Annotated in this window: 49 protein-coding genes and 1 tRNA gene; 24 read left to right on the top strand and 26 right to left on the bottom strand. The window is 68.1% G+C overall.

Annotated elements, in window-relative coordinates; genetic code table 11:
• Window positions 1–50: 50 nt before the first annotated feature.
• Entirely contained in the window at window positions 51–1,145 is a 1,095-nt protein-coding gene (locus E1261_RS09235; protein WP_132404802.1) for a serine hydrolase domain-containing protein, read from the bottom strand.
• A 193-nt stretch (window positions 1,146–1,338) separates the two neighbouring features.
• Here E1261_RS09235 and E1261_RS09230 point away from each other — a divergent pair, with 193 nt between their 5' ends.
• Window positions 1,339–3,195 carry an elongation factor G gene (locus tag E1261_RS09230; protein WP_132404800.1) on the top strand — a complete coding sequence of 619 codons (1,857 nt, stop codon included), beginning with the start codon at window positions 1,339–1,341 and terminating at the stop codon, window positions 3,193–3,195.
• Here E1261_RS09230 and E1261_RS09225 read toward each other — a convergent pair.
• Window positions 3,144–4,031, bottom strand: coding sequence for an aminoglycoside phosphotransferase family protein (locus E1261_RS09225; protein WP_132404798.1), 888 nt, complete (start codon window positions 4,029–4,031; stop codon window positions 3,144–3,146). The two genes, E1261_RS09230 and E1261_RS09225, sit on opposite strands and share 52 nt — an antisense overlap.
• Window positions 4,032–4,446: 415 nt before the next feature.
• On the opposite strand from E1261_RS09225, the gene E1261_RS09220 reads away from it, so the two are divergent.
• Window positions 4,447–4,725 carry a hypothetical protein gene (locus tag E1261_RS09220; protein ID WP_132404796.1) on the top strand — a complete coding sequence of 93 codons (279 nt, stop codon included), beginning with the start codon at window positions 4,447–4,449 and terminating at the stop codon, window positions 4,723–4,725.
• A gap of 39 nt (window positions 4,726–4,764) precedes the next feature.
• Here the strand turns inward: E1261_RS09220 and E1261_RS09215 are convergent.
• The 3 genes from E1261_RS09215 to E1261_RS09205 form a co-directional block, all read right to left on the bottom strand.
• A tRNA-Leu gene (locus E1261_RS09215) sits at window positions 4,765–4,845 on the bottom strand.
• 16 nt (window positions 4,846–4,861) lie between these two features.
• The gene (locus E1261_RS09210; protein WP_132404794.1) at window positions 4,862–5,428 is read right to left on the bottom strand and encodes a peptide deformylase; all 567 of its coding nucleotides are present in this window, start codon (window positions 5,426–5,428) and stop codon (window positions 4,862–4,864) included.
• Window positions 5,425–5,931, bottom strand: a complete 507-nt coding sequence (locus tag E1261_RS09205) for a glycine cleavage system transcriptional repressor (RefSeq protein ID WP_132404792.1) — start codon at window positions 5,929–5,931, stop codon at window positions 5,425–5,427. The genes E1261_RS09210 and E1261_RS09205 overlap by 4 nt, the downstream gene beginning before the upstream one ends.
• A 104-nt stretch (window positions 5,932–6,035) precedes the next feature.
• Here E1261_RS09205 and E1261_RS09200 point away from each other — a divergent pair, with 104 nt between their 5' ends.
• From E1261_RS09200 to E1261_RS09185, 4 genes are all read left to right on the top strand, one after another.
• Window positions 6,036–7,160: a sensor histidine kinase gene (locus E1261_RS09200; protein WP_132404790.1), complete on the top strand. Its 1,125-nt coding sequence runs from the start codon at window positions 6,036–6,038 to the stop codon at window positions 7,158–7,160.
• Window positions 7,157–7,813, top strand: a complete 657-nt coding sequence (locus E1261_RS09195) for a response regulator (protein ID WP_132404788.1) — start codon at window positions 7,157–7,159, stop codon at window positions 7,811–7,813. The genes E1261_RS09200 and E1261_RS09195 overlap by 4 nt, the downstream gene beginning before the upstream one ends.
• 66 nt (window positions 7,814–7,879) lie before the next feature.
• Window positions 7,880–10,216 (top strand): GH92 family glycosyl hydrolase, encoded by a 2,337-nt coding sequence (locus E1261_RS09190; RefSeq protein WP_132404786.1) that lies wholly within the window; start codon window positions 7,880–7,882, stop codon window positions 10,214–10,216.
• Window positions 10,217–10,295: 79 nt separating this feature from the next.
• Window positions 10,296–11,360: a hypothetical protein gene (locus E1261_RS09185; RefSeq protein ID WP_132404784.1), complete on the top strand. Its 1,065-nt coding sequence runs from the start codon at window positions 10,296–10,298 to the stop codon at window positions 11,358–11,360.
• Window positions 11,361–11,413: 53 nt separating this feature from the next.
• On the opposite strand, the gene E1261_RS09180 is transcribed toward E1261_RS09185, so the two are convergent.
• Both E1261_RS09180 and E1261_RS45885 read right to left on the bottom strand, forming a co-directional pair.
• Window positions 11,414–12,721 carry an NAD(P)/FAD-dependent oxidoreductase gene (locus E1261_RS09180; protein WP_132404782.1) on the bottom strand — a complete coding sequence of 436 codons (1,308 nt, stop codon included), beginning with the start codon at window positions 12,719–12,721 and terminating at the stop codon, window positions 11,414–11,416.
• 280 nt (window positions 12,722–13,001) lie between these two features.
• The gene (locus tag E1261_RS45885; protein ID WP_132404780.1) at window positions 13,002–14,186 is read right to left on the bottom strand and encodes a bifunctional GNAT family N-acetyltransferase/class I SAM-dependent methyltransferase; all 1,185 of its coding nucleotides are present in this window, start codon (window positions 14,184–14,186) and stop codon (window positions 13,002–13,004) included.
• Between the two features lie 108 nt (window positions 14,187–14,294).
• Between E1261_RS45885 and E1261_RS09170 the strand changes: the two genes are divergently transcribed.
• The 4 genes from E1261_RS09170 (at window position 14,295) to E1261_RS09155 (ending at window position 17,828) form a co-directional block, all read left to right on the top strand.
• Window positions 14,295–15,023 (top strand): DUF4118 domain-containing protein, encoded by a 729-nt coding sequence (locus E1261_RS09170; protein ID WP_132404778.1) that lies wholly within the window; start codon window positions 14,295–14,297, stop codon window positions 15,021–15,023.
• A gap of 93 nt (window positions 15,024–15,116) precedes the next feature.
• Window positions 15,117–15,593: a hypothetical protein gene (locus E1261_RS09165; protein ID WP_132404776.1), complete on the top strand. Its 477-nt coding sequence runs from the start codon at window positions 15,117–15,119 to the stop codon at window positions 15,591–15,593.
• A 206-nt stretch (window positions 15,594–15,799) separates the two neighbouring features.
• Window positions 15,800–16,627, top strand: a complete 828-nt coding sequence (locus tag E1261_RS09160) for a Bax inhibitor-1/YccA family protein (RefSeq protein ID WP_132404774.1) — start codon at window positions 15,800–15,802, stop codon at window positions 16,625–16,627.
• 103 nt (window positions 16,628–16,730) lie between these two features.
• On the top strand, window positions 16,731–17,828 hold the full coding sequence (locus tag E1261_RS09155; protein WP_132404772.1) for a VOC family protein: 1,098 nt from the start codon (window positions 16,731–16,733) through the stop codon (window positions 17,826–17,828).
• A gap of 69 nt (window positions 17,829–17,897) precedes the next feature.
• Here E1261_RS09155 and E1261_RS09150 read toward each other — a convergent pair whose 3' ends face one another.
• The 3 genes from E1261_RS09150 to E1261_RS09140 form a co-directional block, all read right to left on the bottom strand.
• Window positions 17,898–18,128: a DUF4287 domain-containing protein gene (locus E1261_RS09150; protein ID WP_132404770.1), complete on the bottom strand. Its 231-nt coding sequence runs from the start codon at window positions 18,126–18,128 to the stop codon at window positions 17,898–17,900.
• A 106-nt stretch (window positions 18,129–18,234) separates the two neighbouring features.
• A complete protein-coding gene (gene bglS, locus E1261_RS09145) occupies window positions 18,235–18,999 on the bottom strand; it encodes a beta-glucanase (RefSeq protein WP_132404768.1) in 765 nt (254 codons plus the stop codon).
• A gap of 85 nt (window positions 19,000–19,084) precedes the next feature.
• Window positions 19,085–20,122 (bottom strand): SGNH/GDSL hydrolase family protein, encoded by a 1,038-nt coding sequence (locus tag E1261_RS09140; RefSeq protein WP_132404766.1) that lies wholly within the window; start codon window positions 20,120–20,122, stop codon window positions 19,085–19,087.
• A 77-nt stretch (window positions 20,123–20,199) separates the two neighbouring features.
• Here E1261_RS09140 and E1261_RS09135 point away from each other — a divergent pair, with 77 nt between their 5' ends.
• Window positions 20,200–21,573 (top strand): cystathionine beta-synthase, encoded by a 1,374-nt coding sequence (locus E1261_RS09135; RefSeq protein WP_132404764.1) that lies wholly within the window; start codon window positions 20,200–20,202, stop codon window positions 21,571–21,573.
• Between the two features lie 233 nt (window positions 21,574–21,806).
• On the opposite strand, the gene E1261_RS09130 is transcribed toward E1261_RS09135, so the two are convergent.
• Window positions 21,807–23,264 carry a flavin-containing monooxygenase gene (locus tag E1261_RS09130; protein ID WP_132404762.1) on the bottom strand — a complete coding sequence of 486 codons (1,458 nt, stop codon included), beginning with the start codon at window positions 23,262–23,264 and terminating at the stop codon, window positions 21,807–21,809.
• 123 nt (window positions 23,265–23,387) lie between these two features.
• On the opposite strand from E1261_RS09130, the gene E1261_RS09125 reads away from it, so the two are divergent.
• The 3 genes from E1261_RS09125 to E1261_RS09115 are packed head-to-tail and all read left to right on the top strand — an operon-like array spanning window position 23,388 to window position 28,311.
• Entirely contained in the window at window positions 23,388–26,714 is a 3,327-nt protein-coding gene (locus E1261_RS09125) for a S8 family peptidase (RefSeq protein WP_132404760.1), read from the top strand.
• Entirely contained in the window at window positions 26,711–27,316 is a 606-nt protein-coding gene (locus E1261_RS09120) for an RNA polymerase sigma factor (RefSeq protein ID WP_132404758.1), read from the top strand. The genes E1261_RS09125 and E1261_RS09120 overlap by 4 nt, the downstream gene beginning before the upstream one ends.
• Entirely contained in the window at window positions 27,313–28,311 is a 999-nt protein-coding gene (locus tag E1261_RS09115; protein WP_132404756.1) for a CU044_5270 family protein, read from the top strand. The genes E1261_RS09120 and E1261_RS09115 overlap by 4 nt, the downstream gene beginning before the upstream one ends.
• On the opposite strand, the gene E1261_RS09110 is transcribed toward E1261_RS09115, so the two are convergent.
• Window positions 28,312–29,532 carry a lactate racemase domain-containing protein gene (locus tag E1261_RS09110; RefSeq protein ID WP_132404754.1) on the bottom strand — a complete coding sequence of 407 codons (1,221 nt, stop codon included), beginning with the start codon at window positions 29,530–29,532 and terminating at the stop codon, window positions 28,312–28,314.
• A gap of 149 nt (window positions 29,533–29,681) precedes the next feature.
• Here E1261_RS09110 and E1261_RS09105 point away from each other — a divergent pair, with 149 nt between their 5' ends.
• Entirely contained in the window at window positions 29,682–31,052 is a 1,371-nt protein-coding gene (locus E1261_RS09105; RefSeq protein ID WP_132404752.1) for an FAD-binding oxidoreductase, read from the top strand.
• On the opposite strand, the gene E1261_RS09100 is transcribed toward E1261_RS09105, so the two are convergent.
• Complete coding sequence (locus E1261_RS09100) at window positions 31,040–31,699, bottom strand: TetR/AcrR family transcriptional regulator (RefSeq protein ID WP_132404750.1); 660 nt, start codon at window positions 31,697–31,699, stop codon at window positions 31,040–31,042. The two genes, E1261_RS09105 and E1261_RS09100, sit on opposite strands and share 13 nt — an antisense overlap.
• A gap of 79 nt (window positions 31,700–31,778) precedes the next feature.
• On the opposite strand from E1261_RS09100, the gene E1261_RS09095 reads away from it, so the two are divergent.
• Entirely contained in the window at window positions 31,779–32,501 is a 723-nt protein-coding gene (locus tag E1261_RS09095) for an SDR family oxidoreductase (protein WP_132404748.1), read from the top strand.
• Here E1261_RS09095 and E1261_RS09090 read toward each other — a convergent pair.
• Window positions 32,458–33,210 (bottom strand): hypothetical protein, encoded by a 753-nt coding sequence (locus E1261_RS09090; RefSeq protein ID WP_132404746.1) that lies wholly within the window; start codon window positions 33,208–33,210, stop codon window positions 32,458–32,460. The genes E1261_RS09095 and E1261_RS09090 overlap by 44 nt on opposite strands.
• Before the next feature lie 29 nt (window positions 33,211–33,239).
• On the bottom strand, window positions 33,240–33,989 hold the full coding sequence (locus E1261_RS09085; protein WP_132404744.1) for a GNAT family N-acetyltransferase: 750 nt from the start codon (window positions 33,987–33,989) through the stop codon (window positions 33,240–33,242).
• 47 nt (window positions 33,990–34,036) lie between these two features.
• Here E1261_RS09085 and E1261_RS09080 point away from each other — a divergent pair, with 47 nt between their 5' ends.
• Window positions 34,037–34,858 carry an AAC(3) family N-acetyltransferase gene (locus E1261_RS09080; protein ID WP_132404742.1) on the top strand — a complete coding sequence of 274 codons (822 nt, stop codon included), beginning with the start codon at window positions 34,037–34,039 and terminating at the stop codon, window positions 34,856–34,858.
• A 28-nt stretch (window positions 34,859–34,886) separates the two neighbouring features.
• Here the strand turns inward: E1261_RS09080 and E1261_RS09075 are convergent, their stop codons facing one another.
• Entirely contained in the window at window positions 34,887–35,387 is a 501-nt protein-coding gene (locus E1261_RS09075; RefSeq protein WP_132404740.1) for a GNAT family N-acetyltransferase, read from the bottom strand.
• Window positions 35,388–35,481: 94 nt separating this feature from the next.
• Between E1261_RS09075 and E1261_RS09070 the strand changes: the two genes are divergently transcribed.
• The gene (locus E1261_RS09070) at window positions 35,482–35,988 is read left to right on the top strand and encodes a DinB family protein (protein WP_132404738.1); all 507 of its coding nucleotides are present in this window, start codon (window positions 35,482–35,484) and stop codon (window positions 35,986–35,988) included.
• Window positions 35,989–36,003: 15 nt separating this feature from the next.
• Here E1261_RS09070 and E1261_RS09065 read toward each other — a convergent pair whose 3' ends face one another.
• Entirely contained in the window at window positions 36,004–36,417 is a 414-nt protein-coding gene (locus E1261_RS09065; RefSeq protein WP_132404736.1) for a hypothetical protein, read from the bottom strand.
• Window positions 36,418–36,956: 539 nt separating this feature from the next.
• Here E1261_RS09065 and E1261_RS09060 point away from each other — a divergent pair.
• The 3 genes from E1261_RS09060 (at window position 36,957) to E1261_RS09050 (ending at window position 39,163) form a co-directional block, all read left to right on the top strand.
• Window positions 36,957–37,565 carry a histidine phosphatase family protein gene (locus E1261_RS09060; protein WP_202874519.1) on the top strand — a complete coding sequence of 203 codons (609 nt, stop codon included), beginning with the start codon at window positions 36,957–36,959 and terminating at the stop codon, window positions 37,563–37,565.
• A 189-nt stretch (window positions 37,566–37,754) separates the two neighbouring features.
• The gene (locus tag E1261_RS09055) at window positions 37,755–38,516 is read left to right on the top strand and encodes a class I SAM-dependent methyltransferase (RefSeq protein ID WP_132404732.1); all 762 of its coding nucleotides are present in this window, start codon (window positions 37,755–37,757) and stop codon (window positions 38,514–38,516) included.
• Window positions 38,517–38,530: 14 nt separating this feature from the next.
• Complete coding sequence (locus E1261_RS09050; RefSeq protein ID WP_132404730.1) at window positions 38,531–39,163, top strand: hypothetical protein; 633 nt, start codon at window positions 38,531–38,533, stop codon at window positions 39,161–39,163.
• Between the two features lie 34 nt (window positions 39,164–39,197).
• Here E1261_RS09050 and msrA read toward each other — a convergent pair whose 3' ends face one another.
• Window positions 39,198–39,836 carry a peptide-methionine (S)-S-oxide reductase MsrA gene (msrA, locus tag E1261_RS09045; RefSeq protein ID WP_132404728.1) on the bottom strand — a complete coding sequence of 213 codons (639 nt, stop codon included), beginning with the start codon at window positions 39,834–39,836 and terminating at the stop codon, window positions 39,198–39,200.
• A gap of 87 nt (window positions 39,837–39,923) precedes the next feature.
• Entirely contained in the window at window positions 39,924–41,366 is a 1,443-nt protein-coding gene (yczR, locus tag E1261_RS09040) for a MocR-like transcription factor YczR (RefSeq protein ID WP_132404726.1), read from the bottom strand.
• A 62-nt stretch (window positions 41,367–41,428) separates the two neighbouring features.
• Here yczR and yczE point away from each other — a divergent pair, with 62 nt between their 5' ends.
• Entirely contained in the window at window positions 41,429–42,094 is a 666-nt protein-coding gene (yczE, locus tag E1261_RS09035) for a membrane protein YczE (RefSeq protein ID WP_132404724.1), read from the top strand.
• 48 nt (window positions 42,095–42,142) lie between these two features.
• Here the strand turns inward: yczE and E1261_RS09030 are convergent, their stop codons facing one another.
• The gene (locus E1261_RS09030) at window positions 42,143–44,302 is read right to left on the bottom strand and encodes an MMPL family transporter (RefSeq protein WP_132404722.1); all 2,160 of its coding nucleotides are present in this window, start codon (window positions 44,300–44,302) and stop codon (window positions 42,143–42,145) included.
• 97 nt (window positions 44,303–44,399) lie between these two features.
• Between E1261_RS09030 and E1261_RS09025 the strand changes: the two genes are divergently transcribed.
• On the top strand, window positions 44,400–44,969 hold the full coding sequence (locus E1261_RS09025) for a TetR/AcrR family transcriptional regulator (RefSeq protein WP_132404720.1): 570 nt from the start codon (window positions 44,400–44,402) through the stop codon (window positions 44,967–44,969).
• On the opposite strand, the gene E1261_RS09020 is transcribed toward E1261_RS09025, so the two are convergent.
• From E1261_RS09020 to E1261_RS08995, 6 genes are all read right to left on the bottom strand, one after another.
• Window positions 44,966–45,307: an ArsR/SmtB family transcription factor gene (locus tag E1261_RS09020; RefSeq protein WP_132404718.1), complete on the bottom strand. Its 342-nt coding sequence runs from the start codon at window positions 45,305–45,307 to the stop codon at window positions 44,966–44,968. The two genes, E1261_RS09025 and E1261_RS09020, sit on opposite strands and share 4 nt — an antisense overlap.
• Complete coding sequence (locus E1261_RS09015; protein WP_132404716.1) at window positions 45,297–45,728, bottom strand: SRPBCC domain-containing protein; 432 nt, start codon at window positions 45,726–45,728, stop codon at window positions 45,297–45,299. Before E1261_RS09015 ends, E1261_RS09020 begins: the two co-directional genes overlap by 11 nt.
• A gap of 74 nt (window positions 45,729–45,802) precedes the next feature.
• Window positions 45,803–46,696: a hypothetical protein gene (locus E1261_RS09010; RefSeq protein WP_132404714.1), complete on the bottom strand. Its 894-nt coding sequence runs from the start codon at window positions 46,694–46,696 to the stop codon at window positions 45,803–45,805.
• A 10-nt stretch (window positions 46,697–46,706) separates the two neighbouring features.
• Window positions 46,707–47,288, bottom strand: a complete 582-nt coding sequence (locus tag E1261_RS09005) for a hypothetical protein (protein WP_132404712.1) — start codon at window positions 47,286–47,288, stop codon at window positions 46,707–46,709.
• 37 nt (window positions 47,289–47,325) lie between these two features.
• Complete coding sequence (locus E1261_RS09000) at window positions 47,326–48,894, bottom strand: hypothetical protein (RefSeq protein WP_132404710.1); 1,569 nt, start codon at window positions 48,892–48,894, stop codon at window positions 47,326–47,328.
• An 8-nt stretch (window positions 48,895–48,902) separates the two neighbouring features.
• Complete coding sequence (locus E1261_RS08995) at window positions 48,903–49,484, bottom strand: hypothetical protein (protein ID WP_132404708.1); 582 nt, start codon at window positions 49,482–49,484, stop codon at window positions 48,903–48,905.
• A gap of 216 nt (window positions 49,485–49,700) precedes the next feature.
• Here E1261_RS08995 and E1261_RS08990 point away from each other — a divergent pair, with 216 nt between their 5' ends.
• The gene (locus E1261_RS08990) at window positions 49,701–50,855 is read left to right on the top strand and encodes a cystathionine gamma-synthase (protein WP_132404706.1); all 1,155 of its coding nucleotides are present in this window, start codon (window positions 49,701–49,703) and stop codon (window positions 50,853–50,855) included.
• Window positions 50,856–51,023: the final 168 nt, after the last annotated feature.

Below are 51,023 nucleotides of genomic sequence, written 5' to 3'. Positions count from 1 at the left end.
TGGTGGTATCGCCAGGCGTGGGCTGGGTGCGACGGGGTGCTGGAGGGGGACTAGTACCCGTTCTTCGGTACGCCGTTGGCGCAGAAGGCCTTGTCGAGGTAGGGGTCTACGACGTCGTCGGAGTCGCTGGCGAAGTTCGGGGTGAGGACCAGGGAGACGCGGCGGCGGAGGTCGGGGGTGCTGAACGACCAGGCCTGGTAGGCCAGCGCGTCACCATCGTTGCCGTAGGCACGTATTCCGCAGGGGGTGTCGATCCAGGCCAGGCCGAGGCCGTAGTGACCGCCCTCGGTCCCCGGTGTCTTCATCTGCTTCAGCAGGTACGGCGGGAGCAGCCGGCCGCCGAGCAGGGCGGTCATGAAGCGGTCGAGATCGTGCGTTGTCGAGATCATCTCGCCGGCCGCACCGAACACCGACGGGTTCATCGTCGTGTAGTCGAGGAGCGTCTTATCCGGATTCGGAACGTACCCGTGCGCGTGCGGTTCCGGGATCCGTGGTGAGGTGCCCGGCAGGCTGGTGTGTTCGAGGTCGAGCGGGCGGATGATGCGTCGTTCGATCTGCCGGTCGTACGACTTACCGGTCACCTGCTCGACGATCTCGCCGAGCAGCAGGTAGTTGGTGTTCGAGTACTTGTATGCCACGCCTGGCTTATCGGTCGGCGGATTCACGAGTGCCCGCTGGATCAGCTCGTCGGCCGTCCAGGTCCGATACCGGTTCGCGTAGAACTCCGGCTCCGGTGGTCGGGGCAGGGTGTGCAGGACGTCGTACAAACCGCTGGTGTGGTTCATCAACTGCCGCACGGTGACACCTTCGATCCCCGGGAACCACTTGGAGACCGGGTCGTCCAGCCGCAGCCGCTTCTCCGCGACCAACTGCAGTGCCACGGTTGCCAGGAACGTCTTCGTGACACTCCCGATCCGGAAGTACCCATCCAGCGGCACCTTCCGCTTCGTACCGACCTCGGCAACACCACTCCGCCCGCGCCAGACCTGGCCGCGGTCGTGAACTTCCACCTGTGCTCCGACACCCGCCGTACGGACGACCTCGTCCAGTCCGTGCTGCAGTTCGTCCGGCGCCGCCTCGGCTCGCAACGGCGCGGCGATCAACGCGATCGCGGCAAGGCCCACCAATCCAATCCGTTTGTTCATTGCTCCACCCTGACCCGGGCCGGTCGGCCGCGAGTACCCGGGAACGCCCCGAGTTCACCCCGGAACTTAATCGGTTGACACCCATCACGAAGGTCGCCCATGGTGGCCTTTCCGACAGACCTCGAAAGGTGAATCGACCCATGCGCCAACTCGTGAGCACGTTGCCCCACTCCTACTGCTCACGAGGACTTTCATGGATCGAACACCCCTTGCTACCGCTGTCCCGCGCCGCTGGCTGAACCTGGGCGTCCTGGCCCACGTCGACGCCGGCAAGACCAGCCTCACCGAGGCGCTGCTGCAACTCGGCGGCGCTGTCGCGGAGCGCGGCCGAGTCGACGACGGTACGACGCAGACGGACAGTCTGGCGATGGAACGCCGACGCGGCATCACGATCCGGGCCGCGGTGGCGACCTTCCATGCCGCGGATGTCGGGGTCAACATCGTCGACACTCCGGGTCACCCTGATTTCATCGCCGAGGTGGACAGATCCCTGTCCGTGCTCGACGGTGCCGTCCTGGTCGTGTCCGCCGTCGAAGGCATCCAGGCGCAGACGATCGTCCTGCATCGCGCGCTCCGACGGCTCGACGTACCGACGATCTTCTTCGTCAACAAGGTCGACCGCATGGGCGCGGACGTCGACCGGACGATCGGCAAGATCCGGCACCACCTCACCGAATCCGTTGTCCCACTGGGCTCCCGGGATCAGCTGTGCGCGGACCTTGCCGGGTACGACGATCTGCTGCTGCAGGAATGGGTCGACGGCGGGCTGCCATCGGCGGAGCGACTCTGGCGGAGTCTGCGGGAGTTGACTTCCGGATGTGTCGTCTCGCCGGTCCTCTCGGGATCCGCCCGCACTCTTGCCGGTGTCGAGGAGTTGACCGACGCGATCCTGCGGCTGTTTCCCACCTCGAACGGCGATGCCGAGGGGCCGACTGCCGGGCAGGTGTTCAAGATCGAGCGGACGAGCAAACGGGCACGCCTCTGCTCGATCCGCCTGCGCGCGGGTTCCCTCGCCGTACGGGATCATGTTGCCCAGGGCACCGTTACCGCTCTGCAGGTCCACCAGCCCGGCGGCGCCGTACCGGCTGCTCGTGCCACCGCCGGCCAGATCATCCAGGTCGAAGGTCTTGACCAGGCCCGCATCGGCGACTGGATCGGCACCCGGCCGGCCGGCGTGCCGACGCCGAACTTCCGGCCGCCTGCGCTGCAGTCCACCATCACCGCCACGGATCCGGCCCGGCAGAACGACCTCTACCGGGCCCTCGCCGAACTCGCCGACATCGACCCGCTGATCACCTTGCGCGTGCAGGACGACGAGCTGCACGTCAGCCTGTATGGCAAGGTCCAGCAGGAGGTCATCGCCGAAACCCTGGCCACCGAATACGGCATCGAGGTAGTCCTCGGGCAGCCCTCCGTGATCTGTATCGAACGCCCCACCGGAATCGGTCACGCCGTACTCCGGTACGGGGAACCCGACCACCACTATCCAGTCACGCTGGGCCTCACCGTCGCCCCCGCCCCACCAGGTAGCGGCGTCGCCTTGGAGATCACCGCTGAGCACGGCTCCCTCCCACTCCACGTCTACGGCCCCACCGAAGTGTTCCGAGAAGCCGTCCTCAAATACCTGGAAGACCCCCTCTCCTCTGGCCCCCACGGCTGGCCCGTCACCGACGTGAAAGTGACCCTCACCGAAAGCGGCTATCCGCCGGCGTCCCCACGGCCGGCCGAAGTCCGAGCCACCACCGCCCTGGTGGTAACCCAAGCCCTCCAGGCCGCCGGTACGACGGTCTGCGAGCCCATCGACCGGATCCGCGTCGAGTTCCCCAGCGACACGATCTCCGAAGTCCTGAAGGTCCTCGGCCGCCACGGCGCAACCACCGTCTCCAGCGAACCCGCCGTCGTCGAGGCCCTGCTCCGCACAGGCTCCGTCGACGCCCTACGCCACGAACTCATCGGCGCCGCCCACGGCCTGGCTGTCGTCGACGCCCACCTCGACCACTACGCCGTGAGGCGATCCGCTTCGGCCAGCAGCAGTTCACCGAAGGGCTGAAGGCCGATACTGCAGGCGTAGACGCCGCTCATGACGCGGTGGATGGTTCCCCATTGCCAGATGGCGGTGGGGTCCACGCCCGCGCGGGAAGCCAGCCGCTCGGTCCGTGCCCGCAGGTCATCGCCAAAGTCCGGGGTGCACCGCACGATGGTCCCGAGATCACACGCCGGCTCGGCCCGCAGCCCGGCCGGATCGATGAGCTTGTAGCTACCGTCACTCGCCTGCAGCGCGTTCATCTCGTGGATATCACCGTGAACCAGTACCGCGGACCGATCGTCATGGGCAAGGCGACGATGCTCCATGCACTCCAGCGCGTCCGCCACCGTGGCCGCCGTACACGGACGCCCCGCCTGCTCCCACAGCCTCGGCAGCCGCTCCGCGTACTGCTCAGCCAACTGCGCGCCCGTCGGAAGGTCGACGTCGGGACCGATCGGCCGCCACAACCGAACCGCCACCTCACACAACAAGTCGTGCCGCTGTGCAGGATCAGCCACGAGGTCCTGCATCGGAGCCCCAAGCCGCTCAAGCAGCAGCGCTTGCCGACCCAAGTCCTCCCCCAACAGCCGAGCGCACCCCTCCCCGTCCGCCAGCCGCAACGCCACAGCCTCCGGCCCAACATCCCGCCCCGGCACACCAACCTTGAGCACCGTCGGCGTCCCGTCAGCTCGCGTCACCTCAACAACCAGCCCCGCATGACCACCCGCCAAGCTGCCCCCGATCACCAACGACCACTCCCGAGCCAGCGCCTCAACCACCCCAGGCAACTCATCCAGCCAGGCCCCATCCCCAGCGGCCATCACCGTCCGCCGCACCTGCTCAGGAATCTCAAACCTCACCCCACCAACCTAAACCGGCCGTGCCGGACCTGCACCACTGTCTAACCCGCCCCCCAGCCGCCTGAGCACTGCACGCTGAGCGTGAACCAGTCAGCCCGCGTGGCGTTAGACAGTGGTGGCGGTCCGCCCCCGCAGCAGATGGCCCTGCGGTACGGGTGCGGTACGGGCAGAGATGCGTCGGTGACAGCGCATACCGTCACGCCACGTTCAGCGGGCCAGTTCACAACGAAGGGCGCTCATGCTGAGGTTCACACGACGATGCGCATACCTGGCTGCGGGGATGGCGCTCCTGTGCACAGGTTGTTCCGGCGACAATCCACCGGACGACCCACCCAGTTCGGCGTCCGCGCCGTCGACGTCAGCGAGTCCGCGTCAGACCTCGGCGGGTCCGTCACCCACCTCCGAGGAGCAGGCCTTGCTCGACAAGGCACGCGCGGAGGGCCAGCTCACGGTCCTGGTCACGCTGAGGCTCCGGCAGACACCAGCCGGGAGAGCTGAGAGCAAGAAGGCCATCGCCGACGCGCAAGACCAGTTGCTGGCTCAGCTCAAGCCGCTCGAAGTCCAGGTGCAGACGCGCTTCGAGCTCTACCCGCTGCTCACCCTCAGGGTGAACGAGGCGACCCTGCGCCATCTCCAGGAGTCACCCCTGGTAGATCGCCTGCACGAGAACGAGCTCCACAAGCCCCAAGCCTGACAACGTCGACGACACATGCGGGGCTGGTCGTCGTACCGGTGCCCGGGACGGGATTCGAACCCGTACGCCTTTCGGCTGCGAGGTTTAAGCTCGCTGCGTCTGCCGTTCCGCCACCCGGGCGCGGGTCGAGGGTACGTTATTTGTAGACCTTGCGGGGGTGTACGGCGTGCGCTCCGGCGACTCGGTCGAGGAAGAGTTTGCCGTTGCAGTGGTCGATCTCGTGCTGGAGGGCGCGGGCTTCGAAGGCGTCGGTGGTGATGGTGACCTGGTCGGTGGTGCCCGGTAGGACACCGGTCACCTCCAGGCGGGTGGCGCGTTTGACGTCGCCGGTGAAGTCGGGGACGGACATGCAGCCTTCGCGGGCCTTCTCCTGGCGGGAGGCTTCGGTGACGACGGCGTTGCAGAGGACGAAGACGCCGTGGCAGGTGCGGGTCTTGGGGTGGCCGGTGACGTCGAGGGCGAACATCTGGGCGCTGATCCCGACCTGGGGGGCGGCCAGGCCGACGCAGCCGGGGGAGACGCGCATGGTGGCGACCAGGTCGGCGGCGAGGGCGACCATGGTGGGGTCGAGTGGGTCGACGGTCGCCCCGAGGGTGGCGAGCACCGGGTGGGGGGCGCGGACCACTTCCAGGACGTCGCCGACGAGGCCGAGCTGGGCGGGGCTCCAGGCGGCGAGGGTCTGGTTGAGGTGGGCGACGCTCACAGGTCGTCGCTCTCCGCCGGGGTCAGGGTGACGCCGACGCCGAGCTCCTCGGCGGTGATCTCGAGGGCGCGCTCCAGGGTTTCCAGGTCGGCGGTGAGCGGCAGCTCGACCTCGGCTGTCAGCACGTACAGGTCGCCGCTCAGCCGGGTGGCCAGGTCGGTGATGGTGCCGCCGACGGCCGCGACCATCCGGGTCACCGCCGCGACGATCCCGGGGCGGTCGGCGCCGTGGACGCTCAGCAGGTACGACGGTCCGATCGCGGCGTGCTCGTGTTCCGGGCCCATGGCGCGGACCGTGATGACCAGTTCGCCCCGCAGCGGCTCGATCGCGGTCTGTACCTCGTCGAGCGAGCCGGAGCACACGATCATCATCGCGAAATGCCCGCGCAGGAGCGTCATCGTGGAGTCCTCGAGGTTGACGCCGGTCCCGGCCAGGGCCTCGGTGACGTCCGCGATGATGCCCGGGCGGTCCGGGCCGATGACGGTGACTGCGAGCTGACTCATGCCCGGGAACCTACCGTCAACCAAAGGAGGAGATCACCTCGACTTCGGTATCCGGACAGCCCGGAACGGCCTGGACAGCGGTGGTACGGCGCTACATTCGTCCCATGAACCGGCCCGCGCACCCCCGTCGCCGCAGCGCGCGGGACTGGGCGGTGGACTCGGTCGTGTTCCTGTTCGCACTGATCTTCGGGCTCATCGTCTTCGAAGACACCGCGAAGGCGGAGAGCCGGGAGTTCCTGGTTCTGCTCGATCTCGTGTCCGGCCTGGCGCTGTGCTTCGCGGTCTGGTTCCGCCGCCGGTGGCCGGTCCACCTGGCCCTGGCCGCCTCGGTCATCTCGATCTGGTCCGAGACCGCCAGCGGCCCGACCCTCGTCCTGATCTTGTCAGTGGCGGTGTACCGACCGCTGCGGACCACCCTGCTCGTGTTCGCCGCGAACGCGGTGTCCCTCGTCCTCTACCTCCAGGTCAAGCGCCCGCCGGACACCGGCGCGCTGGCGATAGCGGCCATCGCGCTCTACATCGCGGTCGCCGGCTGGGGCCTGTACATCCGATCCCGGCGACAGCTCCTCCAGACCCTGCGCGACCGCGCCGATCGGGCCGAGACCGTGGCCCAGTTGCAGGCGGAGCAGGGGCAGCTCCGGGCCCGCGAGGAGATTGCGCGCGAGATGCACGACGTACTCGGGCATCGGTTGTCGTTGCTGAGCGTGCATGCGGGCGCGCTCGCCTACCGCCCGGATGCGTCGACCGCGGAGGTTGCGAGCGCCGCCGAGGTGATCCGGGCCAGCGCCCACCAAGCCCTCCAGGATCTGCGCGAGGTGATCGGCGTACTGCGGGCACCCGTCGGCGAGCTGCCCCAACCCACGTTCGCGGACCTTCCAGCGCTGGTCGAGGCGTCCAGGGCGGCCGGCGTACCGGTCGAGCTCCGGCAGGACGTCGTCGGCGCTCTCCCCGATCACATCGGCCGTACGGCGTACCGGATCGTCCAGGAAGGCCTGACGAACGCGATGAAACACGCGCCGGGCGAGCAGGTGACCATCGACGTGACCGGTGCCCCGGGCAACGGCTTGGCGGTCGAGGTGCGCAACCCGGCGCCCAGCAAGCGACTAGGCGACGGCCGGGGCCTGCTGGGGTTGGCCGAGCGCGCCGCCCTGGTGGAGGGTCGCCTCGAACACGGCCGCACCTCCGACGGCGAGTTCCGCCTCTACGCCTGGCTACCGTGGCCGTCATGATCCGGGTACTCATCGTCGACGACGACCCGCTGCTGCGCGCCGGCCTGAAGCTGATGCTGGGCGGCGCGCCGGACATCCGCGTGGTCGGCGAGGCGGGCGACGGGACCGGCGTCACCGGGCTGATCGAGCGGCTCGCCCCGGACGTCGTACTGATGGACATCCGGATGCCGAATACCGACGGCCTGACCGCGACGGAGACGGTACGGCGACGCCCGGGCGCGCCCGAGATCATCATCCTGACCACGTTCGACGCCGACGAGCACGTACTGCGCGCGTTGCGGGCAGGCGCGGCGGGATTCGTGCTGAAGGACACCCCGCCGGCCGAGATCGTCGAGTCGGTCCGCCGGGTCGCCGGTGGTCAGCCGGTGCTGTCGCCCGCGGTCACCAAGCGGCTGATCACCCGGGTCGCCGCGTCCGGCCACGACCAGCGCAAGACAAAGGCGGTCAACCGGCTGGCCGCGCTGAACGAGCGCGAGCGCGAGATCGCCGTCGCCGTCGGCGAAGGCAAGTCGAACGCGGAGATCAGCGCGACTCTCTATCTGAGTGTGCCGACCGTCAAAACGCATGTGTCGCGGATTCTCACCAAACTCGATCTGAACAACCGGGTGCAGATCGCCTTGCTCGTCCACGATGCAGGCCTGCTGCACGAGTAAGACACCCGCTGGTCACCTGCGGCCTCTATCGTTGGAACGTCCGTCCGCCCAACGGGAGGCTCACCCATGCGCTTGGTCGCAGCTGCACTCACCCTCGCTCTGCTGATCCCGGCCGTACCCGCTCAGGCATCAACAGATCCCGCGTCGTACGTCGACCCGCTGATCGGCTCGCTGCGTGACGGTACGACGTGGCCGGGTGCGGTTCGCCCGTTCGGGATGATCTCGTGGAGTCCGACGAGTACGCGTGGCGATCAGACCAGCACCGGCGCGGCGAACGGGTACCAGTACGACGTCACGCGCGTCCGCGGGTTCAGTCTGACCCACCTGAGCGGCGCGGGCTGTAACCCCGGAGCAGCCGGCGACATCCCGATCCTGCCGTACGTCGGGGCGGTCGACTCGTCGCCGACGGCCGACACGAAGGACGCGAAGTACGCCACGAACTTCAGCCACGCGAACGAGAAGGCAGTCCCGGGCCGCTACACGGTCACGCTGGATTCCGGCGTCAAGACCGACCTCGCCGTGACCACGCGGGCCGGCGTCGGCGAGTTCACCTTCCCTGCCGACCAGGCTGCGAACCTCCTCTTCCGTACGTCGAACTCCCTGAACGGCAGCGAGGACGCGCAGATCACCATCGACCCGAGTGGGCGCAAGGTGACCGGATCCGTGCTGACCGGCGCGTTCTGCGGCCGGCGGGCCAACGGGGGAGCGAACAACCGCAAGACCTACTACCGGCTGTACTTCACCGCATCGTTCGACCAGCCGATCGTTGCCAACGGCACCTGGAAGAACGGCGACCTGGCCGCGGGCAGTACGCACACCACCGGCGGCGAGGGCTACGCGACCGGCGCCGATCGGGCCGGGCGTGGTTCGGGTGGCTACGTGACATTCGCGCCGGGCGCGAAGGTGCGGATGCAGTTGGGGATCTCGTACGTGAGCCTGGCCGGCGCCGAGCAGAACCTCCGGACCGAGGTACGGCGGCATGCCACCGTCGACCGGATCGCGGCGGAAGGGTACGCGGCCTGGCGGCGGGAGTTGCAGGCGATCGACATCAGCGGTGGAACGGATGCGCAGCGCACGACGTTCTACACCGCGCTCTACCACGTGCTGCTGCAGCCGAACATCTTCAATGATGTCGACGGCCGGTATCTGGGGTCGGACCTGAAGATCCACCGGCTCGCGCGGGGACAGAAGGCACAGTACGGAACGTTCTCCGGCTGGGATCAGTACCGTGCGCACATTCAGTTGCTCGCCCTCCTCAAACCCGACGTCGCCGGTGACTTCGCGCAGTCGATGTATCAGTTTGCCCAGCAGAACAAGGGGATCTGGGACCGCTGGCTGCACAACAACGGTCCGACCCACGTGATGACCGGCGACCCGGCAGCGCCGACGCTGGCCACGTTCACCGCGATGGGAGTGCGCAACTTCGACGTACAGGGTGCCTTCGAGTCGCTCGCTCAGCAGGCGCGGGTGCAGAACGCTGAAGCGGAGCTCGATGGTGGTTGCCCAGGGCAATGTACCGGGCAACGACCGGCGCTCAACACCTACCTGGCGCACCAGTACGCACCTCAAGACGCCTGCCACTGCTGGGGTGGCGCCGCTGAGACGTTGGAGAACTCGCTCGCCGACTACTCGCTGGCGCAATGGGGCCAGCGGCTGGGCGCCGACGTACAGGATCTGAAGGCGCGCGGTGGTTGGTGGAAGAACACCTTCGACCCGACCGTCGGTTACCAACGGGCACGCAAAGCCGACGGCACCTGGGAGCCCAACTTCACCCCTTCCACCCAGACGGGATTCGCGCAGGGCTCGAGTGCGACGTACACGTGGATGGTCCCGCAGGACGTTTCAGGTCTGGCCGCGGCGATGAACGGCAAGGCAGTCGAGCGGCTCGACGCGTTCTTCCATGATGAGCAGGGGAACTGGGCGGTCAAGGGCGGCAGCGCGGCCCGCTACGACCCGACGAACGAGCCCGGTCTGCACGCACCCTGGCTCTACAACGGCCTCGGCGTCGCCTGGAAGACGCAAGCGACCACCCGCGAGATCGTCGACACCGTCTACAGCACCGGCCCCGCCGGCCTCCCCGGCAACGACGACCTGGGCACGCTCTCGGCCTGGTACATCTTCGCCGCCATCGGCCTCTTCCCCCAGACCGCCGGCCGCGCCGAACTCCTCGTCGGCAGCCCGCTCTTCCCGAAAGTCGAGCTCCGCCGCAGCAACGGCGTACGAATCACCGTGGAAGCGCCAGCGACCTCAGACACCAACCAGTACGTCGAATCGCTAGCTCTGAACGGCCGCCCGCGCACCGAGTCCTGGCTCCCGGAGTCGTTCACCACCCGCGGCGGCCGCATCGCCGTACAGATGACGGACACCCCGACCACGTGGGGCACGCCACCGACCGACCGCTGACCTTTGCATCCTGATGCAAAGGTCAGGGCATGGCCCTCCCAGCCACCTAGGCTGCGGCCCGGACGAAGGGGAGGGCCCGATGAAGGCACGAATCGCGGCAGCCGTGGCCGCCGGCGCCTGCGCCGTACTGACGATGACTGCAACGACGGCGAGCGCGGCGGACGACGTGACCGCTCCGGTGCAGGTCAGCGCCGATGCCGGTGCGTTCTTCCGGAACGCGGCGGGGGTGACGTTGAAGTACGAGTTCAAGGATCCGGGGACGGAGGAGGAGCCGGGCAGCGGGCTCACCGACTACGACGTGCGCTACCAGGAGAAGAAGCTGGGCGAGCAGGAGTACGGCGAGTGGGTACAGCCGGCGGAATGGCAGAAGACGACCGCCACCACTGTCACCCACACGGCCGAGCGTGGCACCGAGACCTGCTTTCAGGTGCGCGCTCGGGATGTGGCCGGCAACGAGAGCGCGTGGAGTGAATATTCAGCCTGCTCTGTCTGGGACGGGACCCCGCCGGTGTACACCGGCGGCTACACGAGCGGCCGAGTGTCGACCGACGCGTTCTGGCGGGTCTGGTTCCACGACGACTCCGCCACCGATACGACGGTTGACGTCGCCTACCGGGATCTGGTCCCTGGCAAGCCCCGCGGCCCGTGGGTGTACCCGGACAACTGGCACGACCAGCGGAGGAGCGACTTCTTCTGGGACTCCGTGCCTGGCGTGGACCGGTGCGTGTCAGCGCGCGGCCGGGACTGGGCCGGCAACGTATCGAGCTGGACGCCTGAGACCTGCGTCCTCGCGCCGTGGGACGACCGCTCGTTCACCACGACCGGAACGGTCAGCAGGGTGCTCGAGCCCTCGAGTTACCGCGGCACCGCCACCACGCTGAAGTCGAACGGCGCTGCCCTCGTCAAGACCGGTGAGATCGGCAAGCAGATCGCTCTCGTCGCCACGCATGGTCCGGGCCAGGGCACCGTCGACGTCTACCACGCAGGTGTGAAGCTCGGCCGGGTGTCGTTGGCCGCCTCGGCCACGGAGTACAAGAAGGTCACTTACCTTCCGGTCGGCGTCCAGCGCACCGGCGAGGTCAGGATCGTTTCCGTCAGCACTGACCCGGCCGTCATCGACGGGGTCGGCGTCATCAAACTCTGAAACGGCGGCGGCCCGGAGACCCGACGTACAGGTCTCCGGGCCGTTGCCGTTCGTCAGGACTGGGTGGCGCGGCGGAACTCTTCGCGGGGGGCCTGGAGGGTACCGAGTGAGGTGACCTCGCGGCGGAAGAAGAGGGCCAGGGTCCAGTCGAGGATGACGCGGGCCTTGCGGTTGAAGGTGGGCACGCGGCTGACGTGGTAGCTGCGGTGCACGAACCAGGCCGGCCAGCCCTTGATCTTGATGCCGAACAGCTGGGCCACGCCCTTGTGCAGACCGAGGCTGGCGACCGAGCCGACGTACTTGTGCTCGTAGTCCTGCGGCGGTTTGCCGTCGACGGTGCGGAGGATGTTCGCGGCGATCCGGCCGGCTTGGCGAACCGCGTGCTGGGCGTTGGGTGCGCAGTACGCGCCGCTGTCCGACGTCAGGTCCGGTACGGCGGCGTTGTCACCGGCGGACCAGGCATCGGTGACGCCCTCGATCCGCAGGTTGGCGAGGCACTTGACCCGGCCCTTCTCGTCCAGCGGGAAGTCCGTGGCGGCCAGCGCCGGGTTCGCCTTCACACCGGCGGTCCAGACGATCGTGTCGGCGTCGAACTCCTCGCCGTCGCTCAGGACCACGCGACCCTTCTCGCAGGACTCCAGCCGGGTCTCCAGCTTGATGTCCATGTTCCGCTTGCGCAGCTGGTCGACCGTGTACTTGCCGAGGTCCGGGCCCACTTCGGGCAGGATCCGGTTGGTCGCTTCGACCAGGATCCAACGCATGTCCGCGGGCTCGATGTTGTCGTAGTACCGGGTCGCGTAGCGGGCCATGTCCTCGAGCTCCGCGAACGCCTCGACACCGGCGTACCCACCGCCGACGAAGACGAATGTCAGCGCTGACTTGCGCAGCGCGGGGTCGGGCTGGGAGCTCGCCACGTCCAGGCGGTCCAGCACCTTGTTGCGCAGCGCGATCGCCTCTTCGACGTTCTTGAACCCGGTCGCCTCTTCCGCGAGGCCGGGGATCGGCAGCGTGCGGGCGATCGAACCGAGCGCGACCACGACCTGGTCGTAGGCCAGCTCGTACTCCGGGCCCTCCTCGGGCATCACCTTCGCGACCTTGTGCGCATGGTCGATCCCGGTCACCCGGCCGGTCACCACCCGGCACCCCTTGAGCGTCTTACGCAACGGCACCACCACGTGCCGCGGCTCCACCGACCCGGCCGCTGCCTCCGGCAGGAACGGCTGGTAGGTCATCACCGACCGCGGGTCCACCACGGTCACCCGGATCTTGCCTTTCCTGGCCGCGCGACGCAGACCGTACGCGGTGTACATCCCGACGTAACCGCCTCCGACGACGAGGATGTGCGGCACCTGGGCTGTCATGCGGTTCACTCTCCCTGAGTGGTTGCTACGACTTCATGTCTACTTCAGGTTATCCGTTCGTGAAAACTTTCACAAACCCTCCAGGGAGTGATCTCACCCACCGGAATCCCTCGCTGGAGTGACCACCCACAGGCCTATCGTCACCCGGTTCCCGCCTCGCACCGAGCTATCCACCCACCCGTCACAGAACCGCAAGGCGTACAGAAGAACTGTTAGTAGGTGGGCCAGGCCGGCATCGGTGGGATAGATGAGCGTGCGGGCGGGCGGACCAGTTGACGTACTAACAGTCCTTCCGTACGGCGTTGAGGCGGTAGACCGAGATGTGGGAGGGGGAGTCGGCGGTGAAGGCGGTGCCGGACCAGTCGGCGTGGCGGGATTCGAGGGTGAAGCCGGCTAGTTGGGCCATCAGGTCTAGTTCGGCGGGCCAGATGTAGCGGTGTGGGGTGCGGGTGAGACGGGCCTCGGTGCTGTCGTCGGTGAAGCGGAAGTGGTGGGAGGTGACGTGCTGGTGGAGTACGTCGTAGGTGTCCAGGAGGATGTAGCCGGGGTCGGCGATGCCTACGGTGGCAGGGAGGCCGGGTGGTAGGCGGCGGAGTTCGGGGACCCAGAGTTCGATGACGAAGCGGCCGCCGGGGGTGAGGTGGCGGGCGGCGTTGCGGAAGCAGGCGACCTGTTCTTCCTGGGTGAGCAGGTTCGAGATCGTATTGAAGACCAGGTAGACGAGGGTGAACTCGCCGGGCACGCGGACGGCGGACATGTCGCCGATGGTGACCGGGATGGTCGCGTCGTCGGCCTTGGTGCGGAGCTGCTCGACCATCGGTGGGGAGAGCTCGATGCCGCTGACCGGTACGCCGCGGGCAGCCAGCGGTACGGCGACTCGCCCGGTCCCGATCGCGAGTTCCAGGGCTCGGCCGTCGCCGGCGAGTTCGGCCAGCCGCTCGGTCGTCGGGCCGAGGACGTCGTCGGAGAACATGCCGACGCCCGGGGTGTCGTAGGTCGTGGCGAGGTCGTTCGTCCAGATGTCGTGGCGCCAGCGGAGCTTGTCCTCGCGATCATCTTCGGCGTACTGCAGGAAGCCGAGGCGATCGTAGAGACGGCGGGCGTTCGGATTGTCGCGCTCGACCCCGAGATCGAGCGGTACGCCGCGGCCGGCCGCCTCCTGCTGCAGTTGGCGGATGATCGCCGTACCGATGCCGCGACCCTGCACCGACGGATGCAGCTGGATACCGCACAGCTCGACGGAACCTGGGTGCCGAGCGACGCGCAGACGGCCGATCGGGCGGCCGTCGAGCTCGATGACGCTGGTGCCGGCCGGATCCTCGGTCATCTGCTCGCGGGTCAGGTCGACGAATCCCTGGCGCCAGCTCGGTTCGTCGGCCTCCGGTGAGCGGCTGCGGGTCGCTTCGATGGCGACGTCCACCAGGAAGTCGACGTCGTCGAGGGTGGCCGGGCGAAGGGTGTGCATAGCTCAGCACGGTAGGGCGTGGCGACATCAGGCGGCCAGTGGATTTCAGCTGATAGACCTTTGTGAGAAGGGTTGTACGGCGGTGTGGTCGCGGGTGTCAATGGGAACGTGAATCGCAACCAGGTGCTCGTAATCGGGCTGGTGATCCCACCGGCGGTTTGTGGTCTGCTCGCGTTGCTGCGCGACAGCTTCGACAACGCGAACGCCGCGCTCGTGTTGGCCGTGGTGATCGTCGGGGTGGCCGCCTTCGGCTTCCGTTCGGCGGGTGTGCTCGCGGCGGTGTCGAGTGCGGCATGGTTCGACTTCTTCCTGACCGTTCCGTACAACACGTTCACCATCGACAGCCGCGACGACATCGAGACCACGATCCTGCTGGTGGTCATCGGTGTCGCCGTCAGCGAGATCGCGATCTGGGGCCGACGGCAACAAGCCCGCGCCTCCCGGCACCGCGGCTACCTGGACGGCGTGATCACGACCTCCCACGCAGTCGCGACCGGTGGATCCACGCAGGAGCTGATCGATCACGTCCGCGCCGAACTGACCGTCGTACTGGGCATCGACGGCGTGAAGTTCGTAGCCGGCGCCACCCGCACCTCGGCACCCCAACTGAACCCCGACGGCACGGTCACCCGCGGCGGCCACGTCCTCAAGGTCGAACGCGACGGCCTCCCCACGAACGCCGAGATCGAACTCCCCATCCAGCACGCCGGCCGAGTCCGAGGCCGCTTCCTCCTCACCGCCGCCACCCACATCGCCCGCCCCGACCTGCAACAACGCCAGGTAGCCGTAGCCCTGGCCGACCAAGTAGCCACCGCCCTCATCGCCCAACCCCACTGACCGGCCTGCGGGAGCACGACGTCTCGGGTGGCCGCCGGCAAGCGTCGTACCTGCCCATACCGGTACGACGCCCCGCCGTGCCATCATGCGCTCGTGAACGAGCAGGCATACGCCGTGCGGGTGGGGGAGTTGGCGACGGCTGTGGGGTATCCGTTGCCGTCGATCAGGTGGGTGGAGAACGCCGAGCTCTGGGCGGTATTGGGGCCTCAGGGGGTAGCTGCCCCGGTGCTGCAGCTGGATCGCCGGGTGTCGCAGTGGTGTGCGGCCTTGTTCGACCTCGTGGTTGCGGAAGGTCTGCAGAGAGCGGCGTTCGGCATGCACCGGCATCATCGGATCCTGCGGGTCGGCTACTTCTTCCTGGGCGCGGGCTCTGCTGTTGCCGTAGGACGGCTGTCGGGGTTGCCATTGGCTCCCGGCATAGCGGTGGCTCTCGCGGTGACCGTGCTGACAGTTCTGCTGATCTCGGCGACTATGCGCGCTGGCTGTACCGGCGGGTCGACCCCCGGTTGCGCGAGATTCTCGGCGCCGAGGCGATGCGCGAGGGGCTGGAGCACATGCGGCGGCCGATGAACGCCGCGAATGTCCTGCGGTGGCTGCGGGCGGGGGCCGGCGTGCTGCCCGCTGAGCGCTTGCGGTGGCTAAATGCATCGGTGTCCGATTGAAATTCGTGTCGTGGGTTTCGGTTGGGGAACGAGGGGTGGATTCTCAGATGTTGTTAAGGGTGGGAACGTAGTATTTCGACACGGCCCCGGATGTGGGTCACCAGGAGGAATGTCATGCAGAGCAGTAACCCGGTCCTGAACCGGTCGAGTGCGTTCGCGCCTGGCCATGGCCAGGCTTATCCGGGGGCCGCTCCGTACGGTCAGCAGCCCGGTCAGTACGGCGGACCGGGTGTGCCGCCCCAGCAGTACCAGGGTGCACCGGCCGGCAGCCGCCCCATGACGTTGGACGATGTCATCGTCAAGACTTCGATCACGCTGGGTGTGGTGGCCGCGGTCGGTGCCGTCGCGTGGAACATGGTGCCGGACAGGCTGGTGCTGCCGGCCTTCCTCGGTGGCGCGTTGCTGGCCTTCGCGCTCGCGATGGTGCTGTCGTTCTCGCGCAAGATCAACCCCGCGCTGGTGATGGTCTACGCGGCGCTCGAGGGTGTCTTCCTCGGCGTCGGTAGCAAGGTCATCGTCGCGTGGACCGGTGGTGACGCCGGCATCGTGGTGCAGGCGATCCTGGCCACGATGGTGACGGCCGGCCTGACGCTGGCGGCGTACAAGTACTTCGCGATCAAGGTGACACCGCGCTTCCAGAAGATGGTCATCCTGGCGACGATGGGCTTCGCCGGGGTGCTGCTGGTCAACTTCGTGCTCGGCCTGCTCGGGGTCAGCACGGGCATCAGCGGGATGGGCCCGATGGGTCTGCTGTTCGCCGCGCTCGGTGTCGGCCTGGCGGTCTTCAACCTGATCCTGGACTTCGACATGGTGGAGCAGGGCGTCCGCGCCGGCGCCCCGCAGAACGAAGCCTGGCGGGCGGCCTTCGGCCTGACCGTCACGCTGGTCTGGCTGTACTGGAACATGCTGCGCATCCTCGCCATCCTTCGCGGTGGCGACTAGTCAGCACGCATCATCTGACCCGAGGGGCCGACTCCATCAAGGAGTCGGCCCCTCGGCCGTTCTCCGGAAGGGGAACGTCCGGAATGGGTCCTAGGGTGAGGGCATGGATGAGCTGGGAGCATGGTTCGACACCCAGTCCTTGAGCGCTGGAGCCGCCTTGGTAGGGCGGCTGGCCAAGGCGGGGCCGTTGCCCGACATCGACCTGCGGCCGAGCGGCCTCCGGGTCCGACCGCCCGCCGGCGCAGACCTAGGGCTGACCTCCGACCCTGCTGCCCTGCAAGAGCTGCGGATCGTGTTCGACGCCGCGGACCCAGCCGCGGTCCAAGACTTCTGGGGTACGGCGTTCGGCTACCGCGCAACAGGTGCTGAGCGGCTCACAGACCCGCTGCACCGTGATCCGGACATCCTCGTCCAGCAGACCAACGACGTGCGCCCACTGCGGAACCGCTTCCACATCGACGTCGTACGGCCGGCCGCGGTCGTCGAGACCGTCAGGGGAGGCCGCGAGCCGTCCGGTGCCTGGGGTGTGATGCTGCCCGATCCCGAGGGCAATGAACTGGATCTCGTGCCCGGTGATCCGCTCGAGGCTGCGGACTGGCAGACGTTGTTCGCAGCAATGACTTTCTACCCGACAACGTCCGCGGCCCAGGCGGTTCAGTTGGTGACGACCGTTGCCCGGTTGGCCGATGCGGCCGGGATGCCGTTGGCCTTGGATCTTCGCTCCGGCGGCGTCGTCATCGACCACGGCAAGGACCAGTGGGAAGTGATCGGAGAAGCGTTCGTCGCGCTGGCGATCCGCATTCAGGACGCAGCGCACGAGCTCGGGCTCACCGCCAAAACCGACGGGCTTCGATTCGTGCAATTGGGGCTCGACGCGGCCGACGTACCGGCTGTGCAATCGTTCTGGACAACGGTTCTCGGGTACGCGCCCGATCCGCGGGTCGAGGTCGGCGAGATCTACGATCCCCGGCGGCTCAACCCAGGCTTCATCTTCCAGCAGCTGGACGCGAGCGAGACCGAACGACGTCAGCAGCGCAACCGGATCCGGCTCGAGCTCGGCGTCGCGCACGACCAATTACCGGCCCGGGTAGCGCAAGCGCTGGAGGCCGGTGGGGAGATCAAGAACGAACGACCGGGTCGTTGCTCACTCACCGATCCCGAAGGCAACGAACTCGACCTGATCGCCCGAAATCCCTTGTAGACAAGGAAGGACCCGCCCCTCCACCTGTAGGGGCAGGCCTTCCGAGGAACTTCTTCTCCTGTTCGGCTGTCAGCCCATTCGCCGGTGTGCTTTGACGAGGTCGTACTCATGGACGATGGCGGTTGCGTGCCCGTGCGCGAGTTCGTACTCGCTGGAGAGCCACCGCACTCTGTCGTCGAAGCGCAGGAACGACGGTCCGTCGTTCATCAGCTGAAACCACTCGGTCATACCGCGTCCGGTGCATCTGGGCACCTTCTCCACCAAACGCTGGTGCGTTTCCTCGGAGTGGTTCAAGCCCATCGTCGCCTCCCGTTATCGGGGTACCGCGTTGCTATCGACTGTGCACCACGAGGACGCCCGCAGGCAAGGCCTTCTTCATGTCTGTCTCATTTCAGCCCACATCGCTTCAGTACTTGGTGTATCGGGCCCAGTCGTAGGTGGCGGTCAGTCGGCCTGAGTAGTTGAACGGACCCAGCCAGCCATCGACACCGATGCCGGGCCACAGGTTCAGCATCATCCGCATCGGACGCGTCGGGAGCGCGCCGCGGGAGCCGTTCTCCTGGTGCACCAGTCGGCCGTCGACGAACCAGTTGATCGTGCCCTGGTTCCACCATTCGATCGCGTAGTTGTGATAGCCGGCCGCGGCATCGAAGCCGAGGTTGATGATCTTCTCGTGCCCGCCGGCGCCGTTGGTGAAGTAGTTGGTCTGCATCTGGGTCGTGTTCTTGCCGAGGATCTCGACGTCGATCTCGTCCCAGGGCTGGCCGTCGCTCGGGCCGGTGTAGGTGAAGAACGCCGTCACCGTGCCGGAGCCCTTGACCGCCTTCATCCGGGTCTCGAACCGGCCGTACGAGTAGTGGTCGTTGGTGCGGTACTCACCGGACGCGTAGGGCTTGCCCGAACAGCCGCCCGGACAGGACGCGTTGTCCAAGTTGAGGCCCATCACGCCGCCGCTGAACCAGACGTGGTCGGCACGCCAGCCGACGTTGAACATCGAGCCGTTGCTCCAGCCGTCCGCCTTGTGCCAGCGGCCGGTGTTGAAGCCGTCGAAGTTGTCGGTGAAGCTGCCGCCGATCGCGGTGGTGGCGGCCTGGCTGCCGGTGGGCGCCAGGACCCCGCCAACCAGGGTGAGTGCGGCTAGGGCGAGCAGGGCGGGGCGGAATCTGGTCATGCTGACCTCCGGAGCGGTGGGGCGGGCTCCGATCGTGTGTTTGGAAGCGCTCCCAGTCAACCGCCTGCCGGTTCCGGAACTTGATTCAGATGTTAATCAAAGACTCGGTCTCGGGCTCGGTCACGGTCTGCGGCTCCACCCGGTCGACCTCGGCCTTCGGGTGCCGGCGGCGGTGCCGCAGCGCGGCCCACCGGCCCCGCGGCCCGCGCTCGCGCCCGGCCACCTCGGTCGCGGCGACCTCGGTCCCGGCCGTCCGAGCAGCCTGTACGGCGGCCTCGGCGATCGGCAGGATCGCCTCGCCCCGGAACGACTCGGGGTGCACGAACGACTCCGGCCCGACCCCCATCGCGGCCGCCACGGAAGGCAGTAGCGCGGCGGAGGCAGCGGCGTACCCGATGGCGGAGGGGTGGAAGTTGTCCCGCCCCCACATCGTCGGATCGGACTTGAAGGCCGGTCCGAGCATCGAACCGAGGGAGACCGTCCGGCCGCCGGCCTCGACCACGGCGATGGTCTGCGCCGCGGCGAGCCGGAGGCTCCAGGCACGGGCGAACTGCCGTAGCGGTGGCACGAGCGGGCGCACCACGCCGAGATCCGGGCAGGTGCCGACGATGACCTCACAGTTCGCCGCGCGCAACCGTCGTACTGCCGCGGAGAGCAAACGGACCGAGAGCGACGGGGACATCTGGTCCTTCACGTCGTTCACCCCGATCAGGATGACCGCGACATGCGGGCCGGCCTGGAGCGCGGCATCGACCTGCTGGGCCAGATCGGTCGACTTGGCACCGGTCTTGGAGACGTCGACCAGCCGCACCGGGCGCTCGGCCAGGTCGGTGAGGCCCGAAGCAAGGATCACCCCGGGCGTCTCGTCCGGGGTGTCGGTGCCGTAACCGGCTGCGCTGGAGTCGCCGAGCATGGCGAACGTGATCGGTAGTCCTGGGTATCTGCCGTACAGACCGCTCCCCGGAGTGGGGTAGTACCGCATCGGTCCGATCACGCGCTTCACGTACTCGGCCTCCGCGGTCAGTACGCCGTACAACGTGGCACCGATGAGGCCGAGTCCCCCGCCCCCGAAGGCAGCGGCCTGGGCGAGCCTCTTGGCCGCCCTGGCTTTGCCTTTACTCATGGGTACAAGGATTACACGCTGTCACCCACAAGCAAGCGAAATAGGGGAAACGACACGACAATCACTACAGTGAAGCTGTGCGCTACGCAGAATCTCTCCTGGACCTCGTCGGCAACACCCCGCTCGTGAAGCTGGGCAAGACCACGGACGGGGCCACACCGCTGGTCCTGGCCAAGGTCGAGTACTTCAACCCGGGCGGCTCGGTCAAGGACCGGATCGCGGTCCGGATGATCGAGGCGGCGGAGGCCTCCGGCGAGCTCAAGCCGGGCGGCACGATCGTCGAACCGACCTCCGGGAACACGGGTGTCGGGCTCGCCATGGTCGCCCAGCAGAAGGGCTACAAGTGCGTCTTCGTCTGCCCGGACAAGGTCAGCGAGGACAAGCGCAACGTGCTCAAGGCGTACGGCGCCGAGGTCGTGGTGTGCCCGACCGCGGTCGCCCCCGAGCACCCGGACTCGTACTACAACGTCTCCGACCGCCTGGTCCGTGAGATCGAGGGCGCCTGGAAGCCGAACCAGTACGCCAACCAGAACAACCCGCGCTCGCACTACGAGACGACCGGTCCCGAGCTCTGGGAGCAGACCGAGGGGAAGATCACCCACTTCGTGGCGGGTGTCGGCACCGGCGGCACGATCACCGGCACCGGCAGGTACCTCAAGGAGGTCTCCGGCGGTCGCGTCCAGATCATCGGCGCGGACCCCGAGGGCTCGGTCTACTCCGGCGGTTCCGGCCGGCCGTACCTGGTCGAGGGCGTCGGTGAGGACTTCTGGCCGGAGACCTACGACCGGGACATCTGCGACCGGATCATCGAGGTCTCGGACGCGGACTCGTTCGCGCTGACCCGGCGGCTGGCGCGCGAAGAGGCAATGCTGGTCGGTGGCTCAGCGGGGATGGCGGCCGCGGCGGCCATCCGGCTCGCGCACGAGGTCAACGACCCCGAGGCCGTCATCGTCGTGCTGCTGCCCGACGGTGGCCGGGGCTACCTGACGAAGGTCTTCAACGACGACTGGCTCGCGCAGTACGGCTTCCTCTCGGCCGCCCGGCAGGGCACCACGCTCGGTGACGTGCTGGCCGGCAAGGACGGCAGCCTGCCGCCGCTGGTGCACACCCACCCGCACGAGACGATCGCCGAAGCAGTCGCGATCCTGCGCGAGTACGGCGTCTCCCAGATGCCGGTGGTCCGCGCGGAACCACCGGTGATGGCGGCCGAGGTCGCCGGCGCGGTGTCGGAGCGGACGCTGATGGACGCGTTGTACTCCGGCAAGGCGCGGCTGGCCGACATGGTCGAGCTGCACATGGACCCGGCGTTGCCGTCCCTGGGGGCCGGCGAGGCCGTCACGAAGGCGGTCGAGCTGCTCGAGGATCGGGACGCCCTGATGGTGCTGGACGACGGCAAGCCGGTGGGCGTACTGACCCGGCAGGACCTCTTGGTCCACTTGTCCGCCGACTGACCTCCCTGGTTTAGGGAGGCCTTGACTTAGCGGTCGACGACCGTTGGCACGATGGCGAGCAGGGCCATCACGATGATGCCGATGACGATGGCTGCTGCTCCCGCGATCTGAAGGATTTCCATACCTCAAGGTTCCTTCAGACCGCGGCTCCGGACATCGGCCACCGGCATGGTCTTGCCTTCATCCCAAGGTCGTACACGCGACCCTGAGTAGTCATCCTTCGGGAGTGCGGGTTACCCCTGTTTGACCAGCACGAAGTCCGCCGGATCGAGCTTTCGGGTACGGCGCCAGTAGGCGACCGTGAAGTCCGGCCAGATGCCCGAGTTCCGCCCGCTGCCGTCCAGGTACCAGCTGTTGCAACCGGCGTCCCAGACCGTGCCCTTGAGCTCGTCCTGGAGTCCGTCGACGAACTTCTGCTGCGCCTCCTCACGGACCTCGACGTACGTCGCTCCGCGGCGCCGGAGCAGGTCCAGCGCCTGCATCACGTAGCGGACCTGCGCCTCGATCATGAAGACCGCGGAGGAGTGGCCGGTCGACGTGTTCGGCCCGTGTAGCAGGAACAGGTTGGGGTAGCCGGCGACGGTGATGCCGAGATGGGCGCCGATTCCCTCGCGTTTCCAGTGCTCGCCGAGATCGGTGCCGTCCTTGCCGAGGATCGGCATCCGGGTCAGGTTCCCCATCACCGAGAATCCGGTGCCGAGCACGATCGTGTCGCAGGGCCGCTCGATCCCGTCGGCGGTGACGACGCTGGTCGGCGTGACCCGGGCGATCGGGGTGGTGACAAGGTCGACGTTGGATCGGTTGAAGGCCGGGTAGTAGTCGTTCGACACCATCACCCGCTTACAGCCGATCTGGTAGTCCGGGGTCAGCCGGGCACGCAGATCGGGGTCCTTGACCTGCTTGCGGAGGTGCTGTTTCGCCTGTACCTCAAGCATTTTCATCAACTTCGGGTTTGCCGCGAACCCGGCGCCGCGAGCCTCCAGGGCCCAGTAGATCGCATTCCGGATCAGTCGCTGTCCGGTCGGGAAGGCGGCGTGCAACCGCTGTTCCCGCGGTCCGATCTCACGGTCCGGCTTGGGCGTGATCCACGCCGCCGACCGCTGGTACACATCCAGCTGCTCGACCTGCGGCGCGATCTGCGGTACGTACTGGACCGCTGAGGCGCCGGTGCCGATCGCAGCCACGCGTCGGCCGGTGAGGTCGTGGCTGTGATCCCAGTGCGCCGAGTGGAACGCCGTACCGGCGAACGAGTCCAGGCCGGGGAGGTCGGGCATCCTCGGTTCGTGCAGGCCGCCGACGCCGGTCACCAGGGCCTGGGTCTCGATCGTCTCGGCACCGTTGATCGTCACGGTCCACCGGCCGGTCGCCTCGTCGAACGCCGCCTCGGTGACCTCCGCGCCGTACCGGATCTTGTCGGCGACGCCGTACTTGTCCGCGCAGAACTCGAGGTACTCGAGGATCTCGTGCCAGGGCGCGAACATCCTGGTCCAGCGCGGGTTCTGCTCGAAGGAGTACGAGTAGAGGTACGACGGGATGTCGCACGCGCAGCCGGGATACGTGTTGTCCCGCCAGGTGCCGCCGAGACGGTCGGCCTTCTCCAGGATGACGAAGTCCTCGCACCCGGCCTCCCGCAGCTTGATCCCCATACCCAAACCGGCGAACCCGGACCCGATGATCACGACCTCTGTCATAGGCCCCGAGGTTACCGGCGAGTCACCGTCCTGGGAACCGCGAGACGAGCCGGGGGTGGATCGGGCAAGAGAAGACGTGCGGCCCGTCTTGAGGAAAGAGCCGTCTTGAGGAGAGAGAGTCAGATGCGACGATCGACGCGAGCGATGTCCGCCACCGTCCTGGCTGCCCTGGGAATCGTGCTCGCGGTCCGGGCCGCAGCGGCCGACCCGCCGAACGTGACTGCGCCGGTCAGCGTTCCTGCGCAGGAGGTCGCGGGTGCGGTCACCCTGATCACGGGCGACAAGGTGATCGTCACGCCCGGAGCCGAGCCGCGGATCGAACGCGCCGCGGGCCGGGAAGCGGTGCCGATCCGCGTCAAGCGATCCGCCGGTCACCTGCAGGTGCTGCCGGCCGACGCGGTGGCGAGAATCGCCAACGGAACCCTGGACCCTCGGCTGTTCGACGTCACCATCCTGCTCGAGTCCGGGTACGGCGACGACAAGCGTCCGGAGCTGCCGTTGATCCTGCAGCACGGCCGGTCGTCGGCGCGCTCGGTGCCCAGCGGGTTCACCGTGGATCGTCAGCTGCCGGCCCTCGGCGCGACCGCGGTGCATCTTGCGAAGAGCACCAGCGCAGATTTCTGGAAGTCGCAGCACACGACCCTTCGTTCGGCCGCGGTGACCAAGGTGTGGCTCGACGGTGTGCGCCATCCGGTGCTCGACAACAGCGCGCGGCAGGTCAGTGCTCCTGCGGCCTGGCAACGCGGGATCACCGGTCAGGGTGTGCCGGTCGCTGTCCTGGACAGCGGCATCGACACCACCCACCCGGATCTCGGTGATGCGGTCATCGCGGCTCGTTCCTTCGTCGGCGATGAGCCGACGGACAACTACGGCCACGGTACCCACGTCGCCTCCATCGTGACGGGTGCGAGCAGCAAGTACCGCGGCATCGCCCCTGACGCGAAGTTGCTCAACGGCAAGGTCTGCGACGACGGAGGCTACTGTCCCGAGTCCGCGATGCTGGCCGGGATGGAGTGGGCCGCCGCCGAGCAGCGTGCCCGGGTGATCAACATGAGCGTGGGTGGCCCGGACGGACCAGGGGTGGACCTGGTCGAGCAGGCGGTGAACGACCTGACCAAGGCCTACGACACGCTGTTCGTGATCGCGGCCGGCAACAGCGGAGCCGGCGGCGACCGGACCGTGGAATCTCCGGGTAGTGCGGACGCCGCGCTCACCGTCGGTGCCGTCACCCGCGAGGACGCGCTGACGGAATTCAGCAGCCGCGGCCCCAGGATCGGCGACTCGGCGATGAAGCCCGACCTCACCGCGCCGGGCGATGGCATCGTGGCGGCGCAGGCGACCGGAACAGAGTCGGGCGAACCGGTCGAAGCGGGGTACGTCCGACTGTCCGGAACCTCGATGGCGACGCCGCACGTCGCTGGTGCCGCAGCGCTGCTCCGCCAGCAGCACCCGCAGTGGACCGCCGAACAGGTCAAGGCGACCTTGATGGGTACGGCGAAGATCGGGCCGGACACCGCATTCGCCTCGGGTGCCGGTCGGCTCGACGTGGCCGCTGCCATCGATGCCGGCGTCGCGGCCAGTCCTGCGTCGGTCAGCTTCGGCCTCGCCCAGTGGCCGCACGAGGACGACGAGGTGCTCGCGCGGACTGTCATCTACCGAAACTCCGGCGACCAGCCGGTCACGCTGCAGCTCGAACTGCAGACGCCGGGTTCGCAGGTGACGCCGTTCAGCCTCGCTGCCTCCGAGTTGACGGTCCCGGCGGGTGGCCAGGCGCAGGTCGAGGTGAAGGCTGACACCAAGGCCGCCGTACTGCCTGTGGGCTTGTACAGCGGCCGAATCGTCGCCACCGGCGGTGGTGCGCAGCTCAGCACACCCATCGGAGTCGAGAAGGAAGATGAGCGCTACGGAGTCAAGGTCACGTTGATCGGGCGGGACGGCAAAGCTCCGGAAGACGCGGTCACGTACTTCGACCGGCTGGGTGATTGCAGCGATGTGGAGACCTGCAGCCCCTACCTGGTCGGCGGGGCTGCCACCGAACTACGGGTGGCACCGGGCGACTATTCGATCGGGCACTTCAGCAGCACCGGTTCCGCGACGAGCCTTTTGGTTGAACCGACCTTCCGGGTCGCCGCGGACACAGCTCTGACGCTGGATGCCCGTATGGCGGGTGAGGTGACGATGTCGGTTCCGAACGCGGGCGCCCGCCTGGTGCAGGTCACTCTGGCGGTAGGTCGCGCTCTGCAGCGTCCGGGGGAGGCTCTGACGTATTCCGCCGCGGGGACCGCCGGGCAGTCACTCCATGTCGCCGCTGCGAAGCATGGCACCGCTCCGGCCGATGAGTTGGTCACCGTGGTTCAGGGACGATTCGCCGAACCTGGCCCGGCCGGCGATTTCACCGACACTCCCTACGAGTACAACCTCGGCCGTGCCTTCCCCGGGCAGGTCCCGTCCGGTGTGCGGCTGCGACCGAAAGCTGGTGACTTCGCGAAGGTGCTGGCCAGTTACGCCTCGGACGCCCCGGCCGGCGAGTTCCGCGAGGCCATCACCTCACACGGTGCGGTCCCGCCGGGTGGATCGGCACTGCTCGCGCTGGGCCCGGACACTGTCAAGGTTCGGTCGAGCAAGGTTCCGTTCGAGCGCACCGAGTACTTCCTGAGCATCGGAGTGGAGTGGCACCACCTCTTCGCTCAGCAGGGGAAACCGTTCCCGCTGGGACAGGCGCAGTACTTCGCGGCCAAGCCGGTGTCGTACCGGGCTGGGCACACGTACCGCTCCGATTGGCAGCGAGGCGTTCTGGGGCCGCGCCTGTCCACTGGGCCGATCAGCCCCAACGGCCTGGCGAGGGGCGCGCAGCGCCAGGGCGACAGGTTGATTCTCGGCCTGTCACTGCGCTCCGACAATGACCCCAATCACCTGACTGATCCGCGAACGCCGGCCGGATCCTTGCGGCTGACCCGCAACGGCGAGGTGATCTACGACAGACCACGGGCAGGATTCGTCGCTGTCGCCGTACCGGCTGAGACTTCTGAGTATGTGCTCCACAGCAGGGTCAAGGTTCCCGAGACCGCGGTGTCGACGGAGATCGACACCACCTGGACCTTCCGCTCCGGGCAGGTCGACGGCATCGCCGGGTTGCCGCTGATGACGGTGCAGTTCGCTCCGCGACTCGACGATCACAACGGGGCCCGGCCGGGACCGTTCCTGATCCCGGTCAGCGTGCAACGCCAGCCTGGCTCCGAACCTGCCACGGTGAAGTCGGTGGCCGTCGAGTTCTCCACCGACGGCGGGACGACCTGGCAGCCCGCTGGGATCACGCGGTCGTCGTCGGGATGGCTCGCCCGGGTCAGCAACCCGGCCACCGGCTCGGTGTCGCTTCGGTCGACCGCCGTCGACTCTCTCGGTGGGAAGGTCGAGCAGACCATCGCGAGCGCTTACCTGATGCGCCGATGACGACGGTCGAGGCTGCGGCCGGCCAAGGGCCGCCCGGAACGACGGCCGAGGAGGACGGGCGCGTCGTCGAGGACTCGGTGGCGGACGGTGAGCTGTTCACGCTGATCTTCGACCGGTACGGCGAGCAGGTGCACGCCTATCTCGCCCGTCGGGTCGGCCCGGACGTCGCCGAGGACCTGACGGCGGAGACCTTCTTCATCGCCTTCCGCCAGCGGTCCCGTTTCGACAGCCACGTCGGCGTGGTCCGGGCGTGGCTGTTCGGGATCGCGACGAATCTGCTGCGTCGTCATCGCCGGACCGAGACGCGCAGATGGCGAGCGATGGCGAAGCTGCCACCTCCGGAGATCTATGGAGAGCTCGAAGAGCGGGCCGCCACCCAACTGACCGCACAGGCCAGCCGCCCCCGGCTGGCGGCGGCCCTCGCCCGGCTGGCGCCCCGGGACCGCGAGGCGTTCCTACTGGTCGCCTTCGGCGATCTCACGTACGACGAAGCAGCCAAGGCACTGGGAATCGCGCACGGGACGGTGTGCTCGCGGATTGCCCGCGCGCGTCGCCGCATTCGCGAGTCCCTTGATCACACCGATCCGAGGAGTGTGCAGTGAACGAGTTCGACATGGTCCGTACGGCGTTTCCGCCGGAGCCGGACGGTCTGCGCCGGGACGTCGCCGCGACCACCAGGAACGAGTTGCAGGCAATGGGGCGGAAGGCAACGAACCGGCGCCGTCAGCCGATCGGCCGGGTCAAGGTGGGGCTCGCCCTCACCGCCTGCGGTGCGCTGGTCGCCCTCGGTCTGCTCGGGCTCCCGTTGCTGTCTTCCGGCGAGGGTGCGGCACAGCATCCTGGCGTCATCGGTGTGGTCCCTGACGGTCACACCGCGACGGCGGACCAGGTGCTGGTCTCCGCGGCTGTCCGGCAGGAGCAGCAGGCGACGCCGTCCGGCAAGTACTTCCGGACGCGCTGGCTTGAGACCATCCGTGCCACTCGCGTCGGGCGTCCCGCCTCCAACCTGGAGCGTCGACGGATCACCGAAACCTGGGTACCGGCACAAGCCGGCGCCGCTGCCTGGCTGGGTCTCGTCGACCTCGGCCTCCGGCCGGCCCGCCCGTCGCTCGACAAACTTCCACCGGACAACGGCGGGGACCCAGCGTTTCCCGAGGGGAGAAGTACGTCGTGGACCGTCGCGGAGATCAACGCGCTGCCTACCGACGTGGTGCAGCTCCGCACCCGCCTGTTGGCTGGTCTTGAGCAGCCGGCCGAGGCGGATCGCTACGTCTTCCAAGCGGCTGCCAGGCTGCTGTTCGAGACGCCGGCTTCTCCGCAACTCAGGGGCGCGGCGCTCCGGGTCCTGGCGGCCATCCCCGGCATCCAGATGCGGACCGGCGTCAGCGATCCGATCGGCCGCAAGGGGACCGAATTCGCCCTCAGCACCGCTGGCCCAGCGAACCAACCCGGCAGGGCCAGCATCATCATCGACACCAGCGCCGGCACCTTGCTGAGCTCAACCTATGACGCGAAGGTGAAGGCGTCGAGCAGCGTCCTGCTCGAGGCCGGCTGGACGGATCGTCTGCCGCAGAAACCCTCCACCGCTGTGCGCTGATCAGGCCAGCCGGTGCAGGACCTCGCCGGCGTTCGGTACGACGAGGGTGTCCGGATCGTCGGCGTACTTGGCCAGGTCGACGGTGGCGGGGTCGAGGTAGTTGAGGTTCGCGCGGCGGACTACGTGCTCGGGGATGCCGGTGGCCAGGGTTACCTGAACGCGGAGGTGTTCGCCGGTGGCCGGGTCCCAGGTGCCGGCGCCGCGGAGGTGGGTCGAGTGCGCCAGGACGCCCCAGTGGACGTCGCGGAACTTCTCCCACTGGCCGAGGAAGTAGTCGCGGCAGTGGTAGCCGATCTCCTCGATCTCGGGATGCATCGCGGCGATCTGGGTGACGTGCGGGGCGTACAGGATGACCTCGCCGCCGTCGGCGACCACCGGCTCGAGCTTGTAGAAACCCTTGGCCGCGGTCCAGATGTCGGCGTACTTCGTGGGCATCACGGACACGACCCGGCGTACCGGTCGGTCGAGGTAGGTCACGTGGGTCTGGGCGGAGACCTCGGCGGCCGCCTGCCAAGCCTCGATGGTGTTCCCGAAGGCGATGGCGTGCAGGGCGTCCGTGCCGGACTGGGCGACCACGGCGAGCGCGAGCTTCTCCGCCGGGATCAGCGCGGCCGCCTCGTTGATGAGGGCGCGCACCGGCGTGACACCGAGCGTGCCGATGATGCTGGCGCTGGTGATCAGGGCGCCGAGCCAGTGCGAGACGTCGATGACCTCCTGGCCGGCGACACCGGGGAAGAAGTACTTGTTCCCACCGGAGAAACCAACCACCTCATGCGGGAAGACCGGTCCGACAACGAGGGCAACGTCGTGCTCGACGACCGCCTTGTTGAGCCGGACCGGTACTTCGTCATTCAGCATTCCGCCGGAGATCTCGCGGACGCGCTCGGCGCTGATCGTGCCGAGGTCGACGAAGGTTTCCGGCTTCCACCACTCGTGATTGAGGACATCGTCGTACTCGGCGCCGAGGTGTTCGCGGAGCTCGTCGCGCGTCATCTCGGCATGGGTGCCGAGGGCAATCAAGATGGTGAGCTTGCTGACCCGGCCGGCCAGCGCCTGGTGAACCGCACGAATGAGTAGCGGCAGCGGGCAGCTCCGGGTCGCATCCGGAACGATCACGCAGACGCTGCGCCCCTCCAGCCCGGCACCGGCCAGGGCATCACCGATGAACGTCGTCACCTCGTCCTCGCCGAGGACCTGCCCTGCGCCGCCGATGATGCTCACGGCTCCGACCCTACCGTGCGGCTTCGCCGAGAACCCTTGGTGCACGGACGATCGCGTCAGCAGGACGTAAGCGCCGAATCGTTGACGTCCCCGGTGCGGCGGCGCACGATCGATGGATCACCTGGGGGAGTGGCCAACGGGAGAAACACATGTCCAGCACAGTTGAGGGGCGGAGACCGCAGGGTTTCGGGGGAGTGCTGCTGCGCGACGGCGACGCGGCGTACGACGAGGCCAGGGCGATCTTCAACAGCATGATCGACAAGCGGCCGGCGGCGATCGCACAATGCGAATCGGCCGCCGACGTGCAGGCCGCCATCCGGTACGGCGTTGAGCAGCGCCTGGAGATCGCGGTCCGGGGCGGCGGTCACGGGGTGGCCGGGACCGCTCTCAGTGAGGGCGGCCTGGTCGTCGATCTCCGGCGGATGAACAGCGTCCAGGTCGACCCGGAGGCCCGGATCGCGCGGGTCGGTGGCGGCGCTACCTGGGGTGACTTCGACCGCGCGACGCAGAAGTACCTGCTGGCGACGACCGGCGGCCGGGTGTCGACGACCGGGGTCGCCGGTCTGACCCTCGGCGGTGGATCCGGCTGGCTGGAGCGGAAGTTCGGACTCGCCTCCGACTCGCTGATCTCGGTCGAACTCGTCACCGCGGACGGACAGTTGGTGATCGCGGACGAGACGAGGAACAGCGAGCTGTTCTGGGCGCTGCACGGTGGTGGTGGCAACTTCGGTGTCGCGACCTCTCTGACCTTCCGGCTGCAGGACCTGCCGGCCACCACCTTGGCGCTACTGCTGTGGCCGGCCTCGGCGGGGCCCGACGTGCTGCGCGCCTACCGGGACCTGGTCGAGCAGGGTGTTCCTGAGGAGCTCGGCGGCGGCGTGATCTACCTGACCGGGCCACCGGAGGAGTTCGTGCCGGCTCACCTCCAGGGCCAATTGGCTGTCGGTCTCGCGGGGGTCTACGCGGGGACCGAGGCCGAGCTGCGGGAGGTATTCGCGCCGATGTTCGCCCTGTCGCCGGACGGCGTGCTGATCGCGGAGATGCCGTACGCCGATATCCAGTCCGCCCTCGACGATCCGCCCGGTTTCCGCAACTACTGGTCGGCGGAGCACCTGGCGTCGTTCCCCGATCCCGCGATCCAGGTCTTCGCCGACAGGTCGGCGGACATGGTCTCGCCGTCCCCGTCGCAACAGGCGATCGTGCCGTGGGGAGGCGCCGTACGGCGTGCTGCGGAACAGTGGCCGCAGCCGCACCGCGAGGCGGCGTGGGTGGCGCACCCGCTCGGACTGTGGACAGATCCGGCCGACGACGAGCAGGGGATCCGGTGGGCGCGGGCCGTCTGCGCCGATCTTGCGGAATGGTCGACCGGTTACGTGTACCTGAACTTCATCGGGGACGAGGGACGCAGCCGCGTGATCGCCGGATTCGGCGAGGACAACTACCGCCGGTTGGCGAAGGTCAAGAGTGAGTTCGACCCCGGCAACCTGTTCCACCTCAATCAGAACATTCAGCCTGGGTAGGAGTTCTGGCCCACTGGCGGCGTACGACGACGGCGTATGGCGGGCGCTGGAGCGTCCCAGACGGCGAGCGCGAGCTCGGCGGTCTGCAGCAGTTGCCGGCGGGTGGCGCCGTCGCGGGCCTGCTGTGACATGCCCTGGATCGTGGCGGCGAAGAAGCCCGCGAGTGCTTCGGCGTCGGTGCCGGCCGGGAGCACGCCGGCGTCGAGGTCGGACTGGATCCGATCGCGCAGTACGGCGACGTTGTGGCGGCGGATCTCGCGGAGCTGCTCGGCCACCTCGGCCGAGGCGGGAACCGTGTTCTGGGCCGCGCTGATGATCAGGCAGCCGGGGGCGTGACCGGTCGCCGTGTACTCGGTGGCGGCCTCGCGCAGGATGCGGGTGATCGCCGCCCGGGCGGTCGGTTCCTCGTCGAGCGCGCGGCTGGTGAACGCGCCGTGGGTCGCCTGGTAGCGGGTGATGACCTCGTTGAACAAACTGCGCTTGTCCCCGAAGGCGGCGTACAGGCTCGGGGCGCCGATCCCGAGCGCCGCGGTCAGATCGCTGACCGAGGTGGCGTCGTACCCACGCTCCCAGAACGTCAGCAGCGCTTGCTCGAGCGCGGCCTCGCGGTCGAAGGAGCGCGGCCGTCCGCGGCGGGTCTCGGTCATGGGTCACATTCTATAACGGTCGCTAGAGAATGTGTTACAGTCCTTTCTGTAACGACCGCTAGAGAAAGGATTCGTGAGGATGAGGACTGCATTGGTGACCGGTGGCAGCCGGGGGATCGGGCGGGCGATCGCCCTGCGGCTGGCTGCGGACGGGGTGCGGGTCGGAGTGCATTACGGCAGTGACGACAGTGCGGCTGCGCGGACCATTCGGGAGATCGAGGCGCGCGGTGGGCAGGCGTTCGCGCTGAAGGCCGATCTGGCGGGACCGCTGGACGGGTTGTGGGCCGCGTTCGACGAGGCGGCCGACGGGCTGGACATTCTGGTGAACAACGCCGGGATCGGGCGGCACCAGCCGATCGCGGACGTCACGGCGGAGTGGTTCGATCGGCTGTTCGCGGTGAACGCCAAGGCGCCGTTCTTCCTGGTGCAGCAGGCGATTCCGCGGCTGCGGGACGGTGGGCGGATCATCAACATCGGATCCGGCGTGACCCGGATCGCGTTCCCCGAGGACACGGCGTACTCGATGACGAAGGGCGCGCTGAACACGCTGACACTGGCGATGGCCAAGGAGCTCGGGCCGCGCGCGATCACGGTGAACACGGTCGCGCCCGGGATCATCGAGACCGAAATGAACGGCTGGCTCGCGGATCCGGACGCGGCGCGCGCGGCCGCGGCGTACTCGGTGTTCGACGCGGTCGGTCAGCCGGCTGAGGTCGCCGACGTGGTCGCCTTCGTGGCGTCGGGCGACGCGCGGTGGGTCACTGGGCAGACGCTGGATGCGACTGGTGGGTCGCAGCTTTAGTCCACTGGACGTGCACGACGACGGCGTAGGTGATGGCGGCGAGCGGGGCGGCCCAGAGGCGGAAGAACGGGAGCTGCCCGGTGAGGGCGGTCGCCCCGAAGATCACGCCGAAGAGGATCCCGCCGGCCGCTGCGCCTCGGCGGCGGCTGGCGAGCGCCGTACTGGGGAGTGGGCCGGTGTGCCGGTCGAGGACGGTGGCGAGGGCGGCCAGGCCGGCGACTGTCGTGATGGCGAAAAGGACGCCGCCGATGATCTCGCCGAACACGATCGCGGCCACGTTGACGGCGGACAGGATCGCGACGACGACCAGTACGTCGAGGGCGCCGTACAGGAGGTGGTTGCGGTGCCGGCGGGTCAGGTCGGCACCGTCGGCTGACCTGGTGGGGCCTGGGTCGCCCTTGAGGGTGCGGAGGGTGAGGACGATGCCGACTGCTGTCAGGGTCAGCACCAGGATCCCGGTGATCGACAGGAGCACTGAGTTTGTGGTGCTGAGGTAGTCGCGGACGTCGCCGCCGCCGAAGTCGCAGGTCGCGGACGGCGGGAACCAACTCGTGTGCACGGTCGCGTCCGGGCCGACTGACGGGCCGAGCTTGTCGAAACAGGACTTGCTCGGATCCCACCAACTCGGCATAGAGCTCGAGACGACCACGGACCAGATCAGTCCGAGACTGAGTCCAGCTGCCAGTACCCACCGCTTCAACGCCGCCACAGGACCAACCCTCTCATTTGGGTGCAAGGTCAGAGCTGGAAGCAGTATTTGGTGCCGTAGGCAACGAATCCGATCCGTCGGAGGGTAGGTGCGCTGGTCGCAGTCCGGGCGGTGACGAGCGCGAGCGTTGCGCCGGCTTCCTGGGCGGCCCGGCAGCGCGCGGCAATCAGCGCGCGATAGACGCCACGACCGCGCGCCTTCTCAAGAACACTGCCACCCCACAGCCGCACCACGTCACCCAGCAACGTGTACCCGGACGTCCCCACGATCTCGCCGTCGATCTCCGCAAGGAACCGCCCCGGCGACCGCTCCCCACGCGCCACTGCGGCAGCCTCATGATCAAGCTCGTTCCGGCTCGGCGGCGGCCAGCCGAACACCTCCGAGTCCACGTTCGCGGCCAGCTCGATGCTCTCGGCATCCAACGCCTGCCGAACCACAACATCACCCGGTACGTCGAGCTCCGCCGCCAGGTCCCCGCTCAGCGGCCGGGCCAGAATCTCGAGCTCCTCGACCTGAGTGAAACCCTTGCTCTGCAGGATTTCCCCGGTATCGGCGGGGAGCGTTCGAGCGTCGACCCACCACCGCAACGCCGTACCGTCCGGCGCCCGCTCCCGCATCTCCCCGATCAACTCATCCAGCGGACGCGTCGTCGACGACCACAGCACCGAGGGCCCGCGCCCGCCGTACACAATCATCCGATAGTCATCAGTCACCACATCGACGGCATCCGGCGGCACCCAAACCCACTCAGCCGCCGCCCTCAGAACCCGCTCACGCATGCGGAAATTCTAAGGCGATGTGGACTTCGGGCTGACATGCTTTTGCGATGGTCACCAAGGATGAGGTTGCGGACGGTCTGCGGCGGTTGGGGTTGGACCGATCGTCCGACGTACTTGTGCACTCCTCGCTCAAGTCCTTCGGGTACGTCGACGGTGGTGCGGAGGCGGTGTGCCAAGCGCTGGTCGACACGTGCGGGACCGTGTTGATGCCGGGCTGGACGTTCGATCTGACCGGGGTGGTGGTGCCGCCGGGGTTGGAGCGGCCGCATAACGCGTATCCGCCGGCCGAGGACTGGGCGACCTTTGACGCGAGCGTGGCGCAGGCGACGGCGTACCGGGACGATCTGCCGGTTGACCGGTGGCTGGGGCGGATTCCCGACGTACTGCGGACGTCGTTCGCGCCGTTGCGGAGTTCGCATCCGTTGATGGCGTGGCTGGCCGTGGGGGAGCGGGCGGCGGAGGTGCTGGCGGCGCAGCGGCACGACTGGCCGCTCGGGCCGATCGAGGCGCTCGGGGGTGACGTGCTGCTGCTGGGAGTCGGGCACACATCGAATACGACGATCCACCTGGCTGAGCAGCAGTTGGGGCGGTCGCGGTTCTACCGGTACGCGAAGATCGGTGACGGGTCGTGGGCGGAGCTCCCGAACATCTCCGGCTCGAGCCATCACTTCGACCTGATCGAGCCTTTGTTGCGCCAGGCAACCACCGAGGTCATGATCGGCGACTGCCGCGCCCGGCGGATACCGATCGCCGCCATCCTCGAGGCGACCCGTCAACTCGTTCTCGACGACCCGGCGGCGATGCTGTGCACCGACGACCACGACACTCGCTGCCCTGCGGCCATCCAGCAGCGGCTACAGCAGTTGTAGGTCACGTTCGGCGTACAGGCGGTTCGCCTCAGACCAGTCGCTTGGTGAACATCAGGGTGAGGTCGTCGTCGTTGCGGACGGTTTCCATCGGGGGGACCTGGCGGCCGTCGTAGATGAGGCCTCGGCCGTCGGGGAGGTAGCCGCGGCGGACGTACATGCGCTGGGCGTTGCCGTAGTCGGGGTAGAGGCCGACGCCGATGCCGACGGTGTCGGAGCGGGTGGCGACGCGTGCTTCGGCGGCATCCATGAGGGCGGTGCCGATGCCTTGGCGGCGGAGTTTGGGGAGGACATTGAAGTCCTGGATCTCCGGGATACCACCGAAGGGCTCGTACGGCGACTCCCAGCGGACCGTGACATAGCCGGCGTACTCGCTGTCGACCCACGCCACCAGCACGTCGCGGGTGCCCTCGCTCTGCTCGGCCAGGTACTTCTCGTACTGCGTGACCGGCTTGTTCCAGCCGAGTTCTGCCAGGGCGGCGGAGATGACTGCCGGGTCTTCCGGCTGTAGCGCGCGAATGGCCAGGTCCATGCTGGGCAGCCTAGGTTTCGGGCTCCTGGAAGTCTTCTGGTTTTGGGTTGAGTAGCGGACACAAGCTGGCCGCTACCCCTTCTAGAGTCGAAGCATGACGACGAACGAGCGGGACGACATCCTCGACTTCCTGAGCAAGCACCGGTACTTCCTGCGGAGTGCCGCCGAGGGACTCACCGACGAGCAGGCGAGTACCCGCAGCACGGTCAGCGAGCTGACGATCGGCGGGCTGATCAAGCATGTGAGCACGGTCGAGCAGCACTGGGCCGATTTCGCGCGGACGGGTACCAGCGAAGAGACGCCGACCGAGTACACGCCGGAGGTGCTCGCCGCGTGGGCCGACCAGTTCCGGCTGATCGACGGGGAGACGCTGGCCGACGTACTGGCGTCGTACGAGAAGGTCGCCGCTGCCACCGACGACCTCGTCCGTACCCTCGACCTGAACGCCGCTTACGAACTCCCTGCCGCACCCTGGCAGCCGCCGGGCGTCTTCTGGTCGGTTCGCCGGGTGTTCCTGCACATAACAGCCGAAACCGCCCAGCACGCCGGCCACGCCGACATCATCCGGGAGGCGATCGACGGCAAGAAGTCGATGGGCTGAGAGTCTTTGGTGCGGTCAGGCGATCGTGGTCCAGATCTTGGTGCTGCCCTGGGCGCCGATGAAGGGGTTGTTGACAGCCCACAGCAGGCCTTCACGGTTCTCAGGGACGTCGAAGTCGCACACCACCCAGCCGCCGTCGGCGCCGCGGGTGTTGAAGCACTCGCGGTACCAATCCGTCCCCGAGTCCTTGTTGTAGATCGTGCCGGCGGCGGACTCACCGTTCGCCTTGGTGTCCTTCACCCACACCTTGTCGGCGGACTGACCGAAGCACGCCTTCGCCCCGGTGACCGACACGCACCAAACCCCGAGGCCCTCCGGCGGCGCTCCACTCGGCTTCCCGGTCGCAGCCGAAGCCACCGCCGTCGTTCCCGCGGCGATCAACACCACTGCCGCCGGAATCCCGAACAACGCACGTACCAGCCTGCTCACGAAGAGCTCCTCACTTCTTGTCCAGCCCCCCGACCGCCGAGATTCAATCACGCTCGCCCAACGCCCCCGACACCACCGTCACCATCTCCGCAAGGACAGGACGTATACGCCTAGCACGTGCCGTCGTCACGCTCACCGAGCCAGGCACCAGCACCCAACCGGCCGACACCTCCTGTCCTTCGGTAGATCACACCGCCCCGCCAGGCCACCGCAACTGGCCCCCTCGCGCAACCACGAAGGCAAGCGGTCGTCGAGCGTCTGCCGTGGTGGTCGCCTGGTGTCGCTAACGACACGTAGTGGTCCCAGGCTCGGGCACTCGCTGAGCGTGGACGGCAGCCAGCAAGACCGCTCAGGGGGCACTACTACATGTCCTTACCGACGCCGCCGCCCAGCCCCGCCCCACCGACAGGACGTATAGGTATGCGACGGGCCTTCGCCACGGCAACCCCGGCGGGCGAAGGCATGTACGTAGACGACTACATCCTGTCCTTACGCACATGTACGGCGAACCACAGTGCCGCGGCCGGCGTCCCCTGAAGGTGGACGAATCATTCGGAGCCCGCCACCTCTACCTGGTCCGCCATGCGGAGGCCCGCCCCGACGAAGGCGGCCTCACCGAACGTGGCCGTCGCCAAGCGGTCCTACTCGGTGAACGCCTACGCGAGGTCCCCTTCACCGCGGTTCACCACAGCCCCCTGACGCGAGCCGCCGAAACCGCCCACCTCATCAACCACCAGGCCCCACTCCGCCCATCCGAAGCGGCCGGTGACTACATCCCGCACGTCCCACACCGCGACGACCTCCCACCGGACTCAGCCGACTACTACCTCGACTTCCTCCACCAAGCCACCCCCGAAGAACTCACCGCCGGCCCTCGCCTGGCCCACGAAGCCCTCGCCCAGTTCACCGGCCCCGCAACCGGCGGCCACGAGCTCCTCATCACCCACAACTTCCTCATCGCCTGGCTGGTCCGCGACGCCCTCGGCGCCCCACCCTGGCGCTGGCTGACCCTCACCCACTGCAACGCAGCCCTAACCACCATCCGCTACACCCCCAACCGCCCCGCCACCCTCCTCACCTACAACGACATGTCCCACCTGCCTCAGGATCTCCACTGGACCGGCTTCCCGCCGAACTCCCACATCTGAGCCCAGTTGGTGGGGGTGTGGAGACCGCGTGGTGGGTTTGAACAAGGAATGACCTGTGCACGCCCACCAGTTCTTGTTCAAGCCCTCGGTTGCTGGCTCGGCCCGGGGCAAGCACGCCGTGGCTGAGGTGGGCGAGCGGAAGAGGATAAATGGCAGGCGCGGGGGCGTGGAAGGTGTCAGGATTTCGGCATGGTTGAGCGGGCGTTGAGTTTTGGGTCGGTGGCGGAGACGTACGAGCGGTTCCGGCCTGGGTATCCGGCGGAGCTTCTCGAGGTTGTGATGGCGTACGCCGGTGGGCCGGTTCGGACCGCGCTTGAGATCGGGTCGGGGACGGGGAAGGCGACGCGGGTGTTCGCGGAGGCGGGGATCGCGATCACGGCGACCGAGCCGGACGCGGCGATGCTCGCGGAGATGCGCAAACACCTGCCCGCGAACGTGACCGCCGTACAAGCTGCGTTCGAGGACCTGCCGCTGGATTCGTCGTACGACCTGGTGTATTCGGCCGCAGCGCTGCACTGGACGAAGCCCGAGGGTCGGTGGGACCGGATGGCCGCGATCGTCCGACCGGGTGGCGTGTTCGCCTCGTTCGGTGCGCCGATCCAGCTGGCCGATCTGGCCCTCAGGGAGGCGGCGCGCGCGGCACGGGCGCCATACCTGGAGGACGACGGTGTCCCGTCGCCTGACGGTACGCCCGAGCATCTGCCGATGCAGTGGCCCGGCACGGAGCTCGAGCAGTCCGAGTGGTTCGCCGAGGTCCGGCAAGAGATCGTCGAACACCGGCTGACGATCAGCGCCCAGGACTACATCGGACACCTCTCGACGGTCTCGGCGTACGTGATGTTGCCGCCCGCCGACCGGGACGAGGTCTTCCGCCGAGTCCTCGACGTCCTCCCCGAAACCGTCGAACTCGACGCCCAGATCCACGTCCACCTCGCCCGCCGCGTTCACTAGAGCGGCGTGCTGCGGTGGGCAGATACGAAGTCGTTCCGGCGGATCGTGCCCGGGAGTTGATCGCTGCCGCGCTGCAGCCAGTTGTCGCGGATTTCGAGCATGTTCGTGGTCTGTTGTGGGCCACGTGGTTGTCGGATGGGATCCGAGCGGTTATCGACGTTCAGGCCCTCAAGGGGCAACAGTTCGACATCTTGTACGGCGTGTGCTGCGACTGGGTGCCGCACCGACTCGGCGATACGTATCGCTGGCATCGGACGCTCAAGCAGACGCGCCGGGATCTCTGGGTGGACCACTTCACAGTGGATGCCGGACCGCGTCAGTGGATCTCGAGTACAGAGGGCGAGAAGCAGCTACGGCGACAGGCCGAGAAGGCTGTTCGGCAGGTGGCGAAAAGCGCGGCAGTCTGGTGGCACGCAGCCCGGACCGAGGCAGGCGTGCTCTCCGAGGCGTGCCGGCAGGCGGAGAACGCATTCGACATCCACGAGCCCAGAGCCCGTTTCGTGGCCGCATTCACGCATGCCCGGCTGGGCGACCTGGTCGCAGCACAGCGTGAGCTCGCCTTCGCCGTCCCTACCTCGCAGACAAGCCATTTCGACGCTCTCACCGACAAGCTTTCCGAGGTCGCCGCTGAGCGTCCGGGAAGTTGACGCGCAGCTCTGCGTCAACTTCGCCGTACCAGCCTCAGCCCGGGAAGGCGGCGCCGGTTTTGCTGTGGCAGCGGTAGCCGTTGGGGTTCTTGAACAAGTACTGCTGGTGGTAGGGCTCGGCGTAGTAGTGGGAGCCGAGGGGGGCGATTTCCGTGGTGATGTCGCCGTAGCCGAGGGGCTTGATGACGGGGGCGTAGAGGTCGCGGGTGCGTTCGGCCTCGGCGCGCTGGGCGTCTGTCGTGTAGTAGATGGCGGAGCGGTACTGAGAGCCTAGGTCGTTGCCCTGGCGCATGCCCTGGGTCGGGTCGTGGGTCTCCCAGAAGACCTTCAGCAGGTCGGTGAAGGTGGTCTTGGTGGGGTCGTAGACGATCCGGACGGCCTCGGTGTGGCCGGTGCCGCCGGTGCAGACCTCTTCGTACGTCGGGTTGGGGGAGTAGCCGCCCGCGTACCCGACTGCGGTGGTGTAGACGCCGGGGAGCTGCCAGAAGATCTCCTCGGTACCCCAGAAGCAGCCGGTGCCGAACCAGACCTCCTCGAACCCCTCAGGGGCCGGTGCGGTCTGCGGTGTGTGCAGGACGATGTTCTCGGCCGGCACGGTGTAACCGGGGGTGGGCCGGCCGGGCAGTGCGGCCTCGGGCTCGACCAGGGCTGTGTTCCGCTTGAAGAACGACATTCTCACACCTCTCGCAGTTGACTCTCATAGTCTCTCAACGCGACCACCACGGCGAACCTTCCCCCGGCCCCTTACGGGAGGATGACGTCACGCGATCATCGCCGGGGTGAAGCCCGGGGTGCTCCGGGCGCCGGTGAGAGACCGGTACGACGCGGCCAACTGGCGGACGCCGTCCCGCATCACATCTGGTTCCAGGGTGTACGGGAGGCGGATGAAGGACTCCAGACCGCCGTCGGGGGAGAAGCGGGAACCAGCCACGAGCAGTACGCCGTTCCGCTGGGCCACGCCGACCAGAGTGGAGCCGACTGGTTCGGGGAGCTCGCACCACAGGGACAGGCCGCCGCCGGGGACCTGGAAACGCCAGTCGGGGAGCTCGGCCGACACCGCCTCCGCCAGCGCGTCACGTCGCCGGGCGAGCGTGGCGCGGCGTTCCGGCAGCAGGGTGGCGCGGTCGCGCAGCAAGTGGGCGACGACGAGCTGGTCGAGGACAGGTGCGCCCAGGTCGAGTGACGCGCGCGCATCGAGCACCCGGGCGACCAGCGACGACGGGACGCGCATCCAGCCGATCCGCAGCCCGCCCCAGTACGACTTGCTCACCGAACCGACCGTGATCACACCCTCCGGGTGGTAGGACGCGAACGGTGGTGGCATCTCCTGCCCGTCAAGCCACAGCTCACTGAGGGTCTCGTCGATGATCGCGGTCGTCCGGCTGCGGGCGAACGCGATCGCCAGCCGCTGCCGGTCCTCGGCCGTAAGTAACCAACCGGTTGGATTATGGAAATCGACCACCATCCAGGCCGCCCGCGGCGCCGTCTGCCGAACGGTTGCCTCCAGCAACGGCAGGTCCCACCCGCCCGGACTCATCGGTGCGGCGACGACCCGGCAGCCACTCCGCCGGATCGCGTCCACCGAGTTCGGGTGCGTCGGACTCTCGGTCAGCACCCGATCACCGATCTGCAGGAACGCCCGGACCGCGATCGAGGTCGCGGCCAGCGCCCCGGCGGTGACGATGATCTGGTCCGGCGACGTCGGCAGCCCGCGCTCGTCGTACGTCGCCGCGATCTCCGCCCGCAACTCCGGCAACCCCTGCGGGTGATAACCCGGCGTCGCCAGGTGCCGCGGCAACTCCACGGTCGCCGCAGCAACCGCCGTACTGATCCCTGGTACGGCGGCCGGCGCAGCGCAGGTGAAGTCGTACAAACCGTCCGTGTCGATTCCCGGTGCATGGTGTCGCCCCAGCTCCGGCCCGATCTTCGTCGGCAGCGCGGTCACGCTCCCGGATCCGCGGCGGCTCACCAGGTAGCCGCTGTCCCGCAACTCCCGGTACGCCGACGCCACCGTCGTCCGGCTGACCCCGAGAGTGTCGGTCAGCTCACGCTCACTCGGCAGCCGCGCGCCGGGCATGATCCGCCCGTCCGCGATCAGCAGCCGGAGCCGCTCGGCCAGCACCCGGTACGCCGGTCCCGTGTCCGCGGACCAGGTCTCGAGGAGCCCTCCGAGCGTGCTGGCAGGAAGCTGTTGCCCGTTCATGCAGTCCACTATTGCGCAATTGGCTATCGATCACCAGGCCACTTGGCCCGCAAACTGGGCAAGTGACCGCCACTTCCGCAGCCCCACCTCGTCAGCTCGCCGCGCTCAACCCGATCCAGCAGCTCAAAGCAGGCCACCTTCCGCGCCGCCTCATCCAGCTGTACGTCGGTCTGGTCCTGTACGGCACCTCGATGGGGCTGATGATCCAGGGCAACCTCGGCCTGGACCCGTGGGACGTGCTGCACTCCGGCATCATCAAGCACGTCCCGCTGAGCTTCGGGACGGTCGTCATCCTGATGAGCTTCATCGTGCTGCTGGCCTGGATCCCGCTGCGCCAATGGCCCGGGCTCGGCACGGTGAGCAACGCGATCGTGATCGGACTGGCCACGGACCTCACGCTGGCGACAGTTGACCGGCCGGATGCCCTGTGGGTGCGGATCCTCTTCATGCTCGCCGGGGTCGTCGTCAACGCGCTGGCCGGCGCGCTTTACATCGGCGCCCAGTTCGGCCCCGGTCCCCGCGACGGCCTGATGACCGGACTGGTCCGCCGTACCGGTCTGAGCATCCGCCTCGTCCGGACGACGATCGAGATCACGGTCGTCGCGATCGGCTTCGCGCTCGGCGGGGTGATCGGCGTCGGCACGGTCCTCTACGCCCTGTCGATCGGCCCGCTCCTGCACTGGATGCTGCCGATCTTCACCGTCCGCCTGAAGCCACAGGCCGACTAAAGACCGGCGGTGGGATCCCGAACCAGGGGGCTCGGGATCCCACCGCTGCTATCCGACCGGCTCCAGCTCACGCTCTTCAGCAGCAGGCTGACGAACCTTGAGCTTGCGCGGCCACCAAGCCCACCGCCCGAGCAGCGCGATCACACTCGGCACCAGGAAGATCGACATCACGAACGCCGAGATCACGATCCCGGCCGCGACCGAGAAGCCCATCTCGGTCAGCAACGCCATCCCGGCCAGCATCAGCGACGAGAACGTCCCGGCCAGGATCAGCCCGGCCGACGCGACCGACGGTCCGCCGTGCTCGATCGCGAGATCGGCCGCTTCGCGGGGATCGGTCCCTTGCTCGGCCTCTTCCCGCAACCGCGCGATCATCAGGATGTTGTAGTCGGTGCCGATGGCAACGACGAACAGGTACAGCATGATCGGCAGCGAGAACGTCACCCCGGCATGCCCGGCCGCACCCTGGAAGACGAACACCGTCGCCCCGATCGAGCTGAAGAAGCTCAGCACCACCGCAAGCATCAACACGACCGGTGCGATCAGCGACCGCAGCAGCAGTGCCAGGATGATCGCGATCAGCCCGCCGGCGACCGGGAAGATCACCGACAGATCGCGGTCGTTGGCGGCCCGGATGTCGCTGTAGCTCGACGTCACCCCACCGACCAGCGCGGTCGTCCCGGCCGGCGCCTCGGCGTGCGCGAGATCCTTGAGCTTCCCGTCGACCAGATCCAGAGACGCTGTCGCGTACGGCGCTCCGTTTAGTACGACGTTGATCTGGGCAACCGTCTTGTCGGGGTTCAGCGCCGCCAGACTGCCCTTCCCGTCTGCCGGGAGAATCGCGCCGACCCCGTCCACCTTCGCGAATTTCCCGGCGTACTGGGTGAGTTCGGCCGGATCCAGCGGCGTACCGTCGGTGCTGCGCACGTAGACCGTGGTCGGGCTGAGCGCGCCGGCCGGGAAGCCGGACTGCAGGTCCTTCATGGCTTGAGCGGACTCAGTGCCCTTGGGGAGCTGGCTGAACGCGTCGTAGTCGACCTTCATCCCGAGCGTGCCGAGCGCCAGCGCGACCATCACGGCACCGGAGGCCACCGCAACCAGCGCCGGACGGCGGGCGGTGAAGCGGCCGAGCCGCTTGAAGGTCGCGCCCTTCGGCGTGGTCTGCCAGGACTTCGACGGCCAGAACACCTTCGGACCGAGCAGCGACACGACCGCCGGTACCAGGGTGATCGAGGCGATCGCCATCACGCCGACCGCGATCGCCAGCCCCGGGCCGAGGCTCTTGAATCCACCGAACACGGCCAGCAGCAGCGCGCTGAACGCGACGACGATCGCGCCGGCGGCGGAGACGATCACCTCGGCGACCCGGCTGGTCGCGTTGGCCAGTGCGGCCTTCGGCTCCTCGCCGGCGCGCAGACGCTCGCGGTAGCGGAAGAGCAAGAACAGGATGTAATCCGTCCCGACGCCGTACAGGACGACTGTGAGGATGGTCTGCAGGTCCTGGGTCACCTGAAGGCCGGACGCCTTGGCGACCAGGGCGATCAGGCCGGGCGCGATACTCGCGACGAGGCCGACCGTGAGGATCGGCAGGAACGCCGCCACCGGACTGCGGTAGATGAGCAGCAGCAGGCCGACGATCAGCACGATCGTCGCGATCCCGACCACCACGAACGCGTTGTCGAACGCATCCTTGTTGTCCAGCATCAACGCGGCGTCGCCGGTGACGCCGTACTCGAGGTCGGCGCCGGTCAGCGCCGCATTCGTGGTGTCGCGGATCTTCTGCACCGCGTCGAGCACGGCCTGGTCCTCGGCCAGCCCCTTGAGGCCGACACTGACGATCTGGACCTGTTTGTTCGGTGACACAGCCTGTGGCCCGGTGACCACCCCGACGACCCGGTCGATCTTCGCGGCCGTCAGCTTGCCGGCCAGGTCCCCGACCTTGGCCTGGTCGGCTGCGGTCAGCTCACCGCCGCCGGCGCGTTTGACCACGATGCTCGCGGTCGCGTCGTTCGTCTGCCCGAAGGCGTCACTGGCCAGCTTCTGCGCCTGGACCGACTCGTACGTGTCCGGCAGCAGGCTGGTCTGATCCTTACTGGTGACGTCGGCGAGCGTCGGCGCGAACGCGAGCACGGCCACCGCCGCGACCACCCACGCGGCGATCACCTTCCATGGGTTGCCGACGACGAATCGTCCGAGTGTGCTGAACACCTTGGTACCCCCTCCGGGCTGACTGTTCTCTACCTGCCGCACGGTTGGTAGACTACCTGCCGCACGGTAGGCAAGCAAAGATGAGAAGGTAGGTGACGTGCAGCACGCGACTGGTTCCCGGGACACGAAGGCGGCGATCCATCGGGCCGCGCTCGACCTGTTCTCGGCGCAGGGGTACGAGAAGACGAGCCTGCGGGAGATCGCCGAGCAGGTCGGCATCACGAAGGCCTCGCTGTACTACCACTACTCGTCCAAGCAGGAGCTGCTGCGGGCGATCATCGGCACCTTCGTCGACGATCTGCGCCAGGTGATGGCGCGCGCCGAAGGGCTCGAGTGGTCACGGGAGGCAGAGCAGGAGCTGCTCAGTGCCTACCTCGACGTGGTGGTCAAGCATCGGCGCACCGGCCCCACCCTGATCCGCGACATCGGGGCCGTCCTTGCAGCCATCGACGAGGACCTCGAGGGCCTGATCGCGACCAGCCGAGCCTTCCAGCACTGGCTGGCCGGCCCTGATTCCACGGTCGCCAACCGCCTCCGCGCCGCCGCGGCGATCGAGGCCCTCAGTTCTGCGATGTCCGCCGACCTCCCGCCCGAGTTCAGCGACGCCGAGATCCACGCCACCCTCCTCGACGCCACCACCGCCCTGCTGGCCCGCCGCAGCGGCTAGCTGTCCAGGTGGGACTTGAGGGCGTCGAGGTTCGAGTCCCAGTTGTTGGCCAGAGCTGCGAGGAACTGCTGCGCCAGCTGGATAGGCGCCGAGTGCAGGCGGTAGCGGACGCGGCGGCGTTCGCCGGGCTCGGCGATCAGCAGACCGGCCTCGGACAGCAAGGCCAGGTGTTTGGCGATCGCCTGGCGGGTGATCGGGAGGCGCTCGGCGAGATCGGTCGCCGTGGCCGGGCCGCTCGTGGCCAGCTCGGCCAGGATCGTCCGCCGGCTCGGATCCGCCAGCGCCACGAACACCTGCTCGGCGACCGCCTCGCGATCGATGGATTGGTCAGGCTGCATTGAGGTATTCGACCAGTTCGCCGAGCTCGAGCTGCCAGCCCTCCACGTTTCCGCCGTACGCCTTGGCATAGGCGTCGCCCGTCAGCTGCGCGAAGCCGGACTCCACCACGGTCAATCGGGTGCCACTGTCGATCGGCTCCAGCGTGAACTCGACATAGGTACGGCGTTGGTCGTCCGCGGGCAGTCCGTAGATGTGCCACGTGTAGCCGAACACGGCCGGCTCCTCGAGCCGCTCGATCCGGAGCTCGGCCTTGTCGCCGGTCTCCCAGGTCAGTACGGCGCTGCCACCCGTCTGCAGGTCTACCGTCGCGTTCTGCCCGAACCACGTCCCGAGCCCCTCGGCCGTCGTCAGCGCCGCCCATACCTTCGCCGGTGAATGCCCGAGCTCCACTGTCCGCTCGATCCGATCCGGAAATCCCATCACTGCCTCCACATGTATAGCAACCGATTAGTTGCCATAAATGTATTGCAACTAATCGGTTGCGTCAAGCGGGGCTACTTGGTCAGATCCGGACCCTTGCCGGGCTGGTTCTGCTGACCGCGGCCGTCCGGCGCCTGCTGCGGCGTGGCGTTCACAGCCCCGGTGGCCGGCGCCTGTCCGGAGTTGATCAGCGCGGCCATCAACATCGCCTGGTTGTCCTTGTCCATCGAACCGACCAGCGAGTTCAACGCCGCCTGCCGATCCGTCGCCGACTCCGCGGTCGCGAAAGCATGGACCTGCGAGGCCACACCGGTGATGGCAGTTGCGGAAAGCTGCGGGCCACCCGGGGTCGGCGCCGACTGAGCGTTCAGATCCGGTGCGCTGAACTCCTTCATCGCGTGGAACCCGGCGGCAGCACGACCGGTCGTGTTGCTGACCTTCTCCTTGAACCAGCGGGAGACCCGGCCCGCGGTGGCGGCGATTCCCTGAGTCGCGGAGACGGCCGTGTTGCGGGTCGCGGTGGTGCCCGAGGCGACGGCATTCCGGGTGGCCGCTGCGCCGCTGGAGATGGCTCGGCCGGTGCGGTCGAGGCCGTCGCTCAGCCGGGTCGCGGCCACCTCCGCCTTGACGCCTGCCCGGTCGCGCAGGTCGTCCGCGCGCTCGGCGAGGTCCGCGCCGGTCCGGCCGACCCAGGCGGCGGCATCGCGTCCGTACTGCGCGGTCTGCGAGACGAGGGACTGTGCGCCCTCGCTGAGGCTCCGGCCCTGCTGGCGGGTGAACTCGATCGAGCGATTGACGGCGTTGTAGATCGGGGCCAGCGAGCGTTGGGTCTGCATCGAACGGCGCAGTGCCACCTGATCGGCCTGATCGAGGCTCGCGAGCCAGCGAAGGGCAGCGTCCTGGTCGCCCTGCTGCCACATCCCCGAGCCCTGCCCAGGTCCCTGCGGTCCTTGGTGCGGCGTGGTCATGGTCGAACTCCTAATCGATGTAGACCGCGTAGCCGACATTCACCGTGCGCGTCAGCGGTTCCGGGGTCGGCTGGTCACTGAACAGGTGGATCTGGGCGCCGGGCCGGATCCAGACGGCGACGTGTCGCCGGGGTCCGAAACCACTGGGCGTCCATTGCCTGAGGAAGCGCGGGTCGGTGTGATCACCGAGGTGGTCGGGCTCGCCCCAGTGCTTGCGGGCCAGCGCGAGGTGGTCCGGCCACACCGCGTCGATTCCGGCCTCCGCTTCGGCCATGTCCTCCGGACGAACCTCGTACCCGACCCAGCCGCTGTTGCGGGTGTCGGGGAACACGAGACCGTCGTACGCGACGAGAGTGCTGCCGCGTTTGGTCGTGAAGGCCCACGAGGACATGGTCGCGTCGATCTCCTCGCCCGGCGCGAGCGGAACCGGCGTCCAGCCGGTCGCGTTGCTAACGCGCTGCACCAGGGTGCGGACGAGTGCCGGGCCGGCATCGTCACTGTCCGGTCCGGCGATCGGCGCCCAGTCGGTGATCTCGGCCAGGTCGGCCATGGCCAGGTCGTCGTCGTCGAGCGGCCTGTCCGCTGTCTTCATCCGGTCGTCCTCCTGTGTTCTGAAGCCGGTACGCCGGTCAGCGGGTGCCGCGGCCGTTGGGATCGTTCTTCTGCGCGGCGGACTGCCCGGTGCCGCGGTCTGCCTTCTTGTTCGGGTCGGACTGCGCGGTCTTGGCCGCCTCCTCGCGGGTGCTGGGCCGGACGTCCGCGGTGCCGTAGAAGGCAGCCGCCGCCGCGCGAGCCGCCTGCTCCTTACGAGCTACCTCGTTCGGCTGCTCACCAGCCGCCTGGAACGTAGGCTGCTGCACCTGCGGCCGCTCAGCCTGCCCCGGCCGCGTAGTCGGCTGCCCACCCGCCGCCTGAAACACAGGCTGCGCCGTCCCCCGAGGCTGCTGCTGCCCACCCGCCTGCTGCGGACCGGCCTGCTGTGCGCCCACCTCTTGTACGGCGGGCTGCTGCGGACCGGCCTGCTGAGCTACTGGCTGCTGAGTGGCCGGCTGCTGCTCTCCTGACTGCTGGGTCTCGGGCTGCTCAGCGGACTGCTGCTCGCCCGGCTGCTGCACCTCGGGTTGCTGGGCTGCCGGTTGCTGGTTCTCGCCAGCGGCGGACGCGACCCAGCGCTGGGCCTCGGTCTTGTTGGCCGGCACAGCCTCGTGCTGCCCGACGTGCTGCTGCGCCTCAGCCGACTGCGCCGCCGCCTGCTGAGCTTCTGGCGAAGCCGACTCAGCCTCAGGCTGCTGCACCTCGGGCGACTGGCCCTCCGTCGACTGCACCTGCTGCTGCCCCTCAGCCGCCTGCACGTCCGGCGACTGGGCTTCGGCTGTCTGCGCTTCCGGTGACTGCGCTTCCGACTGCTGCCCCTCAGCCGTTTGCGCCTCCGGCTGTTGGACTTCGGGGGAGTCGACCTCGGGCTGTTGCTGGTTTTCGGCGGCTTCCAGCTCGGCTACCTGTTGTTCCAGGAGGGTGATCTGCTCGCGGAGCTGCCTGAGCTCGTTGCGGAGCATGTCCAGCCGACCGGGGTCGGCCTGCACGGGAGCGCGCGCGGCGTCCTGTCGCGACTGGATCATGCCCGGCGCGGCGGGTGCCTGCAGCTGGGGCGCTTGCTCGCCCGGACGCACCTCGAAGTCACCAGGGGAGCGGAAGGCCTGGACCAGGTTCCGTTGCGCGAGCTGACTCAGGTCGCCGCGCGTCATCGTGCTGTGCCCGAGCTGCGCGCGGATGACCGGATCGACCGTCTTCATGTCCTTGGCGGCCAACGTAGACGCCGCCTTCAGCAGCTTGGTGCCACGCCGCAGGTCCTGCCAGCGCGAGTAGGCGTTGCCCAGCATCCCGCTCAGCGAAGGCGTCTCCGTACGCGGCGCTCTGATCCGCTGCTGGGCGGCCTGCCCCAGCGCACCCAGCTCCGCACGCGCCTGCGCGTTCTGCGTACCGGTCACGCTGCGCTGCATCATCGCGCTCAGGTCGGCCGCAGTCAGGTTCGATCGCCCAAGCGCCTCCCGGAACGCCGGATCGATCCGGCGACGGTCGCTGCGCTTCAGCGTGACCGCTGCCTTGGCGTCCTTCGTGCCCTGCTTGACGTTCCGCTTGTACTCGCGGTTCAGCCGCCGCCGCTGCGACCCGGTGAACTCTGGCGGGTTCTGGCTCATCAGCTCTCCTAGTCGAGGTACATGGCGTAGCCGACGCCGACCGCGGTGGTCAACGGGTCCTTCGACGGACGCATGCTGTACAGCCGCAGCTCGGCGCCCGGGCGCATCCAGACGGCCAGGTGGCGGTGGTCCGCCCCGGCACCGGGCGCCCACTCGTCGTCGAACCCGGGCTTGCTGTCGTCACCGACGTAATCGGGCTGACCGAAGTACTTGCCGACCAGCGCGAGGTGGTCCGGCCAGTGCGCGTCCAGACCGGCCTCCGCCGCGCCGATGTCGTCGGGGCCGATCTCGTACGCCGACCAGCCGCTGTCCGGACAGTCCGCGAAGACCAGGCCGTCGAACACGATCAACGTCGTACGGCGGGGTGTGACGAACCCCCAGGAGACCATCTCGTCGCCGATCGTCTCGCCCGGCTGCAGCGGCCAGGGCTGCCACGGGGTCCGCGCCATCACCCGGTGCACGAGCGCCCGCACGACCTCGGGGCCGGACTCGTCGCCGTCCGGCCCGGCCAGCACGGTCCAGTCCTGGATCTCGGCGAGATCGGCCAGCGCCAGGTCGTCCTGGTCGAGTGGCCTGTCCTGCGTCTTCATGCCCAGATCCCATCTCTCTGCGTACGGCGTCGGTCGCGGCCGGTGACCGTCAGGCGGCTCGGCAACTACTGCCCGCAACGGTAGGCCGCAGCGTGGGTCACGTGCCAGGGGGTTCGACGGATCTGTGGACAACTTGGATCCCCGGTGGCCCGAGGGGATGTCTCAGCGGCGGAACGGCGGTTCGAACCATGGCAGACCAGGCCGTACGCTGGTCCGGTGAATTCCGAACACCACTACGGCTTCGAGACACTCGCCATCCACGCCGGGAACGAGCCCGACCCGACCACTGGCGCAGTCGTCCCGCCGATCTACGCGACCAGCACCTACAAGCAGGACGGCGTCGGCGGTCTGCGCAACGGGTACGAGTACTCCCGTTCCGCGAACCCGACCCGCACCGCGCTCGAGGAGTGTCTGGCCGCGGTCGAGGCAGGGACCCGCGGATTCGCGTTCGCGAGCGGCCTGGCCGCCGAGGACACGCTGATCCGGTCGCTGTGCGTGCCCGGTGACCACGTGGTCTTCCCCGACGACGCGTACGGCGGCACCTTCCGGCTGTTCTCCAAGGTGCTGGGCGCCTGGGGCGTCGAGATGACCCCGGCCGCGGTCACCAACCCGGAGGCGATCCGCGCTGCGATCCGCCCGGGCAAGACCAAGGTCGTGTGGCTGGAGACCCCCACCAACCCGCTGCTGAACGTCGCGGACATCGCCATCGTCGCCCAGATCGCCCATGACGCGGGCGCACTGCTGGTCGTCGACAACACGTTCGCCTCGCCGTACCTGCAGCAGCCGTTGGAGCTGGGCGCGGACGTGGTCGTGCACTCGACCACGAAGTACATGGGCGGGCACTCCGACGTTGTCGGCGGCGCACTGATCGTGCGGGACGCCGAGCTGGCCGACAAGATCGCCTTCCACCAGAACGCGATCGGCGCGGTCGCCGGCCCGTTCGACTCGTTCCTGGTGCTGCGCGGCATCAAGACGCTCGGTGTGCGGATGGACCGGCACAGCGACAACGCGGAGAAGGTCGTCGAGTTCCTGCAGCGGCACAGCTCCGTCAGCAAGGTGCTCTACCCCGGCGTCGAGGGCCACCCCGGCCACGAGACCGCAGCCAAGCAGATGAAGCGGTACGGCGGCATCGTGTCGTTCCGCGTCACCGGTGGCGAGGCCCAGGCGCTCGACATCTGCAACAAGGCCGAGGTCTTCACCCTGGGCGAGTCGCTGGGCGGCGTCGAATCCCTCATCGAGCACCCCGGCAAAATGACCCACGCCTCAGTAGCCGGCACCCCCCTAGAGGTCCCCGCCGACCTGATCCGCCTAAGCGTAGGCATCGAAACGATCGAAGACCTCCTAGAGGACCTAGACCGCGCCATGTCCTGACCCACCCGCCTTCACCATTTGATGGGTTAACCCATCAGCTTGTGGGTTCTGGACCCGCATGCGGGTGGAGAACCCACAATCTCGTGGGGGAACCCATCAGATGGAAAGGCGCGCAACCCAAATGGGGAAAGCGCGCAACGGTCGGTGGCGTGGTGGGTGTGACGAGCG

This window comes from Kribbella albertanoniae (genome assembly GCF_004348455.1).
GTDB classification, from domain to species: domain Bacteria; phylum Actinomycetota; class Actinomycetes; order Propionibacteriales; family Kribbellaceae; genus Kribbella; species Kribbella albertanoniae.
Note: the sequence above shows the minus strand (reverse complement) of the source record. Positions and strands in the feature narration are given on the sequence as shown.

Coding starts and splice junctions, on each gene's coding strand:
- E1261_RS09160 (WP_132404774.1), top strand. CDS start 15,800: ATGCAGAGCAGTAACCCGGTCCTGAACCGGTCGAGTGCGTTCGCGCCT.
- E1261_RS09080 (WP_132404742.1), top strand. CDS start 34,037: ATGGTCACCAAGGATGAGGTTGCGGACGGTCTGCGGCGGTTGGGGTTG.
- msrA (WP_132404728.1), bottom strand. CDS start 39,836: ATGTCGTTCTTCAAGCGGAACACAGCCCTGGTCGAGCCCGAGGCCGCA.
- bglS (WP_132404768.1), bottom strand. CDS start 18,999: ATGACCAGATTCCGCCCCGCCCTGCTCGCCCTAGCCGCACTCACCCTG.
- E1261_RS09140 (WP_132404766.1), bottom strand. CDS start 20,122: ATGAGTAAAGGCAAAGCCAGGGCGGCCAAGAGGCTCGCCCAGGCCGCT.
- E1261_RS09075 (WP_132404740.1), bottom strand. CDS start 35,387: ATGGACCTGGCCATTCGCGCGCTACAGCCGGAAGACCCGGCAGTCATC.
- E1261_RS09190 (WP_132404786.1), top strand. CDS start 7,880: ATGCGCTTGGTCGCAGCTGCACTCACCCTCGCTCTGCTGATCCCGGCC.
- E1261_RS09130 (WP_132404762.1), bottom strand. CDS start 23,264: ATGACAGAGGTCGTGATCATCGGGTCCGGGTTCGCCGGTTTGGGTATG.
- E1261_RS45885 (WP_132404780.1), bottom strand. CDS start 14,186: ATGCACACCCTTCGCCCGGCCACCCTCGACGACGTCGACTTCCTGGTG.
- E1261_RS08995 (WP_132404708.1), bottom strand. CDS start 49,484: ATGAAGACGCAGGACAGGCCACTCGACCAGGACGACCTGGCGCTGGCC.
- E1261_RS09070 (WP_132404738.1), top strand. CDS start 35,482: ATGACGACGAACGAGCGGGACGACATCCTCGACTTCCTGAGCAAGCAC.
- E1261_RS09000 (WP_132404710.1), bottom strand. CDS start 48,894: ATGAGCCAGAACCCGCCAGAGTTCACCGGGTCGCAGCGGCGGCGGCTG.
- E1261_RS09105 (WP_132404752.1), top strand. CDS start 29,682: ATGTCCAGCACAGTTGAGGGGCGGAGACCGCAGGGTTTCGGGGGAGTG.
- E1261_RS09125 (WP_132404760.1), top strand. CDS start 23,388: ATGCGACGATCGACGCGAGCGATGTCCGCCACCGTCCTGGCTGCCCTG.
- E1261_RS09085 (WP_132404744.1), bottom strand. CDS start 33,989: ATGCGTGAGCGGGTTCTGAGGGCGGCGGCTGAGTGGGTTTGGGTGCCG.
- E1261_RS09100 (WP_132404750.1), bottom strand. CDS start 31,699: ATGACCGAGACCCGCCGCGGACGGCCGCGCTCCTTCGACCGCGAGGCC.
- yczR (WP_132404726.1), bottom strand. CDS start 41,366: ATGAACGGGCAACAGCTTCCTGCCAGCACGCTCGGAGGGCTCCTCGAG.
- E1261_RS09150 (WP_132404770.1), bottom strand. CDS start 18,128: ATGGGCTTGAACCACTCCGAGGAAACGCACCAGCGTTTGGTGGAGAAG.
- E1261_RS09020 (WP_132404718.1), bottom strand. CDS start 45,307: ATGCAGCCTGACCAATCCATCGATCGCGAGGCGGTCGCCGAGCAGGTG.
- E1261_RS09055 (WP_132404732.1), top strand. CDS start 37,755: ATGGTTGAGCGGGCGTTGAGTTTTGGGTCGGTGGCGGAGACGTACGAG.
- E1261_RS09185 (WP_132404784.1), top strand. CDS start 10,296: ATGAAGGCACGAATCGCGGCAGCCGTGGCCGCCGGCGCCTGCGCCGTA.
- E1261_RS09005 (WP_132404712.1), bottom strand. CDS start 47,288: ATGAAGACAGCGGACAGGCCGCTCGACGACGACGACCTGGCCATGGCC.
- E1261_RS09095 (WP_132404748.1), top strand. CDS start 31,779: ATGAGGACTGCATTGGTGACCGGTGGCAGCCGGGGGATCGGGCGGGCG.
- E1261_RS09010 (WP_132404714.1), bottom strand. CDS start 46,696: ATGACCACGCCGCACCAAGGACCGCAGGGACCTGGGCAGGGCTCGGGG.
- E1261_RS09205 (WP_132404792.1), bottom strand. CDS start 5,931: ATGAGTCAGCTCGCAGTCACCGTCATCGGCCCGGACCGCCCGGGCATC.
- E1261_RS09015 (WP_132404716.1), bottom strand. CDS start 45,728: ATGGGATTTCCGGATCGGATCGAGCGGACAGTGGAGCTCGGGCATTCA.
- E1261_RS09230 (WP_132404800.1), top strand. CDS start 1,339: ATGGATCGAACACCCCTTGCTACCGCTGTCCCGCGCCGCTGGCTGAAC.
- E1261_RS09120 (WP_132404758.1), top strand. CDS start 26,711: ATGACGACGGTCGAGGCTGCGGCCGGCCAAGGGCCGCCCGGAACGACG.
- E1261_RS09155 (WP_132404772.1), top strand. CDS start 16,731: ATGGATGAGCTGGGAGCATGGTTCGACACCCAGTCCTTGAGCGCTGGA.
- E1261_RS09235 (WP_132404802.1), bottom strand. CDS start 1,145: ATGAACAAACGGATTGGATTGGTGGGCCTTGCCGCGATCGCGTTGATC.
- E1261_RS09180 (WP_132404782.1), bottom strand. CDS start 12,721: ATGACAGCCCAGGTGCCGCACATCCTCGTCGTCGGAGGCGGTTACGTC.
- E1261_RS09195 (WP_132404788.1), top strand. CDS start 7,157: ATGATCCGGGTACTCATCGTCGACGACGACCCGCTGCTGCGCGCCGGC.
- E1261_RS09200 (WP_132404790.1), top strand. CDS start 6,036: ATGAACCGGCCCGCGCACCCCCGTCGCCGCAGCGCGCGGGACTGGGCG.